The organism is Streptomyces chumphonensis (genome assembly GCF_014779715.1).
In the GTDB taxonomy this organism is placed as follows: domain Bacteria; phylum Actinomycetota; class Actinomycetes; order Streptomycetales; family Streptomycetaceae; genus Streptomyces; species Streptomyces chumphonensis.
In genome coordinates this window covers 1-55,799 of the sequence record NZ_JACXYU010000015.1, presented here as the reverse complement: position 1 = coordinate 55,799, position 55,799 = coordinate 1, and the positions used below count along the sequence as shown (strand labels likewise).

The 55,799-nt window shown below is 73.6% G+C and carries 54 protein-coding genes (1 of these 54 running past the window's edge); 34 read left to right on the top strand and 20 right to left on the bottom strand.

Annotated features, from left to right (window positions below):
• Positions 1-102: the 5' end (the start) of a helix-turn-helix transcriptional regulator gene (locus IF129_RS22245; protein ID WP_191211570.1), read on the bottom strand. 846 nt of this gene lie to the left of the window's left edge; 102 of the gene's 948 nt are visible here — the first part of the coding sequence; it begins with the start codon at positions 100-102; the stop codon falls past the left edge of the window.
• Positions 103-257: 155 nt separating this feature from the next.
• Here IF129_RS22245 and IF129_RS22240 point away from each other — a divergent pair, with 155 nt between their 5' ends.
• Positions 258-1,202, top strand: a complete 945-nt coding sequence (locus tag IF129_RS22240; protein ID WP_191211569.1) for an alpha/beta fold hydrolase — start codon at positions 258-260, stop codon at positions 1,200-1,202.
• Here the strand turns inward: IF129_RS22240 and IF129_RS22235 are convergent.
• The 3 genes from IF129_RS22235 to IF129_RS22225 are packed head-to-tail and all read right to left on the bottom strand — an operon-like array spanning position 1,195 to position 2,200.
• Positions 1,195-1,674 (bottom strand): NUDIX domain-containing protein, encoded by a 480-nt coding sequence (locus tag IF129_RS22235; RefSeq protein WP_191211636.1) that lies wholly within the window; start codon positions 1,672-1,674, stop codon positions 1,195-1,197. The genes IF129_RS22240 and IF129_RS22235 overlap by 8 nt on opposite strands.
• Entirely contained in the window at positions 1,671-1,862 is a 192-nt protein-coding gene (locus IF129_RS26560; RefSeq protein WP_224755398.1) for a hypothetical protein, read from the bottom strand. The genes IF129_RS22235 and IF129_RS26560 overlap by 4 nt, the downstream gene beginning before the upstream one ends.
• Positions 1,863-1,864: 2 nt before the next feature.
• Complete coding sequence (locus IF129_RS22225; RefSeq protein ID WP_224755397.1) at positions 1,865-2,200, bottom strand: CopG family transcriptional regulator; 336 nt, start codon at positions 2,198-2,200, stop codon at positions 1,865-1,867.
• Positions 2,201-2,422: 222 nt separating this feature from the next.
• Between IF129_RS22225 and IF129_RS22220 the strand changes: the two genes are divergently transcribed.
• A complete protein-coding gene (locus IF129_RS22220; RefSeq protein ID WP_191211568.1) occupies positions 2,423-2,890 on the top strand; it encodes a roadblock/LC7 domain-containing protein in 468 nt (155 codons plus the stop codon).
• A gap of 227 nt (positions 2,891-3,117) precedes the next feature.
• On the opposite strand, the gene IF129_RS22215 is transcribed toward IF129_RS22220, so the two are convergent.
• Complete coding sequence (locus IF129_RS22215) at positions 3,118-3,396, bottom strand: DUF397 domain-containing protein (protein WP_191211567.1); 279 nt, start codon at positions 3,394-3,396, stop codon at positions 3,118-3,120.
• Positions 3,393-4,220, bottom strand: a complete 828-nt coding sequence (locus IF129_RS22210; protein ID WP_191211566.1) for a helix-turn-helix domain-containing protein — start codon at positions 4,218-4,220, stop codon at positions 3,393-3,395. Before IF129_RS22210 ends, IF129_RS22215 begins: the two co-directional genes overlap by 4 nt.
• 118 nt (positions 4,221-4,338) lie before the next feature.
• Here IF129_RS22210 and IF129_RS22205 point away from each other — a divergent pair, with 118 nt between their 5' ends.
• The 5 genes from IF129_RS22205 to IF129_RS22185 all read left to right on the top strand — a co-directional run bounded on the left by IF129_RS22205 (position 4,339) and on the right by IF129_RS22185 (position 6,614).
• The gene (locus tag IF129_RS22205) at positions 4,339-4,572 is read left to right on the top strand and encodes a hypothetical protein (protein WP_191211565.1); all 234 of its coding nucleotides are present in this window, start codon (positions 4,339-4,341) and stop codon (positions 4,570-4,572) included.
• Entirely contained in the window at positions 4,569-4,781 is a 213-nt protein-coding gene (locus IF129_RS22200; RefSeq protein ID WP_191211564.1) for a hypothetical protein, read from the top strand. The genes IF129_RS22205 and IF129_RS22200 overlap by 4 nt, the downstream gene beginning before the upstream one ends.
• Before the next feature lie 158 nt (positions 4,782-4,939).
• Entirely contained in the window at positions 4,940-5,932 is a 993-nt protein-coding gene (locus IF129_RS22195; RefSeq protein WP_191211563.1) for a hypothetical protein, read from the top strand.
• A gap of 65 nt (positions 5,933-5,997) precedes the next feature.
• Positions 5,998-6,240, top strand: a complete 243-nt coding sequence (locus tag IF129_RS22190; protein ID WP_191211562.1) for a type II toxin-antitoxin system Phd/YefM family antitoxin — start codon at positions 5,998-6,000, stop codon at positions 6,238-6,240.
• Positions 6,240-6,614 (top strand): type II toxin-antitoxin system VapC family toxin, encoded by a 375-nt coding sequence (locus IF129_RS22185; RefSeq protein ID WP_191211561.1) that lies wholly within the window; start codon positions 6,240-6,242, stop codon positions 6,612-6,614. Before IF129_RS22190 ends, IF129_RS22185 begins: the two co-directional genes overlap by 1 nt.
• 18 nt (positions 6,615-6,632) lie before the next feature.
• Here the strand turns inward: IF129_RS22185 and IF129_RS22180 are convergent, their stop codons facing one another.
• Entirely contained in the window at positions 6,633-7,184 is a 552-nt protein-coding gene (locus IF129_RS22180) for a dihydrofolate reductase family protein (RefSeq protein ID WP_191211560.1), read from the bottom strand.
• A 70-nt stretch (positions 7,185-7,254) separates the two neighbouring features.
• A complete protein-coding gene (locus tag IF129_RS22175) occupies positions 7,255-8,427 on the bottom strand; it encodes a methyltransferase domain-containing protein (protein ID WP_318153884.1) in 1,173 nt (390 codons plus the stop codon).
• Positions 8,428-8,764: 337 nt separating this feature from the next.
• Between IF129_RS22175 and IF129_RS22170 the strand changes: the two genes are divergently transcribed.
• Positions 8,765-9,844 (top strand): hypothetical protein, encoded by a 1,080-nt coding sequence (locus IF129_RS22170; protein ID WP_191211559.1) that lies wholly within the window; start codon positions 8,765-8,767, stop codon positions 9,842-9,844.
• Between the two features lie 55 nt (positions 9,845-9,899).
• Here the strand turns inward: IF129_RS22170 and IF129_RS22165 are convergent, their stop codons facing one another.
• A complete protein-coding gene (locus tag IF129_RS22165) occupies positions 9,900-10,436 on the bottom strand; it encodes a levansucrase (RefSeq protein WP_191211558.1) in 537 nt (178 codons plus the stop codon).
• 135 nt (positions 10,437-10,571) lie between these two features.
• Between IF129_RS22165 and IF129_RS22160 the strand changes: the two genes are divergently transcribed.
• The 3 genes from IF129_RS22160 (at position 10,572) to IF129_RS22150 (ending at position 13,258) form a co-directional block, all read left to right on the top strand.
• On the top strand, positions 10,572-11,777 hold the full coding sequence (locus IF129_RS22160; RefSeq protein ID WP_191211557.1) for a cytochrome P450: 1,206 nt from the start codon (positions 10,572-10,574) through the stop codon (positions 11,775-11,777).
• 46 nt (positions 11,778-11,823) lie between these two features.
• Positions 11,824-12,615: a TrmH family RNA methyltransferase gene (locus IF129_RS22155; protein WP_191211556.1), complete on the top strand. Its 792-nt coding sequence runs from the start codon at positions 11,824-11,826 to the stop codon at positions 12,613-12,615.
• A gap of 82 nt (positions 12,616-12,697) precedes the next feature.
• Positions 12,698-13,258, top strand: a complete 561-nt coding sequence (locus IF129_RS22150; RefSeq protein ID WP_224755395.1) for a Uma2 family endonuclease — start codon at positions 12,698-12,700, stop codon at positions 13,256-13,258.
• A gap of 78 nt (positions 13,259-13,336) precedes the next feature.
• On the opposite strand, the gene paaN is transcribed toward IF129_RS22150, so the two are convergent.
• Complete coding sequence (gene paaN / locus IF129_RS22145; RefSeq protein ID WP_191211555.1) at positions 13,337-15,031, bottom strand: phenylacetic acid degradation protein PaaN; 1,695 nt, start codon at positions 15,029-15,031, stop codon at positions 13,337-13,339.
• A gap of 86 nt (positions 15,032-15,117) precedes the next feature.
• Between paaN and IF129_RS22140 the strand changes: the two genes are divergently transcribed.
• From IF129_RS22140 to IF129_RS22125, 4 genes are all read left to right on the top strand, one after another.
• Complete coding sequence (locus IF129_RS22140) at positions 15,118-16,671, top strand: 3-hydroxyacyl-CoA dehydrogenase (protein ID WP_191211554.1); 1,554 nt, start codon at positions 15,118-15,120, stop codon at positions 16,669-16,671.
• Positions 16,668-17,252, top strand: coding sequence for a TetR/AcrR family transcriptional regulator (locus IF129_RS22135; protein WP_191211553.1), 585 nt, complete (start codon positions 16,668-16,670; stop codon positions 17,250-17,252). The genes IF129_RS22140 and IF129_RS22135 overlap by 4 nt, the downstream gene beginning before the upstream one ends.
• A gap of 166 nt (positions 17,253-17,418) precedes the next feature.
• Complete coding sequence (locus tag IF129_RS22130; protein WP_191211552.1) at positions 17,419-19,272, top strand: chitinase; 1,854 nt, start codon at positions 17,419-17,421, stop codon at positions 19,270-19,272.
• Positions 19,273-19,460: 188 nt separating this feature from the next.
• Complete coding sequence (locus tag IF129_RS22125; RefSeq protein ID WP_191211551.1) at positions 19,461-19,970, top strand: GNAT family N-acetyltransferase; 510 nt, start codon at positions 19,461-19,463, stop codon at positions 19,968-19,970.
• A gap of 31 nt (positions 19,971-20,001) precedes the next feature.
• Here IF129_RS22125 and IF129_RS22120 read toward each other — a convergent pair whose 3' ends face one another.
• Positions 20,002-20,469, bottom strand: a complete 468-nt coding sequence (locus IF129_RS22120) for an Lrp/AsnC family transcriptional regulator (protein ID WP_191211633.1) — start codon at positions 20,467-20,469, stop codon at positions 20,002-20,004.
• Positions 20,470-20,681: 212 nt separating this feature from the next.
• On the opposite strand from IF129_RS22120, the gene pdhA (IF129_RS22115) reads away from it, so the two are divergent.
• Genes pdhA (IF129_RS22115) through IF129_RS22105 form a run of 3 tightly spaced genes read left to right on the top strand, consistent with a single transcriptional unit; the run spans position 20,682 to position 24,312 of the window.
• A complete protein-coding gene (gene pdhA, locus IF129_RS22115) occupies positions 20,682-21,857 on the top strand; it encodes a pyruvate dehydrogenase (acetyl-transferring) E1 component subunit alpha (RefSeq protein WP_191211550.1) in 1,176 nt (391 codons plus the stop codon).
• Complete coding sequence (locus tag IF129_RS22110; RefSeq protein ID WP_191211549.1) at positions 21,854-22,912, top strand: alpha-ketoacid dehydrogenase subunit beta; 1,059 nt, start codon at positions 21,854-21,856, stop codon at positions 22,910-22,912. Before pdhA (IF129_RS22115) ends, IF129_RS22110 begins: the two co-directional genes overlap by 4 nt.
• On the top strand, positions 22,912-24,312 hold the full coding sequence (locus IF129_RS22105; RefSeq protein ID WP_191211548.1) for a dihydrolipoamide acetyltransferase family protein: 1,401 nt from the start codon (positions 22,912-22,914) through the stop codon (positions 24,310-24,312). Before IF129_RS22110 ends, IF129_RS22105 begins: the two co-directional genes overlap by 1 nt.
• 88 nt (positions 24,313-24,400) lie before the next feature.
• On the opposite strand, the gene IF129_RS22100 is transcribed toward IF129_RS22105, so the two are convergent.
• Positions 24,401-26,077 carry a phosphodiester glycosidase family protein gene (locus IF129_RS22100; RefSeq protein WP_191211547.1) on the bottom strand — a complete coding sequence of 559 codons (1,677 nt, stop codon included), beginning with the start codon at positions 26,075-26,077 and terminating at the stop codon, positions 24,401-24,403.
• A gap of 175 nt (positions 26,078-26,252) precedes the next feature.
• Between IF129_RS22100 and IF129_RS22095 the strand changes: the two genes are divergently transcribed.
• Genes IF129_RS22095 through IF129_RS22085 form a run of 3 tightly spaced genes read left to right on the top strand, consistent with a single transcriptional unit; the run spans position 26,253 to position 29,663 of the window.
• Positions 26,253-27,125: an NTP transferase domain-containing protein gene (locus IF129_RS22095; RefSeq protein WP_191211546.1), complete on the top strand. Its 873-nt coding sequence runs from the start codon at positions 26,253-26,255 to the stop codon at positions 27,123-27,125.
• A gap of 55 nt (positions 27,126-27,180) precedes the next feature.
• A complete protein-coding gene (locus IF129_RS22090) occupies positions 27,181-28,467 on the top strand; it encodes a molybdopterin molybdotransferase MoeA (protein WP_381479926.1) in 1,287 nt (428 codons plus the stop codon).
• Positions 28,468-28,481: 14 nt separating this feature from the next.
• Positions 28,482-29,663, top strand: a complete 1,182-nt coding sequence (locus IF129_RS22085; protein ID WP_191211544.1) for a potassium channel family protein — start codon at positions 28,482-28,484, stop codon at positions 29,661-29,663.
• A 17-nt stretch (positions 29,664-29,680) separates the two neighbouring features.
• On the opposite strand, the gene IF129_RS22080 is transcribed toward IF129_RS22085, so the two are convergent.
• Entirely contained in the window at positions 29,681-30,283 is a 603-nt protein-coding gene (locus tag IF129_RS22080; RefSeq protein WP_191211543.1) for a DJ-1/PfpI family protein, read from the bottom strand.
• A gap of 136 nt (positions 30,284-30,419) precedes the next feature.
• Between IF129_RS22080 and IF129_RS22075 the strand changes: the two genes are divergently transcribed.
• The 3 genes from IF129_RS22075 (at position 30,420) to IF129_RS22065 (ending at position 32,867) form a co-directional block, all read left to right on the top strand.
• Positions 30,420-31,397 carry an NAD(P)H-quinone oxidoreductase gene (locus IF129_RS22075; RefSeq protein ID WP_191211542.1) on the top strand — a complete coding sequence of 326 codons (978 nt, stop codon included), beginning with the start codon at positions 30,420-30,422 and terminating at the stop codon, positions 31,395-31,397.
• 288 nt (positions 31,398-31,685) lie between these two features.
• Positions 31,686-32,282, top strand: coding sequence for a hypothetical protein (locus IF129_RS26810; RefSeq protein WP_191211541.1), 597 nt, complete (start codon positions 31,686-31,688; stop codon positions 32,280-32,282).
• Positions 32,283-32,321: 39 nt separating this feature from the next.
• Complete coding sequence (locus IF129_RS22065; protein WP_191211540.1) at positions 32,322-32,867, top strand: bacterial proteasome activator family protein; 546 nt, start codon at positions 32,322-32,324, stop codon at positions 32,865-32,867.
• A 135-nt stretch (positions 32,868-33,002) separates the two neighbouring features.
• Here the strand turns inward: IF129_RS22065 and IF129_RS22060 are convergent, their stop codons facing one another.
• The 3 genes from IF129_RS22060 to pdhA (IF129_RS22050) are packed head-to-tail and all read right to left on the bottom strand — an operon-like array spanning position 33,003 to position 36,721.
• A complete protein-coding gene (locus IF129_RS22060) occupies positions 33,003-34,472 on the bottom strand; it encodes a dihydrolipoamide acetyltransferase family protein (protein ID WP_191211539.1) in 1,470 nt (489 codons plus the stop codon).
• 25 nt (positions 34,473-34,497) lie between these two features.
• Positions 34,498-35,487: an alpha-ketoacid dehydrogenase subunit beta gene (locus IF129_RS22055; RefSeq protein ID WP_191211538.1), complete on the bottom strand. Its 990-nt coding sequence runs from the start codon at positions 35,485-35,487 to the stop codon at positions 34,498-34,500.
• Position 35,488: 1 nt separating this feature from the next.
• Positions 35,489-36,721 (bottom strand): pyruvate dehydrogenase (acetyl-transferring) E1 component subunit alpha, encoded by a 1,233-nt coding sequence (gene pdhA / locus IF129_RS22050; protein ID WP_191211537.1) that lies wholly within the window; start codon positions 36,719-36,721, stop codon positions 35,489-35,491.
• Positions 36,722-37,068: 347 nt separating this feature from the next.
• On the opposite strand from pdhA (IF129_RS22050), the gene IF129_RS22045 reads away from it, so the two are divergent.
• A complete protein-coding gene (locus tag IF129_RS22045; RefSeq protein ID WP_191211536.1) occupies positions 37,069-37,746 on the top strand; it encodes a response regulator in 678 nt (225 codons plus the stop codon).
• 25 nt (positions 37,747-37,771) lie between these two features.
• Here IF129_RS22045 and IF129_RS22040 read toward each other — a convergent pair whose 3' ends face one another.
• Complete coding sequence (locus IF129_RS22040; RefSeq protein ID WP_191211535.1) at positions 37,772-39,568, bottom strand: protein kinase domain-containing protein; 1,797 nt, start codon at positions 39,566-39,568, stop codon at positions 37,772-37,774.
• A gap of 307 nt (positions 39,569-39,875) precedes the next feature.
• Between IF129_RS22040 and IF129_RS22035 the strand changes: the two genes are divergently transcribed.
• From IF129_RS22035 to IF129_RS22025, 3 genes are all read left to right on the top strand, one after another.
• A complete protein-coding gene (locus IF129_RS22035) occupies positions 39,876-41,570 on the top strand; it encodes a Stk1 family PASTA domain-containing Ser/Thr kinase (protein ID WP_191211534.1) in 1,695 nt (564 codons plus the stop codon).
• Between the two features lie 166 nt (positions 41,571-41,736).
• Positions 41,737-42,447 (top strand): GntR family transcriptional regulator, encoded by a 711-nt coding sequence (locus IF129_RS22030; protein WP_191211533.1) that lies wholly within the window; start codon positions 41,737-41,739, stop codon positions 42,445-42,447.
• On the top strand, positions 42,444-43,754 hold the full coding sequence (locus IF129_RS22025; RefSeq protein ID WP_191211532.1) for an MFS transporter: 1,311 nt from the start codon (positions 42,444-42,446) through the stop codon (positions 43,752-43,754). The genes IF129_RS22030 and IF129_RS22025 overlap by 4 nt, the downstream gene beginning before the upstream one ends.
• Before the next feature lie 43 nt (positions 43,755-43,797).
• Here the strand turns inward: IF129_RS22025 and IF129_RS22020 are convergent, their stop codons facing one another.
• Positions 43,798-44,622, bottom strand: coding sequence for a maleylpyruvate isomerase family mycothiol-dependent enzyme (locus tag IF129_RS22020; protein ID WP_191211531.1), 825 nt, complete (start codon positions 44,620-44,622; stop codon positions 43,798-43,800).
• 161 nt (positions 44,623-44,783) lie between these two features.
• On the opposite strand from IF129_RS22020, the gene IF129_RS22015 reads away from it, so the two are divergent.
• The 6 genes from IF129_RS22015 to IF129_RS21990 all read left to right on the top strand — a co-directional run bounded on the left by IF129_RS22015 (position 44,784) and on the right by IF129_RS21990 (position 54,108).
• Complete coding sequence (locus IF129_RS22015; RefSeq protein WP_191211530.1) at positions 44,784-45,563, top strand: carbon-nitrogen family hydrolase; 780 nt, start codon at positions 44,784-44,786, stop codon at positions 45,561-45,563.
• A gap of 87 nt (positions 45,564-45,650) precedes the next feature.
• Positions 45,651-46,103 carry a hypothetical protein gene (locus tag IF129_RS22010; protein WP_191211529.1) on the top strand — a complete coding sequence of 151 codons (453 nt, stop codon included), beginning with the start codon at positions 45,651-45,653 and terminating at the stop codon, positions 46,101-46,103.
• Positions 46,104-46,118: 15 nt separating this feature from the next.
• On the top strand, positions 46,119-48,374 hold the full coding sequence (locus tag IF129_RS22005; protein ID WP_191211528.1) for a DUF6571 family protein: 2,256 nt from the start codon (positions 46,119-46,121) through the stop codon (positions 48,372-48,374).
• A complete protein-coding gene (locus tag IF129_RS22000) occupies positions 48,371-49,462 on the top strand; it encodes a hypothetical protein (protein ID WP_191211527.1) in 1,092 nt (363 codons plus the stop codon). Before IF129_RS22005 ends, IF129_RS22000 begins: the two co-directional genes overlap by 4 nt.
• Positions 49,463-49,509: 47 nt before the next feature.
• Positions 49,510-51,417, top strand: a complete 1,908-nt coding sequence (locus IF129_RS21995) for an NHL domain-containing thioredoxin family protein (RefSeq protein WP_191211526.1) — start codon at positions 49,510-49,512, stop codon at positions 51,415-51,417.
• Between the two features lie 249 nt (positions 51,418-51,666).
• Entirely contained in the window at positions 51,667-54,108 is a 2,442-nt protein-coding gene (locus tag IF129_RS21990) for an ATP-binding SpoIIE family protein phosphatase (RefSeq protein WP_191211525.1), read from the top strand.
• 10 nt (positions 54,109-54,118) lie between these two features.
• Here IF129_RS21990 and IF129_RS21985 read toward each other — a convergent pair whose 3' ends face one another.
• A complete protein-coding gene (locus IF129_RS21985) occupies positions 54,119-55,408 on the bottom strand; it encodes a M18 family aminopeptidase (RefSeq protein ID WP_191211524.1) in 1,290 nt (429 codons plus the stop codon).
• A gap of 146 nt (positions 55,409-55,554) precedes the next feature.
• Positions 55,555-55,799, bottom strand: a 245-nt coding sequence (locus IF129_RS21980; protein ID WP_191211523.1) for an acyl-CoA dehydrogenase C-terminal domain-containing protein, incomplete at its 5' end; no start/stop codon positions are given.

Genomic DNA, 55,799 nt, shown 5'->3' with positions numbered 1-55,799 from the left:
GGTGCGCTCGGAAACCTCCAGTTCCCGGGCGACCTCCGCCGCCGTCACCTGCTCCCGCCGTTGCAGCAGCAGGAGGACGGCCACCAGCCGGTCGGTTCGCATACCGACGACACTGGCACAACAAACCGGTCAGGAGATGACCGGTTTCGCTCGGCAGGATGGCGTCATGGCCTCAGCGGTGCCCCCCACCGCCCACGGCCGTATCGGCCCCCGGAACGCTCGCGGTCCGGCACCTTGAAAGAAGGAGCGAAAAGGACATGCCCAGCCCAGTCGATTTTCCCGAGCCCACCCTCGTCTCCGTCAACGGCGTGGAGCTCGAAGTCTTCGAAGCGGGACGGCAGAATGCCGGGAAGCCGGTGGTGCTCTGCCACGGCTGGCCGGAGCACGCCTATTCCTGGCGTCACCAGATGCCCGCTCTCGCCGCAGCCGGATACCACGTCATCGCCCCGAACCAGCGGGGCTACGGGAACTCGTCCCGTCCCGCCGACGTGACGGCCTACGACATCGAGCACCTGGCAGGTGACCTCGTGGCGCTGCTCGACCACTACGGGTACGAGGACGCCACCTTCGTCGGTCACGACTGGGGTGCCATGGTCGTCTGGGGGCTGGCCCTGCTGCATCCGGCCCGCGTCGACAAGCTGATCAACCTGAGCCTGCCGTACCAGGAGCGCGGAGAGAAGCCCTGGATCGCGTTCATGGAAGAGGTGTTCGGGGGCGACTTCTACTTCGTCCACTTCAACCGGCAGCCAGGTGTCGCCGAGGCCGTGTTCGAAGAGGACACCTTCCGGTTCCTGCGCAACCTGTACCGCAAGAACGAGCCCCCCGGGGAGCCTCAGCCGGGTATGGCCTTGATCGAGCTGGCCCGAGCGGAGACGCCACTCGGTGATCCCGTCATGAGCGACGACGAACTGGCCGTCTTCGTCTCCGCCTTCGAATCAACGGGGTTCACGGGCAGCGTGAACTGGTACCGGAACCTCGACCGCAACTGGCATCTCCTGGCGGACGTGGACCCGATCATCCAGCAGCCCGCACTCATGATCTACGGCGACCGGGACGTGATCCGGAAGTCCGACAGACTGGCGGACTTCGTGCCGCGCGTGGACGTCGTCAGCCTGGACTGCGGCCATTGGATCCAGCAGGAGAAGCCGGAGGAAACGAACCGGCTGATCACGCGATGGCTGGCCCGGCAGGACGCTAGGTAGCGTCCCGGTCCCGGGCCCCTGGTCGGTCGGTGCGGGCGATGAGGGGGCGGTGGGCGGGCTGGAGGTCCTCGGGCAGGTCGTCGGGGGTGAACCAGCCGGCGTCCAGGATCTCGAAGCCGTCCAGCGACAGCGTGCCGCCGGTCAGCCGGGCCTCGTACGCCACCTCCAGCCGCAGCCGGTAGCCGCTCTTGAGGTGGATCAGCTCCCCGGCCCGCACGTCGAGCCGGGTCTCCTCCTTCACCTCGCGCTCCACCGTCCGGCCGAACTCCTCACCCCGGATCGCGTACCCGGACGGCAGCCCCCACTGCCGTCCCTCCGGCCACATCCGGTGCTTGAGCAGGAGGACGCGGCCCGCGTCGTCGCGGACGACGCCGGTCACCCCCACCATGAACGTCGCGTTGGCCAGCCACAGCACCCGCCACTGGATCGGCCCCCGCGTGGCGTGCCAGGCCCGCGCCGCAAGCCGCCTCAGCATGCGGAGAGATCGTCGGGAAGGATGCGGAAGGCGTGGGTTCCGGTCAGCGGCGTGATGGCCCTGAAGTCCCGTCGGTCGGTCCGCTCCTGGGCGAGGGGCCAGTCGTTCACCGCGAGCGCGGACCGCCGGTCGACGTTGCGCGTCGTGATGTGCTCGATCTCCAGGGCCACGAGGGGCGACACCACGGTCAGCGCCGCCTTCCGTAGCCCTGTACGTGCCCTCTGGTGTTCCCGGTCCTTCGTGTGGAGGGCCGCGACCAGCCCGGAGGTGGCGCCGATGACGACAACTCCGATTCCGCCATGGCGTCCGACACCGACCGGTGGATCTCCTCAGCGCTCACAGGACCGCCGAAGTCGAGCTGGGGGATGTCCCCGTCCTCGTCCCATCGACGCGTCCGCAGAGCGGCGATGTGGAACGCCTCCCGGAAGTATTCCGACTCCGTGCGTCCTTCCCGCGCCGCAGCTTCCTTGATCGCCAGGAGGTCGTCCTCGTCGACCATGACGGTGGTCTTCTTGAGCGACATGCGGTCACGGTACCCGCGCCACCACCACCTGTCCTGTGCCTTTGTGAGCGAGCCCCTGGAGTGGGTCCGTGAGAGCCGACCGGGGTGCGGGTCGGCGTGCACCCTGCGGACCGGCGACCACTTTCGGTCCCTGACCGCATTCCGAGAGTTATCGCGTCGGTAGAGTGAGTGCGAGCCGGCCCGCTAGGGCCGACCGTCCCACGACATGCGGAGGATCCTGCCGTGACGACCGCCGATTCCGGCCTCGACACCGAAGAGATCAACGACCTGAAGGAGACCGTGCGCCGCCTTCAGAAGGACGCCAATGCCAAAGCCGTCCTCCTGATCGACAAGGACGGCCGACAGGTGGCGGCGGCGGGCGAGCACGAGCAGTACGACGTGACCTCGCTCGCCTCCGTGACCGCAGGCAGCGGCTCTGACGACTTGGCCAAGCTGATCCGGGAGCGCGAGCTTTCGGTAATGCCCCACGAGGGGCAGCAGGACTACTTCCACATCTCGATCGTGGCCACGTACGCCATCCTGCTGGTCGCCTTCGACGCGCGATCCTCGCTGGGCCTGGTCCGACTCCAAGTCAAGCGCGCTGGTGGGGACTTCGACAAGATCCTCGGGGCCATGGCCCAGCGCGGCTCCTCCGACGCGTCGCTCACGGAGATCACCGACGACGACATCGAGCGGCTCTTCAGCGCGTAGCACCGAGCCGAGCCGAGTACCCACTCGGCTCGGCTCTCCTGCGCCGCCTAGCCGGGGATGGGCACATCTCAGGACGTCGGCCATCGGTCCAAGCGCGCCACGTCGACGTCTCCGGTACGACGGTGGAGAACCCGGAACTCCGTTCGGCACCCACCGTCGAAGGTGCATGCCCACCGGGCACGAATCGCGTCACAGCGACTCCGGTGTGCACCCCGGACCGTTCCCGCTCATTCTTTGACGTCGGCGACGAAGGCGGACCAGGCGGCGGCGGGGAAGACGAGCGCGGCGTCGTCCGGCCGCTTGCTGTCCCGGACCGGGACGACCCCCGCACACCCGTCCGCCACCTCGATGCAGTCACCGTACGACTTGTCGCTGTAGCTGGACTTCCGCCACCGGGCCGCGCCGGGGAAGTCCCGGGCCACCTCGACGCAGGCGCCGCCGGTGTTGTCGCTGTAGCTCGACTTGCACCAGGTCGCGGAACGGAGGTCAGGGGTCGTGGGGCTCATGCGTAGTGCTCCTTCATTGTGTCCCGGATCAGGCGCTGGGAGGCCGCTGGTGGCAGAGCATTGACCTGCAAGAGGTCGTACGCATGAGCGTATCGGGTGACACGGTCGGGCAGCTCTACGAGTTCACCGCAGGAGTACCCCTCCAAATAGGCCACGTCCGGGCCGTCCGGAAGGGAGAGGAGCGTGAGGGAGCCTCCGGTGACCGGGTGTTGCGGCGCTTCAAACGGGAGCACTTGAAAGGTGATGTGCGGATGTCGGGCCAGGGCCAGCAGGTGTGACAGTTGTTCGTGCATCGTGGCCTGCTCGCCGACTCTGCGATGAAGCGCTGCTTGGTCGAGGACACCCCAGAGGAAGGGCGGGTCGTCGCCTTCCAACAGCACCCTTCGGCTGAGCCTTGCTTCTACCTGTCGGTCCAGCTCCTCCTCTTCCAGGTGAGGAAGTCCCTCGCGCAGGCTGATTCGGGCATAGGCGGCTGTTTGGAGAAGGCCGGGTACCGAGTGCGCCGCGTAGGTGAGCACCTTGACGGCTCTGGCCTCCTTCTCCATGTACTCGCGGACCCAGTCGACGTAGGTCTCGCGGGTCATGTGCCACCAGAGGTCGGAGATCTCGCCGTCCGCGTCGAGGGCGACGTCGATGGCGTCGGCGAGGGCGCGGGGTGGTGGGTCGGTGGCGAGTTCCACCTGGGCGATGCGGTTGTGGGAGACGTGGACGTGGCAGCCCAGCTCGCGCTGCGTCCAGCCCAGGGCCTCGCGGCGCTTGCGGACGCGCGAGCCGAGGTAGGCGGCCATGGAGGCGCGGGGGTCAAGTGGCTTGCTGGAAGGCATGGTCAGGGCCTCGTTTCAGCCTTCTGGATCTGAAGGGCTTGACACTTCCCCATCCTAGGTACGACTCGCCACGCTGTGTGCCGAACGGGGATACCCAACGTGAAAGGCACCAACGCACATGGCGATGACGGACGGGCGCAGGATGGCCCTGGAGCGGCTGCGGGAGGCGGAGGGCGCGGCGAACGAGCTGCGCGAGGAACTGCGGCTGGTGGGACTGGTGTTGCCCTCGCTCCGGATCGACCCGGTGTCGGCGGCCGGGACGGAGCCCTCGCCGCTGATCGACCTAGGACGGTGCACCGTGGAGACGGCGCGGCAGCTCGCGGTCGTCCTGCGGCACCGGAAGCGGCCGTGACGCCGAAGCGCGGCGCGTGCGCCGTGGACCTGCGGACGGGCCGGGTCGGCGAAGTCATGGACCAGTTGGGCCGGTTCGTGCAGCTTCGGCCGCTGCGCGGTGGCGTGGAGTGGGACTGCCCGCGCGACCAGCTGCGGGAGGCCACCGCGGCTGAGCGGTTGCGTGCCGACCTTGCCGAGGTGAACCGCCGAACCCGACTGTTCCGATAGGCAAGTTGACCGGTTTTGATCGAGTGGCGCACGGGGTGGGCGTTGTGATTAGAGTCATCACAAACGCACGCTTCGTGCAGCCCGCATGAAGCGGCCCTCAACGGTGCTAGCAACACCGGTGAGGGCCTTCATCACCAAGGTCAATGGAGGGCCCTGGGATGCTCCGGCATGTTATCGCGCCGACGCGCTTCTACTCGCAGATTCCCAACGAGCTGATCCGTCATCCGAGGCTGAGCAGTACAGCCGTGCGGATGCTGGAGTGGGCGCTGTCGCTGCCCGAGGGCTCGCGGGAGACGTTCACCTCGCTCAGCGAGAAGCTCCCCGAGGGACGCATCACCGTCCGCAAGGCACGGCAGCAGCTCGCCGCCGAGGGGTACGTCCACACCCGGCAGACGCAGGACCGGGAGTCCGGACGCTGGCAGACCGTCGTGCTCATCTCCAACGTGCCGCTGACCACGGCCGCCGCCGTGGACGCGGCCTTCGCCGGGGCTCCGGGCGGCCGGGTGCTGCCGGTCGGCGAACCGGGGGAACGGGCCGTCGGCGACTCACCCAAGGGTGAAGAACAACCGGAGAACACACCCCACCCTCCCCGTCCCGCCGCACCGGACGCCGAGCGGCACGCGGAGCCCAGGCCGGGACCCGAGCCGGGCCCGGTCCCCGCCCCGGCGCCGGACCTCCCGGTGTCGGACGAGCCGGACCCCGGCGGTGGTGACGGCGCCGGCTCGGGACGTGCGGCTCGCGTCCTGGCCGCACTCGGACGGGACGAGCCCCGGCTGCGGCTGGGCGTCGCCGAGGCGGCGCGGCTGGCGCCGCTGGCGCGGGAGTGGCTGGCCAGAGGCGTCGGGGAGGCGGAGCTGCGGGAGGCGCTGACGGCGGGGCTGCCGCGCCGGGTGCACGCCCCGGCGGCGTTTGTGGCGCACCGGCTGACGGCGAAGCTGCCGCCGCCCGTCGCCCCGAGGACGCCGCCGCCCCCGCCGTTGGCGGAGTGCGCGGAGTGCCGCGACCCGCTGCCGCGCGGGCAGCGCACCGGGATCTGCCGCCCCTGCGCGGGGCTCGTGCCGTCGCCCGAGCCGCCGCCCGGCCTGCCACCCGCCGCCGCCCGCGCCCGCGCCGCCTTCGAGGCCGCCCGCGCCCGCACCCGCTACGTGTGAGAGAGGACAGAGGTATGCTTAGTCCACTGCCTAGTTCATTTGGTGGCCACCGTTGGGAGGAAGCTGTGGACGCAGCCCGTCAGTACAACGTGCACGAGGCCAAAACCCATCTCTCCCGCATTCTGGAACAGGTCGCCAGTGGTGAGGAAGTCGTCATCAGCAAGGCCGGGGAGCCCGTCGCCAAGGTCGTCCCGTTGCGCCAGAAGGTGAGGCGGACAGGGCGTGGTTCCCTGCGTGGACGTGTTCATATCGCCGATGACTTCGATGAGCTTCCCGATGATCTCGCCGATGCCTTCGGGGCGCGGTGATGCGGCTCCTGCTCGACACCCACGTGGTTCTGTGGTGGCTTGACGACTCCCCCGAGCTGTCCGGCGAAATCAAGGACATGCTCGACATCGAGCCCGGCGTGTATGTGAGCGCGGTGACTCCGTGGGAGATCGCGATCAAGCAGTCCCTGGGCAAGCTGAGCGGGGTGGACGACCTTGCGGAAAGAGCGCGGGATACCCAGTTCACCGGTCTGCCGATCACTGCGGGCCACGGTGTACGTGCAGGGCGGCTCCCTGGGCACCACCGTGATCCCTTCGACCGGCTCCTGGTCGCTCAGGCTCAGATCGAGGGGCTGACCCTCGTCACACGGGATCGGTGGATCCGGCAGTACGACGTCCAGGTCATGGCAGCCTGACCGCCGCCCGCCGTCCCGTCAGCGCTTCGGGGTGTAGGTGAGGATGACGAGGCCGGTGGCGTGGGTCTCGGTGCCGGTGAGGTCGAACGTGTGCTGTCCGAGGTCGCGGTAGAGGAGGTCGGACGGCTGGGCCTTGCCGGAGAGGACGGGGTGCAGCCACACCCTGAACTCGTCCAGGAGGCCGTTCTCCAGCATCAGGCGCGTCACGTCGCCGAAGCCGTACTGGAGGATGTTGCCGCCGTCCTGTTCCTTCAGCTCGCGGACGCGGGCGGCGACGTCGCCGTCGAGGACCGTGCAGTTCGACCAGTCGGGGTTCTTGAGCGTGGAGGAGACGACGTACTTGGTGATGTCGTTCATCCGGTCGGCGAAGGCGTTCTGGCCGGCCTGGGCGGACCAGGCGGGCGCGAAGCCCTCGTAGGTCTTGCGGCCCATGATGAGGGCGTCGCTCTCGGCGAGCTGGCTGCGGGCGGCGACCTCGGCCTGCGCGCCGAAGTAGTTCATGTGCCAGTCCTGCATGTTGGTGATGTCGCCGTCGAGCGTCATGTAGGTGGCGTTGACGATCTTGCGCATGGTGGCCGTCTCCTCGGTCCTCGGGGCCTCTGCCGCTGTCGGTGGGGGAGACTCCCAGCCAAGCGGAAACTCATCGCGGGGCCGAGGATTTCGAGAAGTGTGGAAAAGCGGGTCGCTCCCGCACCGGGCCCGCTTCGGGGTCACCGCACCACACGAAGGAGTGGTCCGGGGCGACCGTCATGCCGAAGTCGTACAGCGGTGGGGAGCCCTCGGCCGTCCACCAGTCCCAGGCGCGCGCGATCTCGTCGGCCAGCCGCCGGGGGCCGCCCTGGCGGGCGACGGCCGCGCCGTCGTGGCCGGTGAGGACGGCCCAGGACGCCGCGCCGTCGTGCAGCCGTACGACGGGTTCACCGCCGGACGGCCCGGGGCCCGGGGCGGGGCCGGGGACGACGTGGATGTCAGGCCGGGCCACCCGCAGGGCGAACAGCAGGTGCGCGTCGTCACGCAGCGCCCGGACGTCGTGGGGGAAGGGTCGCGCGGTGCCGTGCGGCCGGGCGTCGTGGACGTGCCACCAGTCGGCGCCGGGTGGGGTGCCGCGCGCGGGCATGAACGTGGCGAGCCCCTGCACCCACCCCGTCGCCGAGCGTCCGTCGTCCGCGACGGTGAGCGCCACGTGCCCGAGCCGTCCCCAGGGGAACACGAGCCGGCCGCCGGGGCGGGTCTGGGCGATCCACGGCCACGGCACCTCGTCCACGGCGTAGGTGGCGATCACGCGGTCCCACGGGCCGTCCTCCGGGCGGCCCGCCGCGCCGTCGCCGACGTGCACCGCGACGTCGGCGCCCGCCGCGCGCAGCCGCCACAGCGCGGCCTCGGCCAGCTCCGCGTCCACCTCGACGCTGACCACCCGGCCCGGCCCGGCGCGGTGGGCGAGCAGCGCGGCGTTCCACCCGGTGCCCGTGCCCAGCTCCAGCACGCGGTGGCCCGGCTCGACGCGTAGCGAGTCGAGCATGTCCACCACGACGCCCTGGCAGGAGAGGCTGGAGGAGGGGACGCCGTCGGTGAGCTGGGTGACGGCCGCGTCGTCCGGCCCGGCGTAGACGAGGGCGGCCCAGGAATCGAGCGCGGTCGCCCGGTCGACGGGGACGTAGGCGTGGCCCGTCCAGTGCCACAGCCGGTCGGGGGCGAAGGCGTGCCGGGGCAGCGTCTCCACGGCGTCCCGCAGCCACGGCGAGCGCTCCGGCCACTCCCCGGACGCCTCCATCGCCGCCGCGAGCCGCTGCCGCAACCCGCCGAACTCCCGCACGCTCACTCCTTCTTGTGCTTGCCGCCGCCGGGCGGGGGCGGGGGCACCTTGCCGTCGGAGTTGCCGGGGGGCGGCTTGCCCCGGCCCAGGTCGGGCTCCGGCTTGCGGTGATCTCCCATGGTGACTCCTCCGTCTCTCAGCGTGACACTACGGAGGGTGACATTGCTTCGGGTCGCACGGCAAGGGCGCGAGGGGGCGTGCGGGGGTGTGCGGTGGCCACCCCGGCCTGAGGGTGCGGGGGGTGGGGCTTGCAGACTGGCGGAGCAGGGTGCACGGGTTCGATGACGGGGGACGTGTGGAGAGTTGGGCGTGGCGGCACCGCCGGACGTTGTGGAGCGTGGGAGGGGTGCTGGCCGTCCTGGTCGTGCTCGGGCTCTCGGTCCGGGCGCCGGTGGAGCAGTGGTGGCTGGCCCGCCAGGCGTGCGGGGGCGAGCTGCCCGCCGACGACCTGGAGATCGTGCGGAAGGGCGTGCTGCTCGATTCGAACGAGCAGTCCTTCGACGCGGAGGCCGGTCGGTACGCATGCGTGCTGCGAAGTGACCAAGGCACGGTCGTTGTCGCGGTGGACGCCTCTTCCCGTGGACCGGAGCGCGAGGTTCCCTACGCCTGGTCCGCCTACATGCCGTACGCGGCGCTGCCCGACGGGCTCCCCGGGTTCGAGAACAACAACAGCCTGGTCCACCTCATGCCGGAGTGCCCCGGCCGTGCCGAGGGTGGGGAGCGTCACCGGCTCCTGGTGAGCACCTGGACGTACTTGGCCTCCAGCCGTGCGGAGAAGGCGGCCATGTTGCGGCTCGCCGTCCGGATGACGAACGAGATGACCGAGAAGCTGGGCTGCGGTGGTGAGCCGCTGCCCGCGCCGCAGGAGGGTGCGGTCCCGGAGCAGGGCGCGTACGTTCCCCGCGCGCAGGCGGAGGGAACGGCCTGCGGCTCACTCACGACCGCGCGCGTCCCGGGGGCGGGGCCCGACGGGGTGGTCCAGATGGCCGTCGCGGACGGCGGCCTCGTGGGCCGGTGCACCCTGCACGCACCGGGGGATGGGCACGGGAATCGCGCGGACCGTGGACGGCCGCTCGTCGAACTCACCAGCTGGCGCGGCGAGTGGGCGGGGGAGATGCGGGAGATGTACCACCACGTCCGCACACCGTCGTCGGGGCTCAACAGGGGCGCCACCTGGGAGCCCGAACTCACCGATCATCGGGCGTGGGCGGTCGCCAGGTGCGAGGACGAGAACGTCGGCTACGCCGCGTGGGACTACGAGAGTCCCTACCGGGAGGAGGGGGAGGACGCCGAACCACGGACGGAGGCCCAGAAGAGGGAGTGGCGCGAGCGGCTGCGCGGGTACGTGACGGCGTTCGCCGAGGACCAGGTCCGGCGTGGGGGCTGCACGGATCTGCGGGTGCCGCCGGCGCCGTGACGGCCCGGCACCGGCACCGACCACCGGAGCCCGGCGGCCTGTCGCACCCCGGCCGTCAGCGGGGGGCGTGCGGGTGGGGGTGCTGCGGGTGCGGGGGCTGCGGGTGGAAGTACTGCGCGGCCTTGCGCACCAGGTGGTCGGAGTAGATGAGGCCCATCACGGCGCTGCCCCGGAAGTAGCCGAGGTAGCCGTGCGTGGTGTCCACGACGACCGGGCGGGCGAAACAGGACAGCCGGCTGCGCTGGTCCTGTTCGGCCCAGGCCGTCGCGGCCCGCTCCACGCGCGGGGAGACCAGCACCGGGAAGACGGCCGCACCGTTGCGGAAGTCCGTGACCATGCTGCCCCGGTGCTGCTTGGCGTAGGCCATGGCGTCCTGGGTGAACCGTTCGACGAGCGGCAGGGTGATCTCGGGGACGGCCGTCGCGACGGTGAACAGGTGCAGCTTGGTCGCCATCCAGCCCCACTGGAACTCGGTGCGGCGCCCGACGAGGACGGGGGCGCCGCCCCAGTCGTCCCAGCGGGGCGCGCAGCCGTCGGCCGCCAGCCGCTGCTCGACGGAGGCCAGGAACGCGTGGTTCGGGTCGGTGTACATGGCGAACAATTGTTCACCCGGGGGTCTCGTGCGGCGCCGGGAGGGTGCCGCCCCGGAGCGGTGCGGCCTCGGCGGGTGGAGCCCGCGGCGGCGCGCCCGCCGTTTCAGGTGGGCCGTACGGGCAACCCCGGCGCCATGGACAGCACACTCGCCCTCGCCTCCGAGGGCTACGCCTGGTTGCCCGACCGGTGGCGGGCGCACACCGGCCCGATCGTCCGGACCCGGCTCATGGGACAGCGGGCCGTCGCCCTGCGCGGGGTGGAGGCGGTGCGCTTCTTCTACGACGAGCGCCACGTGCGGCGGCGCGGGGCGCTGCCCGAGCCGGTGGTGGCGACCCTGTTCGGCCACGGCGGTGTGCAGGGGCTCGACGGGGAGGCGCACCGGGAGCGCAAGGCCCTGCTGATGCGGGTGGCGGCGTCGCCGGAGGGGGTGGAGGCGCTCGCGGAGCAGTTCGCGCTGGCGTGGGAGGAGGCCGTGCCCGGCTGGCGGGAGCAGGACACGATCGTGTTGTTCGACGAGGCGGGCGTCGTGCTGACGCGCGCGGTCACGCGGTGGGCGGGCGTGCCCGTCGCGGGGCAGGAGGTGCGGCCCCTCGCGGCCGACCTGCTGGCCATGGTCGACGGCTTCGCGACGGCCGGGCCCCGGCACTGGCGGGCCCGCAGGGCCCGCAAGGAGCGGGAGGCGTGGCTGGCCGGGCTCGTGGCGGACGTCCGCCGGGGCTCGGCCCCCGTGCCGGAGGACTCCGGGCTCGCCCGCATCGCCTGGCACCGGGACGCGGACGGCTCCCTCCTGCCCGCCGACACGGCCGCCGTCGAGGTGCTGAACGTCCTGCGCCCGACCGTCGCCGTGGCCTGGTACGCGGCCTTCGCCGCACACGCCCTGCACCGGTGGCCCGCGCACCGGGAGCGGCTGGCCGACGCCGACCACGCCTACGCGTTCGCCGACGAGGTGCGGCGCTTCTACCCGTTCGCGCCGTTCGTGGCCGGGCGGGCCGCGACCGACCTGACGTGGGAGGGCGAGCACATCCCCGCCGGGACGCTCCTCCTGCTGGACCTGTACGGGCAGAACCACGACGCCGAGGTGTGGGGCGACCCGTACACCTTCCGCCCCGACCGCTTCCGGCACGGCGACATCGCGCCGGACGTCCTCGTGCCGCAGGGCGGGGGCGACGCGGCGACCGGCCACCGCTGCCCCGGCGAGGACGCCACCCGCGCCCTGATCGCCGCGCTGGCCGCCCGGCTCGCCGGGCTGTCGTACACGGTGCCGCAGCAGGACCTGGCCATTCCCCTCGGCCACATCCCCACCCGGCCGCGCAGCGGGATGGTCCTCGCCGTGGAGTGACCGTCGGGCCCGCTCGCGACCTCGCCACCTCGCTACCCTTGCGCGGGTGAGCAGGGAGAACACCGCGGGCGCCGGGCGTACGGACGACGACCCCGGGCGGGCCGTCCGCGCGTGGCGGGCGGCGGCGGGCGGCGCCGTGCTGCTCGACGGCTTCCACGCGGTCAAGCACGCCCTGCGCTTTCGGGCCGACGTCCACGCCGTCCTGACGCGGGACGCCGCCGGGCTGCGGGAGCTGGCCGCCGAGCTGGCGCCGGACGTCGCGGAGCGCCTGACGGCGGCGGCCGTCGAGGTGGACGGCGAGGTGCTGCGGACGCTCGTGCCGCGCCTGCACCCCACCGGCGTCGCCGCGCTCGCCGCCCGCCGCGACCGGGCCGCCAACCTGGCCGCGCTCGGCGCCCGGCCCCGGTCGGCGCCCGTCGTCCTGCTGGAGGACCCGCGCAACCTGGGGAACGTGGGCGCCGTCGTCCGGCTGGCGGCGGGGCTCGGGATCACCGGCGTCGTCACCACCGGGCCCACCGACCCGTGGCACCCGGCGGCCGTGCGCGGCGGGGCGGGGCTGCACTACGCGACCGCCGTCGAGCGGGTGGAGACGGGCGCGCTGCCGCCCGGCCCGCTGTACGTGCTGGACCCGGCGGGCACCGACCTGCGCGAGGCGGTGCTGCCGGATGACGCCGTCCTCGCGTTCGGTACCGAACGGCACGGCGTCTCGGCGGAGTTGCGGGCGCGGGCCGATCACCTGCTGGCCCTGCCCATGCGCCCGCAGGTCTCCAGTTACAACCTCGCCACCAGCACCGCCATGACCCTCTACCACTGGTGCGCCACCCGCCCACCCACCTGACCCGACGCCGCGCACGTACGGTGCGGACCTGCCGTGCTTCTTCCCGACACGGAGCGGAGGCCACGACGTGACGATGCCTGCCATGAGCGCACGCCCCGGCAATCTGCGCACCGTTGCCGAAGAGATCGAGCGGGCGACCGGTCTGCGTGTCGAGATTCTGGGAGGAAAGCTGGTGATGTCCCCGACCCGCCGGGGCAAGCACGCGGGGGTGATCCGGCGGCTGCGGAGGCAGCTCGAACCCGTGTTGCCGACGGGGCTGGGTGCGTACGAGGTGTCGTCCATCGCGTTCCCCGATGACGCGGACGACTACTGCACTCCCGACCTCGTCCTGCTGCCCGAGGAGTGGGACCAGGACGACGACTGGCTCGCGGACCCCGGCGACGTGGAGCTCGCGGTCGAGGTGATCTCCACCTCCGAGCGCGCGAAGGACATCGCCGGAAAGGGCGCGTGGTACGCCGCGGCGGGTGTCGGGCTGCTGCTGAGCATCGATCCGCGACGCGGCCTGTGGGCGCTGTACAGCCGACCCAAGGGCGGTGAGTACCAAGGGGTGTTGCACGGCGAGTTCGGCGAGGATGTGCCCCTGCCGGAGCCGCTCGGTGTGGTGCTGGACACCGCCGCTCTGCCGCGCTACGGCACGCCCTGAGGCTTCCGGCCGGACGCGGGCCCGCCCGCGCGGGGTAGGGGCGCGCGGGCGGGCCGGGGCTGCGTGGCGGCGGCGGGGTCAAGCCTGGCGGCGGACCTCGACCATGCGGAAGCGCGGGGCGACGAACGCCGCGTCGCACAGCGTCGCGTTCGCGGCGGGGTTGCCGCCGGAGCCGTGGAAGTCGGAGAACGCGGCGGTCTGGTTGACGTACACGCCGCCGGTGAGGTTGAGGGAGAGCTGGGCGCACTCCTCCAGGCAGGCGTCCTCGACCAGGCGCTCCGTCGCGGCGTCCGTGGTGTAGGCGCCGATGGTCATGGCGCCCTGCTCGCGGATGGTGCGGCGCAGCAGCGCGACGGCGTCGTCGGTGGAGTCGACGGCGACGGCGAAGGACACCGGGCCGAAGCACTCGCTGAGGTAGGCGGCCTCCGCCTCCGGCTTGGCGCCGTCCAGCTTCACGATGACGGGCGTGCGTACCGTCGCGTCGGGGAAGTCGGGGTGCTCGACCGTGCGGGAGGCGAGCGCCACCTCGCCCAGCGAGGCGGCGCCGTCCAGCCGCTCGGCGACGCCCGGGTTGACGATCGCGCCCAGCAGGGCGGTGGCGCGGGCGTCGTCGCCCAGCAGCTTGTCGACCGCGCCCGCGAGGTCGGCGACGACCTCCTCGTACGTCCTGGGCCCGGCGTCCGTCTCGATGCCGTGGCGGGGGATGAGCAGGTTCTGGGGGGTGGTGCACATCTGGCCGCTGTAGAGGGACAGCGAGAAGGCGACGTTGGCGAGCATGCCGCGGTAGTCGTCGGTGGAGTGGAAGAGGATCGTGTTGACGCCCGCCTTCTCGGTGAAGACCTGCGCCTGCCGGGCGTTGGCCTCCAGCCAGTCGCCGAAGGCGGTGGAGCCGGTGTAGTCGACGATGCGGACCTCGGGGCGCACCGCGAGCGTCTTCGCGATGCCCTCGCCGTCCCGCTCGGCGGCGAGCGCGACGAGGTTCGGGTCGAAGCCGGCCTCGGCGAGGGTCTCCCGGGCGACGCGCACGGTCAGCGCGAGCGGCAGGACGGCGCGCGGGTGCGGCTTGACGAGGACGGCGTTGCCGGTGGCCAGGGAGGCGAAGACGCCGGGGTAGCCGTTCCAGGTGGGGAAGGTGTTGCAGCCGATGACGAGGGCCACGCCGCGCGGCACGGCGGTGAACTCCTTGGTCAGCTCCAGCGGGTCGCGCTTGCCCTGCGGCTTGCTCCACGTGACGGCGGCGGCCGGGGTGCGGGTCTGCTCGGCGTAGGCGTACGCCACGGCCTCCAGGCCGCGGTCCTGCGCGTGCGGGCCGCCGGCCTGCATCGCCATCATGTAGGCCTGCCCGCTGGTGTGCATGACGGCCTGGGCGAACTCGTGCGTGCGCGCGTTGATCCGGGTCAGGATCTCCAGGCAGACGGCGGCCCTGGCCTCCGGTCCGGCGTCCCGCCAGGCGGGCATCGCCTCCCGCATCGCGGGCAGCAGCACGTCGACGTCCGGGGTGGGGTACTCGATGCCGAGGGGGAAGCCGTAGGGGGAGGTCTCGCCGCCCGTCCAGCCCCGGGTGCCGGGCTGGTCGAGCTCGAAGCGCGCGTCGCGCAGGGCATCGAAGGCGGTCTGGCCCTCGGCGGGGCCGAGCGAGCCGTTCTCGCCGTAGGCCTTCGGATGTTCGGGGAACGGTGACCAGTACGCCCGGGTGCGGAGGGTCTCCAGAGCCTGGTCGAGTGTGGGACGGTGCTGGTCGATCAGCTGCCTGGCGGTGAGCGCGGTGGTCATCGAAGACCAACTCCTCGTCGAGCTGGGCGCGGGCTTGCGGACACCGTTAGAGTAACCGAACGATCGGTCGGGACAAGGGGGCTGAAATGGCCAGCGTGGAGAACGCGCCGGACGCGGGGACCGTGGCGGTCGTCGGGACGGGAACGATGGGCCAGGGCATCGCCCAGGTCGCGCTCGTCGCCGGGCACCGGGTGCGGCTGCACGACGTGGCGCCCGGCCGCGCCGAGCAGGCCGCCGGGGCCGTCACCGCCCGGCTCGACCGGCTGGTGGCCAAGGGCCGCATGACGGCGGCCGAGCGTGACGCGGCGGCGGGCCGGCTGCACGCCGCCGAGGAGCTGGGCGACCTGGCCGACGCCGGGCTCGTCGTGGAGGCGGTCCTGGAGGACCTGGGCGCCAAGCAGCTGCTCTTCGAGGCGCTGGAGTCCGTCGTCGCCGACACCTGCCTGCTCGCGACGAACACCTCCTCGCTGTCGGTCACGGCCATCGCGGGCGCGCTGCGGCGCCCCGGCCGGTTCGTGGGGCTGCACTTCTTCAACCCCGCGCCGCTGCTGCCGCTGGTGGAGGTCGTCAGCGGCCACGCCACCGACGAGGCGACCGCCGTCCGGGCCGGCGAGCTGGCCGCCGCCTGGGGCAAGACCCCGGTGCGCTGCACCGACACCCCCGGCTTCATCGTCAACCGGGTGGCCCGGCCCTTCTACGCCGAGGCGTTCCGGCTGCTGGAGGAGCGCGCCGCCGACCCCGCCACCCTGGACGCCGTGCTGCGCGAGAGCGGCGGCTTCCGCATGGGGCCGTTCGAGCTGACCGACCTCATCGGGCAGGACGTCAACGAGGCCGTGACCCGCAGTGTCTGGGAGGCGTTCTTCCAGGACCCCAAGTTCACGCCCTCACTCGCGCAGCGGCGGCTGGTGGAGGCCGGGCGGCTCGGCCGCAAGTCCGGCCACGGCTGGTTCCCGCACGGGGAGGCGGCGGGGGAGGCGGCGGGGAACGCCGAGCGGCCCGCGCCGCACACCGCACCCCGGCACCCGGCGCCCCGCCAGGTCACCGTGCACGGCTCCCTCGGCCCGGCCGCCGTCCTGCCGGAGCTGCTGGCCGACGCGGGCATCGGCGTCGTCCCGGCGGACGCGTCGCACACCGGGCTCACCGTGCACGCCGACGAGGGGTACCTCGTCCTCCCCGGCGGCGCCCGGCTGCGCCTGGCCGACGGCCGCGCCCCCGCCCCCGGCGAGATCCACTTCGACCTCGCCCTCGACTACCGCACCGCCACCCGCATCGCCCTGGGCTGCGCCGACGACGTCTCCGAGGCCGACCGGGCGGCGGCGGCCGGGCTCTTCCAGGCCCTGGGCAAGCAGGTCAGCGTCATCGAGCCGGTGCCCGGCCTCGTCGTCGCCCGCACGGTGGCGATGCTGGCCGACCTCGCCGCCGACGCCGTCGCCCGGGGCGTGGCGGGGGAGGCGGACGTCGACACGGCGATGCGGCTCGGCGTGAACTACCCGCGCGGCCCCCTGGAGTGGTGCGACGCCCTCGGGGCGGGCTGGGCCGCGTCCGTCCTGCGCGGCCTCCACGGCGCCTACCCCACCGGCCGCTACGCCCCCTCGCAGGGGCTGCTGCGCCGCTCCGGGCCGGCGGGGGGACAATCGTGACCATGGCCCGCCGTGACACGTACACCCCCGACACCCTGCTGGCCGTCGCGGTGCGCGTGTTCAACGAGCGCGGTTACGACGGCACGAGCATGGAGCACCTCTCGAAGGCCGCGGGCATCTCCAAGTCGTCCATCTACCACCACGTGCGTGGCAAGGAGGAGCTGCTGCGGCGCGCTGTGGCCCGCGCGCTCGACGGGCTGTTCGGCATCCTCGCCGAGCCCGGCGCGACGGGCGGCCGGGCCGTCGAGCGGCTGGAGTACGTCACGCGGCGCACGGCCGAGGTGCTGATGGCCGAGCTGCCCTACGTCACGCTGCTGCTGCGGGTGCACGGCAACACCGACACCGAGCGGTGGGCGCTCGCGCGGCGCCGGGAGTTCGACCAGCAGGTCGCGGAGCTGCTGAAGCAGGCGGCGGCCGAGGGCGACCTGCGGGCCGACATCGACGTGCGGCTGGCGACGCGGCTGCTGTTCGGGATGATCAACTCGATCGTGGAGTGGTACCGGCCCGAGCGCGGCTCCGCGGCCCCCGAGGTGTCCGCCGCCGTCGTCCGCATGGCCTTCGCGGGGCTGCGCGTCACCTGACCGCCCGCCTGCCTGCCCGTCCGAACCGCCCGGTGTCCGGCCGTCGTCCGCCGGTGCCGGGCGGTGTTCGGTGCGGGGGACGCGGGGCTGCGCGAACCCTTGACACCGTAATTGGTCTGGACCAAATTCCGCTCTCGGCACCCGTTTCCCGAGCCCGGAGGCAGTCGTGAGCCGCTTCAGACGTTCCAGGGGCACCGCGCGCCCGCCCGCCCGTCCCCGCCACCGGCTGCGGGCCACGCTGCTCGCCGTCGCGCTGGCCTGCGGCGGGCTCACCGCCACCGCGCAGAGCTCCCAGGCCGCGGAGGCCGAACTGCTGCGCAACGGCGGGTTCGAGTCCGGCCTGGACGGCTGGCGGTGCCCGGCCGGCAGCGCCGCACCCGTCTCCACACCCGTCCACGGCGGCACCGCCGCGCTGAAGGCGACCCCCGGCGGCGGCCACCACGCCGAGTGCGCGCAGACCGTCTCCGTGCGGCCGGACTCCGCGTACACGCTGAGCGGCTGGTTCCAGGGCTCCTACGTCTACCTGGGCGCCCGGGGCACCGGCACGACCGACGTCTCCACCTGGACGCCCTCCGCGGGCGACTGGACCCGGCTGTCGACGACCTTCACCACCGGCCCCGGCACGACCTCGGTCACCGTCTACACCCACGGCTGGTACGGCACCCCCGCCTACCACGCCGACGACCTCTCCCTCACCGGACCCGGCGGCGACCCGGGCGACCAGCAGCCGCCCGCCGTCCCCGAGGGCCTGACCGCCGGAACGGTCACCTCCTCCAGCGTGGCGCTCACCTGGAACGCCGTGCCGGGCGCCACCGGCTACCGGCTCTACCGCAACGGCGAGCCCGCGCGCACCACCACCGGCACGTCGGCCACCGCCACCGGCCTCACCCCGGAGACCGCCTACACCTTCGAGGTCGCGGCCACCAACGCGTACGGCGAGTCCGCCCGCTCGGCGGCCGTCACCGTCACCACCGGCCGCGGCGGCGGGGACGGCGGCGGGAAGCTCCCCCAGCACGCCCTGGTCGGCTACCTGCACGCCAGCTTCGCCAACGGCTCCGGCTACACCCGCATGGCGGACGTGCCCGACTCCTGGGACGTCATCAACCTCGCCTTCGGTGAGCCCACCACGCCGACCTCGGGCGACATCCGGTTCGACCTGTGCCCGCGCGGCGAGTGCCCGGAGGTCGAGACCGAGGCGGAGTTCGCGGCGGCGATCAAGGCCAAGCAGGCCGCCGGGAAGAAGGTGCTCATCTCCATCGGCGGCGCCAACGGCCAGGTCCGCCTGGAGACGCCCGCCGCCCGCGACGCCTTCGTGACCTCCGTGAGCTCCATCATCGACCGGTACGGGCTCGACGGGCTCGACATCGACTTCGAGGGCCACTCCCTGGCCCTGGACAACGGCGACACCGACTTCCGCAACCCGACCAGCCCCGTCATCGTCCACCTGATCTCGGCCCTGGAGACGCTGACGGCGAAGTACGGCCCGGACTTCGTCCTCACCATGGCGCCCGAGACGTTCTTCGTGCAGCTCGGCTACCAGTTCTACGGCTCGGGCCAGTGGGGCGGGCAGGACCCGCGCGCGGGCGCCTACCTGCCGGTCATCCACGCCCTGCGGGACCGCCTGACGCTCCTGCACGTCCAGAACTACAACTCCGGGCCGATCATGGGCCTGGACGACCGGCACCACACCATGGGCTCGGCCGACTTCCCCATCGCCATGACCGACATGCTGCTGACGGGCTTCCCCGTCGCGGGCGACCAGGACGCCTTCTTCGCGCCGCTGCGCCCCGACCAGGTGGCCGTCGGCCTGCCGGCCTCGTCGCACGCGGGCAACGGCCACATCGGGCCCGCCGAGGTGACCCGCACGCTCGACTGCCTCACCCGGGGCACCTCCTGCGGCTCCTACCAGCCGCACGGCACCTGGCCCGGCATGCGGGGGCTGATGACCTGGTCCATCAACTGGGACGAGTTCAACGGCCGCGACTTCTCCCGCACCTTCGACACCTACTACGGCAACTGACCGCTTCCCGGCGGGAAGTGAGCGGGCACCGCGCCCGCGCGTGCGAGAATGCTCCACAGCCATGAAGCCTCCCCGGCGGACGCCCGCGTCCGTGCCGGGGAGGCTTCTTCACGTTCCGCCTCCCGCGCCGCGCGGGCTTCCCCCGGCACGGGACGTCCGCCGATCGCCCATCTCCCGGAAGGGGTCCCGTGTCCGAGACGTCCGTCCGCCTCGCCGACAGCACCGACCGTCCCACCGTGGAGCGACTGTGGCCGCTGTTCCGCCACGACCTGTCGGAGTTCGACGGCCGACTGCCCCGCGCCGATGGGACCTTCGACGACCACCGGCTCCGGATGGCCTTCACCGCACCCGGCTGGGCGCCCTACCTCCTGACAAGCGGCGCCCGCCCCGCCGGCTTCGCGTTCGTCCGGGGCCTCGACACGCCGACGCGCGTGCTGAACAGCTTCTTCGTGGTGCGCGGCGCGCGCCGGACGGGGATCGGGCGGCACGCCGTACGGGAGATCGTGGCCCGGCACCCCGGTCCGTGGGACATCGCGTTCCAGGACGCCAACCGGGCCGCGGCGCGCTTCTGGCGCCGCGTCGCCACGGAGCTCACCGGTGACGCGTGGACGGAGGAGCGCAGGCCGGTGCCGGGACGGCCGCAGGTGCCGCCGGACGTCTGGATCTCGTTCAGCGCCCCGGCCACGCGCCGCGCCTGAGGGCCGGGCCGGAACGCCTCCGCCCGGCGCGCTAGGGCGCCGGATGGAGGTCGGTCTCCTCGAAGACCAGCAGCGTGCGCGTGCTCAGGACCTCCGGGATCGCCTGGATGCGGGTCAGCACCAGCTCCCGCAGCGCACGGTTGTCGCGGGTGTGGACGAGCAGCAGCACGTCGAAGTCGCCGCTGACCAGCGCGATGTGGGTCGCCCCCGGCAGCTGTTCGAGCTGGGCCCGCACCGTGCGCCAGGTGTTCTGCACGATCTTGAGCGTGACATAGGCGGACGCGCCCTGGCCCGCGCGCTCGTGGTCGACGCGGGCGCTGAAGCCCCGGATCACGCCGTCCTCGACGAGCCGGTTGATGCGGGCGTAGGCGTTCGCCCGCGAGATGTGGACCCGGTCGGCGATCGCGCGGACCGAGGCCCGGCCGTCCGTCTGGAGGATGCCGAGGATCTGCCGGTCCACCCCGTCCAGCGGGCGCGCGGGGACCCCGGCGTCGGCCATCTGTTCATCCGCCACGGCGTGGGGCCCTCCCTCTCTGGACGTCCGGTGCGGTCCGGCCGCCGGGAGCGGCCATTCGTCCACAGCGCGGTACCACCTGTAGCCAGAATGCACTCCGGACCGAACAATCGGTAGGGGAGAGACCCCGGTCACTTCCGTGGCCACCGCCACCCCCCCCGAACGTCCGCCCCCGAACCACCGGAGGTGCGCCCGACATGACGGTCACCGCGCAGACCGGCGCATACCGCCCTGCCCCGCCCCCGAAGTGGCGGCCGCTCACCGACGCGGCGCCCCTCCTGCCGGACGAGCGCCCCCACCGCGTCCTGGGGACCGGCGCCGAGCTCGACCCGGCGCTCATGTCCGAGCTGTACACGCAGCTGGTGAAGGGCCGCCGCTACAACCAGCAGGCCACGGCCCTGACGAAGCAGGGCCGGCTCGCCGTCTACCCGTCCTCCACCGGCCAGGAGGCGTGCGAGGTCGCCGCCGCCCTCGTGCTGGAGGAGCGGGACTGGCTCTTCCCCAGCTACCGGGACACCCTCGCCGCCGTCGCCCGGGGCCTGGACCCGGCGCAGGCGCTCACCCTCCTGCGCGGTGACTGGCACAGCGGGTACAACCCGCTGGAGTGCCGCATCGCGCCGCTCAGCACCCCGCTCGCCACCCAGCTCCCGCACGCCGTCGGTCTTGCCCACGCCGCGCGGCTGCGCGGGGACGACGTCGTGGCCCTCGCCCTCGTCGGCGACGGCGGCACGAGCGAGGGCGACTTCCACGAGGCGCTCAACTTCGCCGCCGTCTGGCAGGCCCCCGTCGTCTTCCTGGTGCAGAACAACGGCTTCGCCATCTCCGTGCCCCTGGCCAAGCAGACCGCCGCCCCGACGCTCGCCCACAAGGCGGTCGGGTACGGCATGCCCGGCCGGCTGGTGGACGGCAACGACGCGGCGGCCGTGCACGAGGTGCTGGCCGACGCGGTGGCCCGCGCCCGGCGCGGCGGCGGGCCCACGCTCGTCGAGGCCGTGACGTACCGGATGGAGGCGCACACCAACGCCGACGACGCCACCCGCTACCGGGTCGATGCCGAGGTCGAGGCGTGGCGCGCCCACGACCCGGTGGCCCTGCTGGAGTCCGAGCTGACGCGGCGCGGGCTGCTGGACGAGGACGGCATCGCCGCCGCCCGGGAGGCCGCCGAACGCATGGCCGCCGACCTGCGGGACGGGATGAACGCCGAGGCCGACCTCGACCCGATGTCCCTGTTCGACCACGTGTACGCCGAGCAGACCACCCAGCTGCGCGAGCAGGCCGAGCAGCTGCGCGCCGAACTGGCGGCGGCCGACGAGCACGACGAGCACGACGCACCCGACCCGCACGCCCAGCACGGACAGGAGGACGGCCGATGAGCACGGCGGCCACCCGCCGGCCGGCGGACGCCACCCGGGCCCCCGCCCGCAAGCCCACGCCGCTCGCGCAGGCGCTGAACCGCGCCATGCGGGACGCGATGGCCGAGGACCCGGCCGTGCACGTGCTCGGCGAGGACGTCGGCACGCTCGGTGGCGTCTTCCGCGTCACCGACGGGCTCGCGGAGGAGTTCGGCGACGAGCGCTGCACGGACACGCCGCTGGCCGAGGCCGGCATCCTCGGCGCCGCCGTGGGCATGGCCATGTACGGGCTGCGCCCGGTCGTGGAGATGCAGTTCGACGCCTTCGCCTACCCGGCGTTCGAGCAGCTCGTCTCGCACGTCGCCCGCATGCGCAACCGCACGCGCGGCGCCCTGCCCATGCCGATCACCATCCGCGTGCCCTACGGCGGCGGGATCGGCGGGGTGGAGCACCACAGCGACTCCTCCGAGGCGTACTACATCGCCACGCCCGGCCTGCACGTGCTCACCCCGGCGACGGTGGCCGACGCCTACGGTCTGTTGCGCGAGGCCATCGCCTCCGACGACCCCGTCGTCTTCCTGGAGCCCAAGCGGCTCTACTGGTCCAAGGACGACTGGGACCCGCGGGCGCCCGCCGCCGTGGAGCCGATCGGGCGGGCCGCCGTCCGGCGCACCGGCACCTCGGCGACGCTGCTCACCTACGGCCCCTCCGTGCCCGTGTGCCTGGAGGCCGCCGAGGCGGCGACGGCCGAGGGCTGGGACCTGGAGGTCGTCGACCTGCGCTCCCTCGTGCCGTTCGACGACGAGACGGTCACCGCGTCCGTGCGCCGCACCGGGCGGGCCGTGGTCGTCCACGAGTCAGGCGGCTTCGGCGGGCCCGGCGGGGAGATCGCGGCGCGCGTCACCGAGCGCTGCTTCCACCACCTGGAGGCGCCCGTCCTGCGCGTCGCCGGGTTCGACATCCCGTACCCGCCGCCGATGCTGGAGCGCCACCATCTTCCCGGCGTCGACCGGATCCTGGACGCTGTGGACAGGCTCCAGTGGGAGTCGCGGTGGACGGAAGGGGACGGACGCTGATGCCCGAGGTGCGCGAGTTCACCCTGCCCGACCTGGGCGAGGGACTGACCGAGGCCGAGATCGCCCGGTGGCTGGTCGAGGTCGGGGACGTCGTGGCCATCGACCAGCCGGTGGTCGAGGTCGAGACGGCGAAGGCCATGGTGGAGGTGCCCTGCCCGTACGGCGGCGTGGTCACCGCCCGGTTCGGCGCGGAGGGCGACGAGATCCCCGTCGGCGCCCCGCTGGTGACCGTCGCCTCGGCGCCGACGGGCGGGGACGGGAAGCCCGCCGTGAACGGTGTCGAGGTCGTCGACGGCACCCCCGTGCCGTCCGTGCAGCGCGCCGCGTCTGCCGCGTCCGGCACGGCCGGTGGGAAGGAGGGATCGGGCAACGTCCTCGTCGGCTACGGCACGAGCGAGGCGCCGCGCCGGCGCCGCCGGGCCGCCCGACCGGCCGCCCCCGCGCCGTCCCCCGCGCCGACGCGCCCCCGCCCCGCGCCCCGCGCCCCCGTGGCGCGGGCGGACGAACCGGCGGACGCCCGGACACGTGCGCCCCTCGCCGTCATCTCCCCGCTCGTGCGCCGCATCGCCCGAGAACACGGCATCGACCTGCACACCGTGCCGGGCTCCGGCCCGCAGGGGCTGATCCTCCGCGCCGACGTCGAGCGGGCCGCCGCCCGCCCCGAACCGGCCGCCGCCCCGACCGCCCACGCCGCCGCTCCCCCAGCGGAGCCGGAGGGCGAGCGCGTGCCCCTCAAGGGCGTGCGCGGCGCCGTGGCGGACAAGCTCGCCCGCAGCCGCCGCGAGATCCCCGACGCCACCTGCTGGGTCGACGCCGACGCCACGGAACTGCTCGCGGCCCGCCGGGCCATGAACGCCGCCGGGCCGAAGATCTCCCTCCTGGCGCTCCTCGGCCGGATCTGCGTGGCCGCGCTGGCGCGCCACCCCGAACTGAACTCCACCGTGGACACCGAGCGGCGCGAGGTCGTGCGGCTCCCCGCCGTGCACCTCGGCTTCGCCGCCCAGACGGAACGCGGGCTCGTCGTGCCCGTCGTCAAGGACGCCCACCGGCGCGACGCGCAGGGGCTGACCGACGAAGTCCAGCGGCTGACGGACGCCGCCCGCGACGGCCGGCTCTCCCCGGCCGAGCTGACGGGCGGCACGTTCACCCTCAACAACTACGGCGTGTTCGGGGTGGACGGCTCGACGCCGATCATCAACCACCCCGAGGCGGCGATGCTCGGCGTCGGCCGGATCGTGCCGAAGCCGTGGGTGCACGAGGGCGAGCTGGCCGTGCGGCACGTCGTCCAGCTCTCGCTGACCTTCGACCACCGGGTCTGCGACGGCGGCACGGCCGGCGGCTTCCTCCGGTACGTCGCCGACTGCGTCGAGCACCCCGCCGTGCTCCTGCGCACCCTCTGACCACCCGCGCCGACCCGCGCCGACGCACGCCGACCCACCAGGCGTCGGCCTGCCGCCCCCGGTCGTCCGCGACGGCCGGGGGCGCGCGTCAGGGCAGCACCAGCAGCGCGTCCGCCACGGGCCGCTCCCCGGCCGCGTCGCTCGGGCTCGACACGAGGGTGCCGTCCACGGCCATGGCGGCCGAGCCGCCCCCGTCGAGGTTGACGGCGTCCACCGCGCCGAGCGAGCGCATCACCTCGGCCGTCTCGCCGATCGTGAGTCCGATCCCCCGGCCCGGCTGGTCGCCGTCGGCGGTCATCAGCAGGAGGCGCCCGTCCGCGGTCACTCCGGCGGCGCTGCGGGCCTTCCGCCGCAGGTACCAGTCGGTGAACCACTCCGTCCGGTCGGTGGCCGCGATGTCCCGGGGGCTCCAGCCGTCGCGTTCCGGATCGAGCGCGAGGGTCCCGTCCCGCAACAGCAGCGGGCCGCCGTTGACCACCGAGGTTCCGGCCGAACGGGGCAGCACCCCTCCCGTTCCGACGTCCACGACGTCCTCGGTCACCTCGACGCTCGACCCGATCGTGGCGTGGCGCCGGAGCCAGGTCGCGGCGTCACCGGTCGCCCGCAGCACCAGGCCGTCCGCCGGCACCGGCCCGCCACCGCCGTCCCGCACCCCGGTCACCCGGCCGTCGCCGTCCAGGACGACCTGGTGGCCCGCGCCCCCCGGCGCCCGCGCGCCGAACTCCGGTGTGATCGCGATCAGCTCGTGCGCGTTGCCGCACGTCCAGTCGTGGGCGGGGCGCGCCAGGGGCGTCTGCGCGCCGACGCCGCCGCAGTTGACGATCAGGCCGGGCCCGCGGTTGAGTCCCGTGACCTCGTGCGACGCCCCGCCGACCCGGACCGACAGCCGGGTCCGCAGCCGCCGGATCGTCGCCTCCGCGCCCGAACCGTCGGGCAGGACCAGGGCGGGCCGCCCGTTCACGGCCTCCGACAGCAGCTCGCCCCTGATCACGGAGACGCCCGCGAGGTCGCCCTCCGTGCCGGCGATGCCCTGCCCCGGGCGGTCCCGCTCGCCGAGCACGAAGAAGCCGCCGTTGACACCGGCGAGGGCTCCGGTCCGGCCGACCAGAGAGCTCACGGTCTCCCGGCCCGCCACCGTCCCCGCCGCGAGTTCCGCCGTGAGGCGCCCCTCGAACTCCTCCGGATCGATCATGAGCACGTGGACCGACCACGGCCCCGTCGCGGTGCGTCCGTCCCCGCTGGTGTGCTGCACCCTGGTGCGCACGCCCCGCTCCGCCAGCTCCTCGCGGGCCTGCTCCGCCTCCCGCTCACCGGCGTACGCCCCGACGCGCACCAGCGTCCCCGGCCCCGTGCCGTCGCGGCGGCCGGGATCGGCACCCGCCACGTCGCTCAGGACCGGGGTGTGGCCCGCCTCCTGTACGCGGCGTCGCAGCTCGGCGACCTCCGCCTCCGAGGTGCCCAGGCCCACGGTGAGCGTCCAGTGCTCGTCGGGGGAGGCGTCGCCCCGGCGGATCGCGAGGTGTTCGACGCCGGGGGCGAGGACCGTGACGGTGCGCTGCTCCGCCAGGTCCGCCGGACCCAGGGCGAGGTGTCCGGGGGCCCGGTCCCGTCCGTCGTCCGCCGGGGTGCCGGTGGTGCCGGGCCCGCCGGTGAGGACGAGCACCGTGATCACCGCGGCCACCAGGAGGCCCGCCGCGACGGCGGCGCGGCCCCTGTGCCGCGGCCCGGTCGTCGCCGGGGCCCCGGTGGAACGAAACAACCTCATCGAGCCCTCGTCGTCGTACCGAGCCGGTGTGTGCCGTGCGCGGTCGCTCCGAGCCCGTTCGCCCGCGCCCCGCGCACGCCCGAGTGCACGCCCGGCGCACGGTGATCGCGGTTTCCCGCCCGTCGCAGGATAGCCGGGCCCGCCGGGGGTCCGGCGCCCCCGTACGCTTCTCGGCGTGGTAGCTGCATACGACGTGGTCGTGCTGGCCGGTGGGGGCGCGCGGCGCCTGGGGGGCGCGGACAAACCCGCCGTCACCGTCGGCGGACGCACCCTCCTCGACCGCACCCTGGCCGCCTGCCCGGACGCCGCCCGCACCGTCGTCGTCGGCCCGCGCAGGCCCACCGTCCGGCCGGTGACGTGGACGCGCGAGACCCGCCCGGGCGGCGGCCCGCTCGCGGCGCTCGACGCCGGACTGCGGCACGTCACCGCCCGGACCGTGCTGGTGCTCTCCGCCGACCTGCCCTTCCTCGCCCCGGACACCGTCCGGCTGCTGCGCGCCGCGCTGGCCGACGACCCGGCCGCGGAGTGCGCGCTGGCCACCGCGGACGGCCGCGACCAGCCCCTCCTGGCGGTCCACCGGGCCGAGCCGCTGCGCCGCGAGCTGGCGCTGCTGGCCACCGAGCACGGCCGGCTGGACCACCTGCCCCTGAAGCTCCTCACCGCCGAACTCGCGGTGCGCCGGGTCGCGGCGGACACCGGCGCCGACTGCGACACCTGGGAGGACATCGCCGCCGCCCGCGCCCGCATCAGGGAGCATGGGCGTGTGCTGGATGAATGGACCACCGCAGTCAAGGCGGAGCTCGGCCTCGAACTCGACGTCGACATCACCGCCGTCCTCGACCTCGCCCGGGACGCCGCCCACGGCGTCGCCCGCCCGGCGGCGCCCCTGACGACGTTCCTCGTGGGCTACGCCGCGGCCCGCCGGGGCGGCTCGCCGGAGGACGTCGCCGTCGCCGTCCGCAAGGCGGCGGCCCTGGCCGACCGCTGGAACGAGGAGGCGCCGGGCGGTCCGGGCACCTCCCCGGGCACCCCACCCCCCGCCGGCTGACGGCTCAGAGCGCGAGGCCCCCATGACCCCTCCTTCCCACCCCCGGACGCCCGCGATGGATGACGACTTCGACGACGCCCTCGCCCTCGCCAACGGCACGGCCGGGCTCGACGCCGCGCTCGGCCCCGCCCCCGGCGGCGGCCCGCCGGGCGCCTCGCGCGAGACCGGCCGGCCCGCCGCCGTCGGCTGGGCGGAGGCCCGGACGGCGGCCCGGTACGCCGCCCGCCCCGGCGAGCCGGCCGAGCTGCCGCTGCCCGGGGCGCTGGGCCACGTGCTGGCCGAGCCCCTGCCCGCCCTCACCGATCTGCCCGCCTTCGACACCTCCGCCATGGACGGCTGGGCCGTCGCCGGCCCCGGACCGTGGGCGCTGGACGACTCCGGGCCCGGCGTCCTCGCCGGTGACACCCCCGAGCGGCTGCCCGACGGGCACGCGGTGGCCATCGCGACGGGCGCCCGCGTCCCCGACGGCGCCACCGCCGTCCTGCGCGGCGAGCACGGTTTCGCGGGCGGCGGTCGGCTGACCGCGCCCGCCACCCCGCCGCACGGCGGCGACATCCGCCCGCGCGGCCAGGAGTGCCGCATGGGCGACCTGCTGCTGCCCGCCGGGGCCCTCGTCACCCCGGCCGTGCTGGGGCTCGCCGCCGCCGCCGGGTACGACCGGCTGACCGTGACCCGCCGCCCGCGCGCCGAGGTCCTCGTCCTCGGCGACGAGCTGCTGACCGAGGGCGTCCCCGCCGGCGGCCGGGTCCGCGACGCGCTCGGCCCCCTCGTCGCCCCCTGGCTGGCCGAGCTGGGCGCGGACGTCGTCGCCACCCGGCACCTGGGCGACAGCGCCTCGGCGCTGCGGGACGCGCTCACCGGCGGCGACGCCGAGGTGCTCGTGACGACCGGGTCGACGGCCGCCGGGCCCGTGGACCACCTGCGGCCCGCGCTGCGGGAGCTCGGCGCGACGTTCGTCGTCGACGGCGTCGCCGTGCGCCCCGGTCATCCCATGCTGCTCGCGGCGCTCCCCGACGGGCGGCACGTCGTGGGGCTGCCCGGCAACCCGCTGGCCGCCGTCTCGGCGCTGCTGACGCTCGCCGACCCGCTGCTGCGCACGCTCGCCGACCGCGACCCGGAGGCGGGCCCCGGCCCGGCGCGGCTCGCCGAACGGGTGCAGGGCCACCCCGAGGACACCCGGCTCGTGCCCGTCTCCCACCGGCGCGGTACCGCGACACCCCTGCGTTTCCACGGCCCCGCTATGCTCCGGGGGATCGCCTCGGCCACGGCCCTGGCGGTCATCCCGCCCGGCGGCGCCGGGGCGGGCGCCCCCGTCCATCTGCTCGGCCTGCCCCGGAACTGACCGGTGACCCCTCCATGAAGTTCGAGAACCCGCTCACGGCGCGCCGGAAACGGATCGCCTACGCGGACGAGTACACCTTCCGGGTGCAGCTCCCCCGGCAGCTCACCGGTCCGCTGATCCAGGTGGCCAAGCGACTGCTCATGGCGCACGTCGTGCTGCTGATCGCGGTCGCCGTCGTCTACCTCGACCGGGACGGCTACGCGGACAACGCGGGCGGCGGCGTCACCCTGCTGGACTCGGTGTACTACGTCACCGTGTCGCTCTCCACGACCGGCTACGGCGACATCTACCCCACGTCCGAGACCGCGCGGATGCTGACGACCTTCGTCATCACACCGCTGCGTGTCGCCTTCCTGATCATTCTCGTCGGCACCTCGCTGGAGGTGCTGACCGAGCGCACCCGCCAGCAGTGGCGGCTGTCCCACTGGAGGTCCACCGTGCGCGACCACACGGTCATCGTCGGCTTCGGGACGAAGGGCCGCTCGGCGGCCGAGACGCTGCTCGCGGCCGGTGCGACGAAGGAGCAGATCGTCGTCGTGGACCCGAGCGCGAAGGTCATCGACGCGGCCAACGCCGACGGGTTCGCCGGAGTCGTCGGCGACGCCACCCGTTCCAGCGTCCTGGAGCGGGCGCGCATCGACCGGGCCCGGCAGGTCGTCATCGCCACCCAGCGCGACGACACCGCCGTCCTCGTGACGCTCACCGCGCGGCAGATCAACCGGAAGCTCAACATCGTCGCCTCCGTGCGGGAGGAGGAGAACGTGCCGCTGCTCAAGCAGTCCGGCGCGGACTCCGTCGTCACCAGCTCCGGCGCGGCCGGACGGCTGCTGGGCCTGTCCCTCATCAGCCCGAGCGCGGGCCAGGTCATGGAGGACCTCATCCAGACCGGCATCGGGATGACGCTGGCCGAACGCCCCGTCACCAAGGCCGAGGTCGGACGCTCGCCGCGGGAGTGCCCCGACCTCGTCCTGGCCGTCATAAGGGGCCACCGGCTGCTGCACTTCGACGAGCCGGCCGCCGCCGCGCTCCAGCAGCAGGACCGCGTCGTCGTGATCCGCCGCTCGCACGAGGAGCAGCCGGTGCAGAAGCTGCGCAAGGGCGACGAGGACGACACCGGCGAGCTGCGCAACCCGCCGAAGATGCAGCCCGCCGCCAAGCGGGACTGGCAGTCCCCCCGCGACGACCTGGGGCAGTGACCGCCGTCAGCCCCGCGTCACACCGGCGGCTCGGGGTCGTACTGGATGCCCCTGCGCACCTCGCGCGCCCGCTCCGGGGAGGCCAGCCGCGCCACGAGGTGCAGGGCCATGTCGATCCCGGCGGACACCCCCGATGAGGTGACGAGGTCGCCGTCGTCGACGAAGCGCTCGTCGGGCCGCAGCTCGACCGTCGCGTCCAGCGCCGCCAGCTCCGGCAGGGCCTGCCAGTACGTCGTCGCCGGCCGCCCCGCCAGCAGTCCCGCCGCCGCGTAGACCAGGGCGCCCGTGCACACGCTCGCCAGCAGCGGCACGTTCGCGCGCTGTTCCCGGAGCCACGCCAGGTGCGCCTCGTCCTTGAGCATCGTCCGCGTGCCGTCGCCCCCGGGGTACAGCAGCACGTCGAGCGGGGGCGCCTCGGCCGCACCGCGGTGCGCCTGGACCGTCAGGCCCTTGGCACAGGTCACCGCGCCACCCTCCGCCGAGAAGGTGAACACCTCCCAGCCGTCCTGCGGATAGATCCGCGTCCAGTGGGACAGCACCTCCCACGGTCCGAAGGCGTCGAGTTCCTCCACCTCGGGGAACAGCAGGATGCCGATGCGCCGCGTCGGTTCTTCGCTCATATGCGCCATCATGCCGCGTGGGGTCGCGTGCTCCCCGCCCGGCGTCGCGGGCGGCGTCCGGGTGACCACGAGTCCGTCAGCGACCCGACACGTCGCGATCACCGGGCCGCCGGGCGCAGACGGTAGCGTCGTGCCCATGCGTGCGATCACGATTCCCGAACCCGGTGGTCCCGAGGCGCTGGTGTGGGCCGAGGTGCCCGATCCCGAAGCGGGCGACGGGGAGGTGCTGATCGACGTGGCCGCCGCGGCCGTCAACCGCGCCGACCTGTTGCAGCGTCAGGGTCTCTACCCGCCGCCTGAGGGAGCGTCACCCTACCCCGGTCTGGAGTGTTCCGGGCGGATCGCCGCCGTCGGGCCGGGTGTCGCGGGCTGGGCCGTGGGCGACGAGGTGTGCGCCCTGCTCAGCGGCGGCGGGTACGCCGAACGCGTCGCGGTACCCGCGGGACAGGTGCTGCCGGTGCCCGAGGGCGTCGACCTCGTGACGGCGGCGGCGCTGCCGGAGGTGACCGCCACCGTGTGGTCCAACGTCTTCATGGTGGGCAACCTGCGGCCGGGCGAGGTCTTCCTGGTGCACGGCGGGGCCAGCGGCATCGGCACCATGGCCGTCCAGCTCGCCAAGGCGGTCGGCGCGAAGGTCGCCGTGACCGCGGGGACGAAGGAGAAACTGGCTCGCTGCGCCGAACTGGGTGCCGATATCCTCGTCAACTACCGGGAGCAGGACTTCACCGAAGAGGTGAAGGCGGCGACGGACGGCCACGGCGCCGACGTCATCCTCGACATCATGGGCGCCAAGTACCTGAAGCCGAACGTGGCGGCGCTCGCCGTCAGCGGGCGCATCGTGGTCATCGGGCTGCAGGGCGGGGTCAAGGGCGAGCTGAACCTGGGCGCGCTCCTCGCCAAGCGCGGGGCGATCGCGGCGACGAGTCTGCGCGGCCGTCCCGTCGCGGAGAAGGCGACGATCGTCGCGGCCGTCCGCGAGCACGTGTGGCCGCTCATCGGCAGCGGCCGGGTGCGGCCCGTCGTGGACCGCACCGTGCCGTTGGCGGACGCCGCCGAGGGCCACCGGGTGCTGGAGGGCGGCGCGCACGTCGGGAAGGTCGTGCTGGTGAGGTGAGGGGGAGCCGGTGGTGCCCGAGGTGGTTCGCGGGCCGAAAGGGGCGCGCATGTGGGTGCGTGCGCCGGGGCACACGCCCTTGGAGCGACGGGAACGCACGCCGTCGGGGAGCGGCTTCGCGTCACATGGTCGTCACTGAGCGTGGAGGTTCCCGCCCAAGGTGCCGGACATGAGCCGACGTGTGACGCTGGTCACCGGTCAGTGTGATGGACGCGCTCACCGAGCCGAGAGGGCCGCATGGGCCGCACGGGGCTTGGGGGCCGCACGGGGCGAGAGGGGAGTCACGCAGTGAAAGCGCACGCCGTGGGCCTGCTGGTCGGGGCCGCCGTACTGCTCCCCGTCCCCGCCCTCGCCGAGAGTCCGGGCCCCGGGCAGGAGTCGGAGCCGAGTCGGCCCCCGGGCTGGGTCCTCCCGGAGGAGGACGGCTACCGGTTCTCCCCCGAACCGGGTGTGGGCCCCGACGGCCCCCGCCCACCCGGATTCGTGTCGCCCGCGCCGACGGCGCCCACCGAACCCACCGCCACGCCGTCCGGCTCCCCCTCCGCCGATCCCGGCAGCCCGTCGCCGAGCGCATCCGAGCCCTCCCCACCCGCGCCCGCGGAGGAGCCCGTGGCCGACCGGAGCCCGGTGCCCCGGACGGTGTCCCGGGCCCCCGCCCATCCCTGGGTGCCGCTGCCGGAGCGGCCCGCCGAGACCTTCGGCACCTACGACCTCTACGCCGACTACGCGGAGGAGGCCGAATCCGCCGACGGCGCCGCCGCCGTCCGGCAGGCCGCCGCCCCGCCCGTCGGCGGACCCGTCCTGCCCGTCCTCTCCCTCGGCGCCGGCATGGCCTCGGTGGGCCTCGGCCTGGCCTTCCTGGGCCTGCGGCTGCGTCGGCGGTAGCGCCCCCGGAAGCCCGCGGGCGCCGTGCAGAATGGACCCATGACACAGCCGACGAACGAACAGCCGCAAGACCGTTCACACGTCCTGGTGGTCGGCCCGGACGGCATGGCGCTGAGCACCCCCGGCGGCGGGGAGGGCGACGAGGAGTCGCGCGAGGTACCCATCACGGAGATGGTCGAGCAGCCCGCCAAGGTCATGCGCATCGGCAGCATGATCAAGCAGCTTCTCGAAGAGGTGAAGGCCGCCCCGCTCGACGAGGCCAGCCGCGCCCGGCTGAAGGAGATCCACCACAGCTCCGTCAAGGAGCTGGAGGACGGGCTCGCGCCGGAGCTCATCGAGGAGCTGGAGCGCATCTCGCTCCCCTTCACGGACGACGTGGTGCCCAGCGACGCGGAACTGCGCATCGCGCAGGCCCAGCTCGTCGGATGGCTCGAAGGGCTCTTCCACGGCATCCAGACGGCCCTGTTCGCGCAGCAGATGGCCGCCCGCGCGCAGCTGGAGCAGATGCGGCGCGCCCTGCCGCCCGGCACCGTGCCCGAGGACGCCGCCGAGCGCGGCCCCGGACGCTCCGGCCCCTACCTCTGAGGCCCCTGACTCCGGGGGCGCCCCGAGGGGGCGCCCCCGGAGCGTCCGAACCCCAGGGCCCGTACGTGCCCCGAAACCGCCCGCAGCCCGTCCCCGATGTTCCGGGGACGGGCTGCGGTACGTGGTGCGCGGGGCTCAGCCCCAGGTGATCAGGCGCTTCGGGCGCTCCAGGACGGCCGCCACGTCCGCCAGCACGCGCGAGCCCAGCTCGCCGTCGACCAGCCGGTGGTCGAAGGACAGGGCCAGCGTGGTGACGTGCCGCGGCTTCACCTTCCCCTTGTGGACCCACGGCTGGAGCTTGACCGCGCCGAAGGCGAGGATCGCGGACTCCCCGGGGTTCAGGATCGGGGTGCCGGTGTCGACGCCGAACACGCCGACGTTGGTGATCGTCACCGTGCCGCCCTGCATGTCGCCGGGGGACGTCTTGCCCTCACGTGCCGTGGCGACCAGCTCGCCGAGCGATCGCGACAGCTCCGGCAGGGTCTTGGCCTGCGCGTCCTTGATGTTCGGCACGATCAGGCCGCGCGGGGTGGCGGCGGCGATGCCCAGGTTCACGTAGTCCTTGTAGACGATCTCCTGGTTCGCCTCGTCCCACGACGCGTTGACGTCCGGGTGGCGGCGGATCGCCGTCAGCAGGGCCTTGGCGACGATCAGCAGCGGGTTGACCCGCAGCCCCGCCATGTCCGGGTCCTGCTTGAGCTCCTCGACGAGCCGCATCGTGCGGGTGACGTCGACCGTGACGAACTCCGTCACGTGCGGCGCGGTGAACGCGCTGGAGACCATCGCCGCCGCCGTCGCCTTGCGGACGCCCTTGACCGGCACCCGGCGCTCCCGGATGGCGGCCATGGACTGCGGCTCCACGGCGGGCGCCGCAGCGGGCTCGGCCTCGGCCCGCGCGGCCGGGGCCGCCGGGGCCTCGGGCCGCGCCGGCGGTGCCGCCGCCGCGTGCACGTCGTCCCGGGTGATGGTGCCCTCGGGCCCCGTCGGGGTGACGCGGGCCAGGTCCACGCCCAGGTCCTTGGCCAGCTTGCGCACCGGCGGCTTGGCCAGCGGACGGGTGGCGGCCGGGGCCGTCGGCGCGTCCGGGGCGGGCGCCCCGGGGACGGTGCCGTTCAGCTCGGCCTGGAGCGCGTCGGCCGCGCCCTGCTCCGGTACGGCCGCCGCCTGCTTGCGCGGTCGCCGCTTGGTGGACGAGGCCGACACCCCGTAGCCGACGAGCACCGGCTGCCGCTTGCCCTCCTCCGGTGCCTCCTCGGCGGGCTCGGCCGGGGCGGCCGGCGCGCTCGGCGCGGCGGGCGCGACCTCCTCGGCGGGCGCCGCCGGGCCGTCCTGGGCGGGGCCCGCCGACGGGTCGGTGTCGACGGTGATGATCGACGTCCCGACGTCCACCGTCGTGCCCTCGCCGAAGTGCAGCTCGCTGACCGTCCCGGTGAAGGGGATGGGCAGCTCGACGGCGGCCTTCGCCGTCTCGACCTCGCACACGACCTGGCCGTCGGTCACCGCGTCACCCGGCTTGACGTGCCAGGACAGGATCTCCGCCTCGGTCAGGCCCTCGCCCACGTCGGGCATCTTGAACTCGCGGAAGCGCTGCGCGTTCGCAGTCATCGTCACGACTCTCCTCAGCCCCTGCTCAGTACGCCAGGGAGCGGTCGACGGCGTCGAGCACCCGGTCCAGGCCCGGCAGGTACTCCTCCTCCAGGCGGGCCGGCGGGTAGGGCGCGTGGAAGCCGCCCACCCGCAGGACCGGCGACTCCAGGTGGTAGAAGCACCGCTCGGTGATCCGGGCGGCGATCTCCGCGCCGGAGCCGTAGAACACCGGCGCCTCGTGCACCACCACCAGCCGGCCGGTCTTCTCGACCGACCGCTGGACGGTGTCGAAGTCGATCGGCGACATGGAGCGCAGGTCGACGACCTCCAGCGAGCGGCCCTCCTCCTCGGCCGCCGCCGCGGCCTCCAGGCAGGTCTTCACCATCGGGCCGTAGGCCGCCAGGGTGAGGTCCGTGCCCGGACGGGCCACGTGCGCCTCGTGCAGGGGGGCCGGGATCGCCGAGGTGTCGACGACGCCCTTGTCCCAGTAGCGCCGCTTGGGCTCGAAGAAGATCACCGGGTCGTCGGACTCGATCGCCTGGCGCATCATCCAGTACGCGTCGTTCGCGTTCGACGGGGAGACGCACTTGAGGCCCGCGACGTGCGCGAACAGCGCCTCCGGCGACTCGCTGTGGTGCTCCACCGCGCCGATGCCGCCGCCGTAGGGGATGCGGATGACGACCGGCATCTTCACCTTGCCGAGCGCACGGGCGTGCATCTTGGCGAGCTGGGTGACGATCTGGTCGTACGCCGGGAAGACGAACCCGTCGAACTGGATCTCGACCACCGGCCGGTAGCCGCGCAGGGCCAGGCCGATCGCGGTGCCGACGATGCCCGACTCGGCCAGCGGCGTGTCGATCACGCGGTCCTCGCCGAAGTCCTTCTGGAGCCCGTCCGTGACGCGGAAGACACCGCCGAGCTTGCCCACGTCCTCACCCATGACGAGGACCTTCGGGTCGGCCTCCAGGGAGGCCCGCAGCGACTCGTTGATCGCCTTCGCGACGGGCAGCTGGCCCGAACTCTTGGCAGCCATGTCAGTGGCCCCTTCCGGCGGTTCCAGCGGTCTCGTCCGCGTCGGCGAAGGACGCGAGGTACTCGGCGAACTGGGCGCGCTCCTCGTCGATGAGCGCGTGGCCGTCCGCGTAGACGTTCTCGAAGATCGCCATCGTGTCGGGGTCGGGCATCGTGCGGATCTTCTCGCGCACGCTGACGCCGAGCTCCTCGCTCTCCTTCTCCAGCCCGGCGAAGAACGCCTCGTCGGCCAGGCCCTCGTTCTCCAGGTAGGTGCGCAGCCGCAGGATCGGGTCCTTGGCCTCCCACGCCACGCGCTCGTCGTCGGCGCGGTAGCGGGTCGGGTCGTCGGAGGTGGTGTGGGCGCCCATGCGGTAGGTGAACGCCTCCACCAGCATCGGACCCTGCCCGGAGCGGGCGTGCTCCAGGGCGGCCCGCGTCACGGCCAGCACGGCCAGCACGTCGTTGCCGTCCACCCGCACGCCGGGGAAGCCGAAGCCGGCGGCGCGCTGGTAGATCGGGACGCGGGACTGCTTCTCGGTGGGCTCGGAGATGGCCCACTGGTTGTTCTGGCAGAAGAACACCACCGGCGCGTTGTACACGGCGGCGAAGGTGAACGCCTCCGCGACGTCGCCCTGGCTGGAGGCGCCGTCACCGAAGTAGGCGACCACGGCCGAGTCCGCGCCGTCCTTCGTCACACCCATCGCGTAGCCCGTGGCGTGCAGCGCCTGCGAGCCGATGACGATGGTGTAGAGGTGGAAGTTGTTGCTGTTCGGGTCCCAGCCGCCGTTGTTCACACCGCGGAACATGCCGAGCAGGTTCGCCGGGTCCACGCCCTTGCACCACGCCACACCGTGCTCACGGTAGGTGGGGAAGACGTAGTCGTCGTCGCGCAGCGCCCGGCCGGAGCCGATCTGTGCGGCCTCCTGACCCAGCAGCGAGGCCCACAGCCCCAGCTCGCCCTGCCGCTGCAGCGACGTCGCCTCGGAGTCGAAGCGCCGGGTGAGCACCATGTCGCGGTACAGGCCGCGCAGCTCCTCGGGCTTCAGGTCGATGGCGTAGTCGGGGTGCTCGACGCGCTCGCCCTCGGGGGTGAGCAGCTGCACCAGCTCCGGCTGTGCGGGGGCCGAGCCGCGCTTGGCGCGGCTCGCCGACTTCTTCGCGGGCGCCTTCTTGGCGGCCGTCTTGGCCGCCGCCGTGCGCTTTCCGCTGCTGCTGCGCGACGTTCCGCGCGCGGCAGTGCTTTCCACGGTCACGTGTGCTCCTCCGTCTGTCCGGCCCCCGGGGTCTCCGGAAGAGCCAGTGCGGCTCGCCCGGTGCCGATACGGCGCACGGGGTGGGGTGCGGCGCGGTCGGACCGAGCGGTGACAGGTGTCCCGTTCGACGGCCCGCACAAGGCACGTTACCCAGTAACCCGGCACAGGGGTGAAGGACCGCTGACCTGCAATTTTCCTTGGAAATCCAAGTATTTCGCGGTCCGGGTCACCTCGGCCGGGAACGTCACTGGTCACAGCCTTGCAGCCTCGAAGGACTAACGCACGTTAACCCGGAGGCGGCAGCCACGGGAAGAGCAAGCGGGGGGTCAATATGTGAGACTGGCATCGTGCCCGAAAGCGGACAGATCAGGGTGTTCCTCCTCGACGACCACGAGATCGTCCGGCGCGGGCTGCACGAGCTGCTGGACGCCGAGCCCGACCTCGTCATCGTCGGCGAGGCGGCCACCGCCGCCGAGGCGCTCACCCGCGTCCCCGCCAGCCGACCGGACGTCGCCGTGCTGGACGTCCGGCTGCCCGACGGCAACGGCGTCGAGGTCTGCCGCGAGATCCGCTCCCGGACGGACGGCGTCGCCTGCCTCATGCTGACCTCGTACGCCGACGACGAGGCCCTCTTCAACGCGATCATGGCGGGCGCCGCCGGGTACGTCCTCAAGGCCATCCGGGGGACGGACCTGGTCGCCGCCGTCCGGGACGTCGCCGCCGGACGCTCCCTCCTGGACCCCGTCGCCACCGCCCGGGTCCTCGACCGGCTGCGCGGCACCCCGTCCGGACCGGGCGGCGACCCGCGCCTGGCGACCCTCACCGAGCAGGAGCGCCGCATCCTCGACCTCATCGGCGAGGGCCTCACCAACCGGGCCATCGGCGACCGGCTGCACCTCGCGGAGAAGACCGTCAAGAACTACGTCTCGACGCTGCTCGGCAAGCTGGGCATGGCCCGGCGGGCGCAGGCCGCGGCGTACGTGGCCCGCCTGCGCGCCGAGGCCGACCGCCCCCACCCGGCCTGAGCGCGGGCCCGGGCCGCGAGCGGGGTCAGCCGCCGACGCCCGCGGCGCCCGCCTCGCCGGAGCCGCCGCCGTCCGGCTCGGTGCCGCCGCCTCCGCCGTCCGCGCCTCCGTCCGCGCCACCGTCGGCTCCACCGTCCGCGCCACCGTCGGCCCCGCCGTCCGCGCCACCGTCCGCACCCGCGTCGGCCCCGCCGTCCGCGCCACCGTCCGCGCCACCGTCGGCTCCGCCGTCCGCGCCGCCGTCCGCACCCGCGTCCGCGCCGCCGTCCCCACCGCCGCCGTCGGCGCCGCCGTCCGGGGAGCCGCTGCCGGTGCCCTCGCTGGTGCCGTCGGTGGGCTCGCCGGTGGGCTCCGACGGCTCGTTCGTCGGCGGCGTCCAGACGTCCGTGGGCGGGGTGTCGACGCCGCCGTTGCCGCTGTCGTCCTGCGTCGGGTCGTCGTCCGGCGTCTCCTCCGGCTCCTCCTCGGGCGTGGACTCCTCGTCGGTGGGGGACTGGGACGTCTCGCCCGGACCCGGGGCCGCCGGGTCGTCGCTTCCGGCGTTGTTGAAGGCGAAGAGCACCCCCGCGGCCACCGCCAGCACCGCGAAGAAGGAGATCAGCGCGTACTTCAGACCCCCGCCCCGGCCACCCTCGCGGGGAGCGCCCTCGAACCCGCCGTCGTCGCGGTCCGGGCGGCCCAGCAGCATCGGCGGGGCCGGCTGGCCGCGCGTCTGGCCCAGCGCGTCGTCGCCGTAGCCGTAACCGGCGGCGGCCCCCGCCGCGGCCATGCCCATCGCCGGGGTGGCGCCCGTCGTCGTGACCGGGCCGGTGTTCCACAGGCCGCCCGTGTGGCCGCCCTGGTCCTGGAACTGCCGCAGGGCGTACTGGATCAGCCCGCGCATCTCCTCCGCCGACTGGAACCGGTCGTCCGGGTCCTTCGCGAGGGAGCGCATGACGAGGCCGTCCAGCTCCGGCGGGACGCCGTCGGCCGCCTCGGACGGCCGCACGGGCTCGTCCTGCACGTGCTGGTAGACGACCGAGAGGGGCGTCTCGCCGGTGAAGGGCGGGCGCCGGGTGAGCAGCTCGTAGAGCAGGCAGCCGGTGGCGTACAGGTCGGAACGGGCGTCGACGGTCTTGCCGAGCGCCTGTTCGGGGGACAGGTACTGCGGCGTGCCCATGACCATGCCGGTCTGCGTCATCGTCTGGGACGCGCCGTGCAGCGCGCGGGCGATGCCGAAGTCCATCACCTTCACCGCGCCGGTGTCGGTGATGATGACGTTGGCCGGCTTGATGTCGCGGTGGACGATGCCGTGCTGGTGGCTGTAGGCCAGCGCCTCCAGGACACCGGAGACGATGATCATCGCCTGGTCCGGCGGGGGCGCCTCGGCGGTGAGCAGGAGGTCACGGATCGTGCGGCCCTCGACCAGCTCCATGACGATGTACGGCACGGTGTTGCCGTCGACCGTGTCCTCGCCGGAGTCGTACACGGCGACGACGGCGTGGTGGTTGAGCCCCGCGACGGACTGCGCCTCGCGGGTGAAGCGGGCCTTGGAGACCGGATCCTCGGCGAGGTCGCTGCGCAGCAGCTTGACGGCGACCGTGCGGCCGAGACGGACGTCCTCGGCGGCGAAGACCTCCGCCATGCCGCCGCGTCCGATGCGGCGCAGCAGCCGGTAGCGACCGTCACCGACCAGGCCGTTCTTCCCCCACGTCTCGGAGCCCGAGGAGCCCGAGGAACCGGTGGACCCGGCGGAACCGGACGCCCCGGAAGGAGGGCCGGACGCTCCGCCCGTGGCCTCGTCGGGGCCCTCGGGGCCTCCCGGGGATTGCGTCTGTCCCATCAGTCCTCGCCGTGTCTGGAACCCGCAGGGCGCGGGCGCGCGTGTGGGGGGATGGAAGGGCCATCCAATCCGCTCGGGGTTGGGGCTGGCAAGTTGCGTCCACCGGGAGCGGGGTTCACCCCCTGCTACCCGGCCGGTGCCCCGACCATCCGTGCAACGGGTCACGGAACGGGCACGCGGCTTGACTCGTCCCACCCCTAGGGCAGACTTGGCTGGGATTCGGGACTGGTCCCGAGCAGCAGGAGCAACCGTACATGCGCAGAGACTGGCCCCGTCCAGGGCTGCGGCGCCAAGGGGGAGCAGCCACATGACCGACGTCGGCGGCGGGCAGCCGGGGAACTTCGAGGGCCGCACCGTCGGCAACGGGCGCTACCAGCTGCGGGAGCTGCTCGGCGCGGGCGGCATGGCCTCCGTCCACCTCGCCTACGACAGTGTGCTGGACCGCCAGGTCGCGGTGAAGACCCTCCACTCGGAGCTCGGCCGGGAGGCGGCCTTCCGCGAGCGCTTCCGGCGCGAGGCGCAGGCCGTCGCCAAGTTGACGCACACCAACATCGTCTCGGTCTTCGACTCCGGCGAGGACACGATCGACGGCGCCCTCGTGCCGTACATCGTCATGGAGTACGTCGACGGCAAGCCCCTGCGCAACGAGCTGGACGACGACGTCCGCCGGCACGGCGCGATGCCCCCCGAGAAGGCGCTGAAGGTCGCGGCCGACGTGCTCGCCGCCCTGGACGCCAGCCACGAGCTGGGCCTCGTCCACCGCGACATCAAGCCGGGCAACGTCATGCTGACCCGGCGCGGGGTCGTCAAGGTCATGGACTTCGGCATCGCCCGTGCGATGCAGTCCGGTGTGACGTCGATGACGCAGACCGGCATGGTCGTCGGCACGCCCCAGTACCTCTCGCCCGAGCAGGCGCTCGGGCGCGGCGTGGACGCCCGCTCCGACCTCTACACCACCGGCATCATGCTCTTCGAGCTGCTGACCGGACGGCTGCCGTTCGACGCCGACTCGCCGCTGGCCATCGCCTACGCGCACGTCCAGGAGGAGCCCGTTCCGCCGTCCTCCATCAACCGGGCCCTGCCCCCGGCGGTGGACGCGCTCGTCGCCCGCGCGCTGCGCAAGAACCCGAACGAGCGGTTCCCCACGGCCGAGGCCATGCGCGCGGAGGCCCTGCGCATCAGCGGCTCCGGCGCGACGACCGGCGTGAGCCCCGCCATCGTCACCGGCGGGCCCGCGCAGCACAGCGGTGCGGGCGTCGCGCAGTCCGTCTTCCCGCCCGTCAGCGCCACGGGCACCCCGCCGCCCCCCAGCACGACGCCGATGCCCCAGGGCGGCTACGCCTACCCGCCGCAGCAGGGCTTCGGCCCCTCCACCCCGCCGCCGCCCACGCACCAGCAGGGCTACCCGACGCCGGCGTACACGATGCAGCCGGGCGGCCCCGGCGCCCCGACCACCGGCGGGGGCAACGGCGGCGGCAACCGCGGGGTGATGATCGTGGCCGTCGCCGCCGTGACGGCCCTCGTCGTGATCATCGGCCTGGTCGTCATCGGCGCGCTCGCCGACGACGACAAGGAGCCGGTGGCCAGGGAGTCCCCCGCCGCCGCCCCCGAGCCGACCGGCGGCGAGCCCACCAAGGACGCCCCCGAACCGGAGCCCGAGCCCGAGCCGGAGCCCGAGGACGACGAACCGGCGTTCAAGGACGAGGACCCGTCCCGCAAGATCGACGCCGAGACGTGCACCGAGGCGTACGACTACTCGCTCGACGAGGAGGAGGGGGAGAAGTCCCCGGTCTCCATGCCGGACCTCACCTTCCACCACATCGACTCCGTCAAGGACTGCATCCGGGAGGCCGGCTGGCGCCTCGACACGGACATCGCCTACGAGGACGAGGCCATCTACGGCAAGAACACCGTCCTGGAGCAGGAGCCCGAGGCGTACCAGCCGTTCGACCCGGAGGAGGACAAGGTCTCCCTCGTCGTCTCCACCGGCAAGGAGGGCTGACCGCCCCCTCGGCCGCCGCCGCGGCGGCCCCCGTACCGTCCGACCGGCCCCCGGCGCGCACCCCGCGCCGGGGGCCGGTCGCGTCCCGCCGGCCTGCGCGGCTCCCGAGGGGTCCGCATCGTGGAAGCGGGCCCGCTCGGCACGCTGTTGTATCTAAGGTGTGCGCATGTCGTCCCCCAGGGCCACCGCCGCCGCGCCCACCACCGCGTCCACGATCGACTCCGCCACCGTGTCCGCGACCCCGGACAAGCGTCCTCCCGCCGCCGAGCGCGTCTACGCCCACGTCAAGGAAGCCGTCCTGGGGCGCCGGTACGAGGGCGGCATGCTGCTGACCGAGGGGGAGCTGGCCGACGCCGTCGGCGTCTCCCGAACGCCCGTGCGCGAGGCGCTGCTGCGCCTGGAGGTCGAAGGGCTGCTGCGGCTCTACCCGAAGAAGGGCGCCCTCGTGCTGCCCGTCTCCGTCCAGGAGATCGGCGACGTCGTGGAGACCCGGCTGCTCGTCGAGGAGCACGCCGCCCGGCGTCCCGCGGGCCCCGCACTCATCGCCGAACTGGCGGAACTGCTCGACCGGCAGCGGGAGCTCGCCGAGGCCGGGGACCTCGCACAGGTCGCCCGCGTCGACCGGTGCTTCCACGCCACCCTCGTCCGCAGCACCGGCAACGAGATCCTCACCCGCCTCTACGACCAGCTCCGGGACCGCCAACTGCGCATGGGCGTCGCCGTGATGCACGCCCACCCCGGCCGCATCGCACAGAACATCGCCGAACACGGCGAGATCCTCGACGCCCTCCGCGCCGGGGACGCCGACGCCGCCGTCGCCGCCGTGCACCGGCACGTCGGCTCCGTGCGCGCCCTGCTGCGGGGCGATGTGCGATGACGGGCGCGGCCGCCGCGCTGCGGCTGCCCGGCGACCCGCCCGGCGGGCGCCGCGCCGTCGCCATGTGGAGCATCGGCGTCGTCGTCTACTTCATCGCCGTCACCTACCGCACGAGCCTCGGCGTCGCGGGCATCGAGGCCGCCGAGCGGTTCGAGGTCAACGCCTCCGCGCTGTCCACGTTCTCCCTGCTCCAACTGCTCGTCTACGCCGGCATGCAGATACCCGTCGGCCTGCTCGTGGACCGCTGGGGCACCCGCAAGGTGCTCTCCCTCGGCATCGTCCTGTTCACCACCGGGCAGTTCGGCTTCGCCCTGGCCGACTCCTACCCCGTCGCCCTCGCCTGCCGCGCCCTCCTCGGCTGCGGGGACGCCATGACGTTCATCAGCGTGCTGCGCCTGGGCGCCCGCTGGTTCCCCGCCCGGCGCGGCCCCCTCGTCGCACAGCTCGCGGGCCTCATCGGCATGGCCGGGAACCTCATCACCACCCTCGTCCTCGCCCGCGTCCTGGCGGGCTTCGGCTGGACACCGACGTTCGCCGGCAGCGCCGTCGCCGGACTCCTCGGCCTGCTGCTCGTGCTCGGCTTCCTCAAGGACCAGCCGGCCGGGTGCCGCGCCGCCGTCCCGCGCCACGACGGCCCCGGCTACGTCCGCCGCCAGATCTCCGCCGCCTGGGCCGAACCCGGCACCCGGCTCGGCATGTGGATCCACTTCACCACGCAGTTCCCCGCCATGGTGTTCCTGCTGCTGTGGGGCCTGCCCTTCCTCGTGCGCGCGCAGGGCCTGAGCATGGAGGGCGCGAGCACGCTCCTCACCCTCGTCGTCCTGTCCAACATGGCCGTCGGGCTCGTCTACGGGCAGACCGTCGCCCGGCACCACCGGGCCCGGGCCCCCCTCGCCCTCGGCACCGTCGCCGCCACCGCGCTGCTGTGGGCCGCCGTCCTGTACTGGCCCGGACGCACCCCGCTGTGGGCGCTCGTCGTGCTCTGCCTGGTTCTCGGGGCCTGCGGGCCGGGCTCCATGATCGGCTTCGACTTCGCCCGCCCCGCGAACCCGCCCGAGCGCCAGGGCACGGCCTCCGGCATCGTCAACATGGGCGGGTTCACCGCCTCCATGACGACGCTGCTGGCCGTCGGCGTCCTGCTCGACCTCACCGGCGACAACTTCCGCGTCGCCTTCTCCGCCGTCTTCCTCCTGGAGGCGCTCGGCGTCAGCCAGATCCTGCGGCTGCGGCGGCGGGCGGACCGCAGGGAACGCGAACGGATCGTCGCGAGCCGCGTCGAGGCCGTCCACGTCCCCGCGCAGACGTGACCGGGCCGCCGGGACCGCGCCGCCGGCCGCTACGCCGCGGCCGTCACGCCGTCACGGCGAAGTGGGCCAGGATCGCCTCGGCGAGCCGCTGGTCCCCCTCGACCTTGACGCGGTCCGCCACTGCCTGCGGGCGCACCCGGCCACAGGCCAGCCGCACATAGGTCTCCCAGTCCAGGGCGAACGTCACCGCCGGGCCGAGCGAGGGGCTCCCGTTGACCGTCGCCCTGCCCTCCTTGTCCACCCGTACCGTGCGCATGAACTCCACCGGACCGCTCACGTCGAACACGACCGCCGAGTTGGCCGGGGCCGACGCCCGCTCGGCGACCACGGCGGGCAGCGCGGCGATGAAGACGTCCCGCGCCACGTGCGCCCCCGGCGCGTCCAGGTTGCCCGGCGTGCCCAGCGCACGCCGCAGGTCCTGCTCGTGCGCCCACACGTCGAACGCCCGCTCCCGCAGCAGGTCCCGCATCGTGACCTCGTGCCCCAGCGGGTGCCGCAGCGTGGCCTCCGGCCCGCGCTTCTCGTTCCGCAGCTGCCGGGAACGGCGGATGACCGTGTACTCCAGCTCACCGGTCATCTCCGCGCCCGTGTGGTGCCGCCGGACGTCTACCTGCACCTCCATCCGGCGGCTCGTCTCGTCCGTGACGTGGTAGAGGTCGCGCGGCAGCGTGTGGATCGGGCGCGGATCGCCCAGCAGCTCGCACTCCAGGCCGATCACGTGCGAGACGACGTCCCGCACCGACCACCCGGGAACAGCCGTGGCGCGGTTCCACTCGCCCTCGACCAGCGGCTGCACCAGCTCGGATATCGCTTCGACGGAGTGAGTCCAGGCGTCGACGTAGGGTTGAAGGCTCGGGTGCTCGGTCACGGGGCCCCTCGTGGCAACGGTACGGATCTGTTCGCGGGCGGATGCCCTTCAAGTTAGTCTGCGGGCGGGCACCCGGGCACCGCTTTTGGGTGACGATCGTAGGCGCTTCGAGGCGCGGCCCGGCGCCCGGCGTGAACCTACGACCCAGGGACGAGGAGACCGTGCGCACTTCGCTGATCCAATTCGGTGTCGATCAGGACGACTCGGTCAACACCCGCCGGACGAAAGCCGCTTCGCTCGTCCGCGCACAGCGGGACGCCGACCTCGTCGTCCTCCCCGAGCTGTGGACCGTCGGGGCGTTCGCCTTCCGGGACTTCGAGGCCGCCGCCGAACCGGCCGCCGAAGGACCCACCGCCGAGGCGATGTCGGCCGCCGCGCGCGACGCCGGAGTGTGGCTGCACGCCGGCAGCGTCGTCGAACGCGCCGCCGACGGAGCCCTGTACAACACCTCTCTCGTCTTCGGCCCCGACGGCGACCTCGTCGCGACCTACCGCAAGATCCACCGCTTCGGCTTCGACCGGGGCGAGGCCACCCTCATGGCGGCCGGCACCACGCCCGTCACCGTCCAGGCGGCGGGCGCCACCCTCGGCCTCGCCACCTGCTACGACCTGCGCTTCCCCGAACTCTTCCGCGCCCTGACCGACGCGGGCGCCGCCCTCCTGGTCGTCCCCGCCGGCTGGCCCGCCGCCCGCGCCGGGCACTGGACGCTGCTCGCCCGCGCCCGCGCCGTGGAGAACCAGTGCTACGTCCTGGCCTGCGGCACCGCCGGCACCCACGCCGACGTCCCCCAGGCCGGGCGCAGCGCCGTGTACGACCCGTGGGGCGACCCGGTCGGCGAACTCCCCGACGCGACCGAGCAGGTCCTCACCGTGGACCTGGACCTCGACCGCGTCGCCGCCGTCCGCGAGGAGTTCCCCGCCCTCAAGGACCGCGTCCTCTGACCCACCCCCGCCCGGCCCGCGCCCCGAGCGGCGCCCCGACGGCCCCCTATGCTGGGGCCTTTGACGCGATCATGGAGGGGGGCCGCCATGTCCGAGGACGAGCAGATCGCCGACGATCTGGCGTGGTCGGAGGGGCAGCAGAAGAGAGCCGCGCGGTACATCGAGGAGCACCTCGGTCCCGACACCCACAAGGCGGGTGTCCTGGCCGACTCGGCGAGCGAGGCCGTCGTCGGCGGGTCCGGCGCGTCGGTGGCCCTCAGCCCCGGGGCGCTCGGCGACTGGGACGTCCGCGACGGCCTCGCCCACCGCATGGGCGAGTGGGAGACCGCCTTCACACGGCTGCGGGGGCGCCTGGAGCGGGAGCTCGGCGCCCTTCGCCACACGGGTGTGCTCTTCCAGGGCAACGAAGCCGCCACCTACTCCTCCTTCCTCGGGGTCGGCGGACAGAGCGCCATCTCCGACCACGCCGGCGACCACGCGCCACCCTGGACCGCCGGGCACCCTTCGCCACCCCCGTACAGCCGCCTATCGGATCTGTGAGGAGCGCACGCGTTCATGCCGGTGGACTTCGAGACGATCGTCGGCGCCGACCTGTCCGTGCTCCACGACGCCTCCATGGCGTGGAAGAAGATGGGGGACCGGTTCGGCGAACTGCACGACGACTACCGTGACCACGTGAAAGCCGCGGTGGAGGCGGACGAGCAGCGTTCCTGGCGCGGGCAGGCAGCCGGCATGTTCCGGAACCAGGCCCAGCTCACCCAGCGGGAGTACGCGGGCGCACGCAACGAGGCCAGAGCCGTCAGCGGACTGCTCGAAGACGCCTACACGACGCTCACCTCCCTGCGTCAGCGGGTCTTCGACGTCAAGGCCGAGGCCGAGAGCGCGGGCATGGACGTCGACGCCTACGGGCGGTGCTCCCTGAACCTCGGCACGCTGCCCGAGGACGAGCGGGAGGCGTACCAGCACCACCACCTCGCCCGCCAGGAGCTGGAGGCGTCCTGGAACCAGAAGATCACCGACGCGGTCGAGGCGGTGCGGCAGGCGGACCAGAACGCCAATGAGGCCCTGATGGCGCCCCCGGTCAGCATGCAGGAGGTCTACGGCTTCGACACGTCGCTCACGGGCGACATCGGGGAGGTGAACAGCCGGCAGGTCGACGATCTCTACGAGAAGATCAAAAACGGTGAGACGCTCACGGACAGGGAATACGAGGACCTGGACTTCCTCATGGAGGCCAACGAGGGCGACCCCGAGTTCAGCCGGACCCTCCTCACCTCGCTGGGCGGCCCCGACGGTGCCATCCGCATCCACAACGAGCTGGCCGAACGTGCCTACACCGACGACACGGGGAACAGGAAGCGCCACCTCGACCTGACGGGTCACCTCGCCAACGCCGTGAGCACCGCCACCACCGTCGACGGCGAGGACACCGCGACGGACAAGAGGTTCTACGAGCAGTGGCGCGCCGACCTCCGGGAGGCCGGCGTCCAGGAGTACCGGCTCGACTTCACGGACCACGGTCCCGAGGACGTGCAGGACGTGCGCGGCTACCAGAGCCTCGTCTCGCTCCTCCAGCAGGGCGGCGGCTACGACGACCGGTTCCTCCACGACCTCGCCGACGACATCCGCGCCGTCGAGGACCGGGGCCAGGGCGGCGACCCCGACATCTGGGACCTGCGCGGGACGTTCGCAGGCGAGCGGCAGCGCGACGGCACGTTCGACGACAGCCGGAACGGGTGGTTCGCGAACGATCCGCTCGACGGTGTCCTCGGCGTCATGAGCAAGGACCCGGCGGCGTCGACCGCCTACTTCGACCCCGCCACCGAGCAGGGCGAGGACCGCTTCCAGTACCTGGCGCACGACCGGGACTGGCACGTCGTCGACACCCATGCCCCGGCCAAGAACGCGGAACAGCCCGGCGACGACACGGCGGACGCGGACAGCCGCACCGGCTTCGGTGCCGCCCTGGAAGCCGCGATGACCGGCCACGCCCCCGGCACGGAGACGCCCGACGACTTCGCCCGGCACCGCCCGGAGGAGTCCCGGCTGCTGGAGCACGTGATCACGGAGTACGCGGATGCATCCGCCGTCGACAAGGGCGCCATTCCCGAGAACATGCGCCAGAACTTCGCCAACACCCTCGCCCACTACCCCGAAGACGTCCACGACATCCTCGGCAAGCTCGGCCACGTTCCTTCCGAGATGAACGGCGTCGACGTCGACCGCACCACCATGCACCACTTCATTCGAGGTGTCGCCGAGGACGGTGCAGCCTTCCGAACCATCCACGACTCCCAAATGGAGGTCATCGCCGGAGACATCCACACACTCGATGCGGACGACCTACGCAACGGGAGCGACAAGGCCGTGGACGTCGCCCAGCGGAGTGGTCAGGCCATGGGCGCCTTGGACACCATTCGCGCTGACGTCCTCGGTGCCGACCGGGATGAGGAAATCGACCGCAACAACTGGAACAAGACCTACCAGTACCATGCCGCCGGTGCTTTGGTGACGGGAACTCCGATCTTCGGTGACGCTATACAGCGTCTCATCGATATCGGTGCCGGGGAGAACGCGGAGGCCCTGAACAAGGAGGTCGCCGACAAAACCACCGAAGAGCTCATCGAGCACTACACGAAAAACGGACTTCCGCGCCTGGAGAAGATGTTCAACCTCCGCGGCAAACAAGTGGGGATGAGTGACCCGGAATTGGGCGAGGGGGATTTCCAGCGTGTGGTCCTTGACGAAGTTCTGAGTCGTTACTCGGCAGGCCACACTGACTCCGGTGGTTCGACGGGAGACTGGGAATGAGTGCCGGCGAGAAGGTCGCGCGGCGGCCGGTGGGCCGACGGCCGGTGGTTGCTCTCGCTCTTGCCTCCCTCTGTGCCGGGGCTGGTGGGTTCGCCTACTGGGTGATCGGTGGCGAGGAACCGGAGCCGAAGCACTGCGAGGGATACCTGACCCGCGAGGCCCTCTCCCCCTTGGCGGGAGGGGAGGCGGTGGAGGACGAGCCGTCCTGGAAGAGCTTTGTGAACGAGTCGGGTGAGTTCGAGTCCGATGCGGCCGAGGTCCTGGGAGAGGTGTCCCGCTGCAACGTGGTTCTGCCGAACGGGGACGTGGCGGAGTTCACCACTTCCACGGGCTGGGGCGGTCCGTATCAACCGGTCCCCCTGAGCGCCAGCTGGTACAGCGAAGCCGCACCACTGGGTTCTGGCGTCAGCGGCTGGACGGAACGGGGACGTGGAGCTGTGCTCCTGCCTGACGCGTGTGCGGAGAACTTCCCGTCCCAGGAGCCGGTACAGGTAACTCTCAGGTTGCGGCGCGCGTTCCTCGGCGAGCTGCCTGCGCCCCCGCGCGGCCCCTTCGCGGAAGCGCTCATGTCCTATGCCGCCACCATGGCCGAGCTCAAGGGGTGTGGCACGAAGGAGTTCCGGCTCTCCGCCTCCGTGCCCCAGGCTCCTTCGCCGGAGGGTCTTCCCGACACCGACCACTGCGGCCTGCCCGGCTTCGTCGCGACGCGCTCACAGGACGCCGGTGCGCCGCTGGAACAGACGGTGGTGGGCAGTGCATCGGACAGTTGGAGCTGCGTCGTGGGTCGCGAACTGGGCCGCGAGGACGCCCAGGCCGCTGTCGCCTTCGCTCTCACCACGCAGCAGCAGGTGATCGGGCGGTACACCCCTGCCACGGACCGCGACAACCGCAACACCCGGGCGGAAAAGGTGATCTGCGGCGGGGACGAGTATCTGATGATCATGGCCTTCGGTGCCGAGGAAGGCGAGAACCCGCCGCGGCACATGGAGCAGGCCCAGGAGCTGGCGGAGAGTCGGCTGAAGCCGAAGGAGGAGTTGTACGGGGACTTCGTGGCCGCCGCGAGGAAGTCCCTGGGCTGCCCGGCGTAGTGCCCGCCCCCGCCCGGGCGGGGGCGGGGCGGTGGCAAGCTGGGCGTATGAACGATGCTGCCCCGGCGCCCACCCCCGCGCCCGCGTCCCGCCGTGCCCGTGTCCGTGCTCCCGAGCTCGTCGGGAAGGGCGGCTGGCTCAACACCGGTGGGGAGAATCTCACCCTCGCCGACCTGCGCGGACGCATCGTCCTGCTGGATTTCTGGACCTTCTGCTGCGTGAACTGTCTGCACGTGCTGGACGAGTTGCGGGAGCTGGAGGAGAAGCACCGGGACACCCTCGTGATCGTGGGGGTGCACTCGCCGAAGTTCGCGCACGAGGCCGAGCACCGGGCGGTCGTGGACGCCGTCGAGCGGTACGGGGTGGCGCACCCGGTGCTGGACGACCCGGAGCTGGCCACGTGGAAGCAGTACGCGGTACGGGCGTGGCCGACGCTGGTCGTCATCGACCCGGAGGGGTACGTGGTGGCGCAGCACGCCGGGGAGGGGCATGCCCACGCCATCGCCGCGCTCGTCGCCGAGCTGGAGGCGGAGCACGCGGCGAAGGGGACGCTGCGGCGCGGGGAGGGTCCGTACGTGCCGCCGGAGCCGGTCGCCACGGACCTGCGGTTCCCGGGCAAGGCCCTGGCCCTGCCCGGTGGCGGATTCCTCGTCTCTGACTCCACCCGGCACGCGCTCGTCGAGTTGGCGCCGGACGGCGAGAGCGTCGTGCGGCGGATCGGGACGGGCGAGCGCGGGCTCGTCGACGGCCCGGCGGACGTGGCCCGGTTCAGCGAACCGCAGGGCCTCGCGCTGCTGCCGGGCGGTGAGGTCGTCGTCGCGGACACGGTCAACCACGCGCTGCGGGGCCTGGACCTCGCCACGGGCGAGGTGCGGACGCTGGCGGGCACGGGCGGCCAGTGGTGGCAGGGTTCGGCGACCGGCGGTCCGGCGCGGGAGGTGGCGCTGTCCTCGCCGTGGGACGTGGCGTGGTTCGGCGGCCGGCTGTGGATCGCCATGGCCGGGGTGCACCAGCTGTGGACGTACGACCCGGAGACCGACGTCGTCGAGGCGGCGGCCGGGACGACGAACGAGGGCCTGGTCGACGGCCCGGCCGCCGAGGCGTGGTTCGCCCAGCCGTCGGGCCTCGCGGCCACCGCCGAGCGGCTGTGGATCGCGGACTCCGAGACCTCGGCGCTGCGCTGGCTGGACCGGGACGGCGTCGTGCGCACGGCCGTGGGCGCCGGGCTGTTCGACTTCGGGCACCGCGACGGTCCGGCCGGGCAGGCGCTGCTCCAGCACCCGCTGGGCGTCACGGCGCTGCCGGACGGCTCGGTGGCCGTCAGCGACACCTACAACCACGCCCTGCGCCGGTACGACCCGGCGACGGACGAGGTGAGCACGCTCGCCACCGACCTGCGGGAACCGTCGGCGGCCGTGCTGCCCGCCGGGGACGCCGACGGGAGAGCCCACGGGCCCGGGGGCACGGCCGGGGCGGAGATCGTCGTCGTGGAGTCGGCCCGGCACCGGCTGACCAGGCTGCGGCTGCCCGAGGAGGCCGTCGCCGTGGCCTCGGTGGCCCACCGCACGCAGCGGGCGGCGACCGAGGTGGCGGAGGGGGCGCTGATCCTGGACGTCCTGTTCTCCCCGCCCGCCGGGCAGAAGCTCGACACCCGCTTCGGCCCGGCGAGCCGGCTGCTGGTCGGTTCCACCCCGCCGGAGCTGCTGGTCGGGGGAGCCGGGCAGGACACCGCGCTGCGCCGGGAGCTGGTGCTCGACCCGGCGGTGCCGGAGGGTGTCCTGCACGTGTCGGCGATGGCGGCGTCCTGCGACGACGATCCCGCGAACGAGTACCCCGCCTGCCACATGCACCAGCAGGACTGGGGCGTGCCCGTGCGGCAGCGGGCGGGGGGCGCCACGCGGCTGCCGCTGGTCCTGGCGGGGCTGGACACGACCGGGGCGGACGAGACGGGCTGAGCCGGGGGCGCGCGGGCGCCCGGGAACGGCCGAGGGGCGCACCGCCAGCGGTGCGCCCCTCTTCCCCGTTGCCCCCGTGCTCCCCCGTGGGACGTAACTCTCGTACGCGAGTTTCACAGCACTGTCATGGGCGCGGCTCCTTCCCGTCACAGCCGCCGCCCGTCGCCCGGACGGTTGCGGGCGCCGTGCGGCGGCCGGGGGCGTGGGGGACCATGGGCGTAGTCGCGCCCCGAATGAGGTGTGTTCGCGATGTCGCGTGCCGAACGTGCGTCACTTCAGCAGTTCTCGGTGTCGGGCCTCGCCGCCGCCGTGCTCGCCGAGGACGGCACGGTGGAGAGCTGGGCGGACACCGCGCGCGACCTGCTGGGATGGACGGCCGGGCAGACGTGCGGCCGGCCCGCGCGGGAACTGCTCGCCGACCCGGACGCCTGGCCGGGTCCCGTCGAGGGCTGCGCCGGTCCCGGCTGGGAGGGCGAGCTCACGCTGCGGCACGTGGACGGGAGCGAGGTGCCCGTGGGGCTGCGGGTGCTCGCCCTGCACGATCGGGGGCACGGTCGGGGGCACGCCCGCAGCCGCCTCGTGCTCGGCGCCCGGGCGGAGCTGCTGGACCTGTGGCGGCAGAGCCACTCCCTGGTGGAGGGCCTCTTCACCCAGCAGCGCATCGGGCTCGCCGTCTTCGACCCGGAGATGCGCATCGTCCGCAGCAACCTCTCGCTCCTCTCCTACAGCGGGGTGCCGGCCGACCTGGACGGGTTGCGCCTGAAGGCCGTGGCCCAGCCCGAGGACGCGGAGCAGCTCGAGGGCTGGCTGCACCTGATCATGACGACGGGCGAGCCCGTGCTGGGCGCCACGCTGCGGGTGCGCACCCTGGCCGACCCCCGGCAGGGTGCCCTGCTGTCGATGTCCGGGTTCCGGCTGCAGAGCCCTCGGGGGCAGCTGATGGGGACGGCCGCCGCCTTCACCGACATCACCGAGCAGGAGCAGGCGGGCAAGCGGCTGAAGCTGCTGCACCGGGCCACGGCGATCCTCGGGGCGGAGCTGTCGGCGCCGCGTACCTGCGAGGACCTGGCCCGGGTGCTCGTGCCGGACTTCGCGGACCGGGTCCTGGTGGGCCTGGCCGAGGGGGTGCTGCGGGGGGACGAGCCGGTGGTGAACCGCGACGGGGAGCTGCTCGTCACCCGCAGCGCCGTCGTCGGTGCCGACCCGGGCCTCCTGCCGACGACGGGACGCGTCACCGTGCCGCCGCGCGGCGGGCCCGAGCCGGGCGGCGTCCTCCTGGCCGACCTCCCGGACCCGGACGCGGCCGGGCCCGGCGACGGCGCTCCGGGGGCCGCGGAGCGCCACTGGACGCCGCACATGCCCGGCGCGCACAGCGCCCTCAGCGCGCCGCTGCGGGCCCGGGGCGCCTTCCTCGGCACGGTGACGCTGTGGCGTACGGGCGTCTCCGCGCCCTACGGCCGGGAGGACCTGGCGCTGCTGGAGGAGATCGCCGCCCGGGCCGGGCTCGCCGTGGACAACGCCCGCCGCTTCCACCGCGAGCACCGCGCGGCCGTCAGCCTGCAGCGGAGTCTGCTGCCGCCCGCGACGGCGTCCAGCGCCGGAGTGGAGACGGCGAGCCTCTACCTGCCCGCCGGGGCGGGCGGCGGCGGGGTGAGCGGCGACTGGTTCGACGTCATCCCGCTCTCCTCCGCCCGCGTCGGCCTGGTCGTCGGGGACGTGGTGGGGCACGGCCTCCAGGCCACCGTGACGATGGGCCGGCTGCGCACGGCGGTGCGCACCCTCGCCGACCTCGACCTGGACCCGGAGGAGCTGCTCTCCCACCTCGACGACCTGGTCACCCAGCTGGACGTGGCGACCAGCGACGAGGGCCGCCACCAGGCCCGGGAGTCGCTGGGCGCCACCTGTCTGTACGCGGTGTACGACCCGGTCACGCGGCGGTGCTCGTTCTCCAGCGCCGGACATCCGCCGCCCGCGCTCGTCACCCCGGACGGCGACGTGCGGTACGTCGAGATCCATCCGGGGCCGCCGCTCGGCGTGAGTTCCCTGCCGTTCGAGCCGGTGGAGGTCGCCGTGCCGCCCGGGAGCGTCCTCGCCCTCTACACCGACGGCCTCGTCGAGCCGAGGCGGGGCGACATCGACGACGGCATGGCGGAGCTGCGCCGCGCGCTGCGCGCCACGGACCCGGTGCGGCGACCGCTCGCGGCGACGGTGGAGCACTTCAGGACGAGCCTGCCGGACGAGCCGCTGTCGGACGACGTCACCCTCCTGCTGGCCAGGACCCGCGCGATCGACGCCGGGGACACCGCGGCGTGGACGCTCGACCCCGACCCCGCCTCCGTCCCCGAGGCGCGGGAACTGGCACTCGGGCAGCTCGACGCGTGGGGCCTGGACGCGATGGCGTTCACGACGGAGCTGGTGACGAGCGAGCTGATCACCAACGCCGTGCGCTACGGCGGGGGTGGGCCGGTGGAGCTGCGGCTCACCCGTGCGGACACGCTGATCTGCGAGGTCTCGGACCTCAGCAGCACCCAGCCGCGCATGCGCAGGGCACGGGCCACGGACGAGGGCGGGCGCGGCCTGTACCTCGTCGCGCAGCTCACCGAGCGCTGGGGCAGTCGGTACACCCGGCGCGGCAAGACCATCTGGACGGAGCAGGTGCTGGCACCGCCCGGCGCCGAGGCGTGGCTGTGAGCGGGAGCCGTCAGCCCGCGAGGAAGGCGGCGAGCGTGGCCGCCAGGTAGTGCGGGTCGTCGGCACCGGCCAGTTCCCGCGCCGAGTGCATCGACAGGATGGCCACGCCGATGTCGACGGTGGCGATGCCGTGCCGGGCGGCGGTGATCGGGCCGATCGTCGTGCCGCAGGGCACCGCGTTGTTCGACACGAAGGTCTGCCACGGCACCCCGGCCCGCTCGCACGCGGCGGTGAAGACGGCGCGTCCGGTGGCGTCGGTGGCGTACCGCTGGTTGACGTTGACCTTGAGGATCGGGCCGCCGCCCGCCCGGGGGTGGTGCGTCGGGTCGTGCCGCTCGGCGTAGTTCGGGTGGACCGCGTGGCCGGTGTCGGAGGACAGGCAGACGGTGCCCGCGTAGGCCCGTGCGCGGTCCTCGTAGCCGCCGCCGCGGGCGAAGACGGAGCGCTCCAGCACGTTGCCGAGGAGCGGCCCCTCCGCGCCGGTGTCGGACTGGCTCCCGTTCTCCTCGTGGTCGAACGCCGCGAGGACCGGGATGTACGGCGGCGCGCTCTCCGCGGCGGCCGTCAGCGCGGCCGTCCCGGCGTGGACGGAGAGCAGGTTGTCCATGCGCGGCCCGGCGATCAGCTCCCGGTCCCGGCCGAGGTAGGCGGGTGCCTCGACGCTGTGCAGCATGAGGTCCCAGCCGACGATGTCGGGCGCGTCCAGCCCGGTCTCCTCGGCGAGGAAGGCGAGGAGGTCGCCCTCGCGGGCCTCGCCGAGGCCCCACACCGGGGTCATGTGCCGCTGCCGGTCCAGCTTCAGGCCGTCGTTGACGCCCCGGTCCAGGTGGATGGCGAGCTGCGGCACGCGCAGCAGCGGGCGGTCGGCGTTGACGAGCCGGGTGCCGCCGTCGCGCAGGGCGAGGCGCCCGGCGAGGCCGAGGTCGCGGTCCAACCAGGTGTTGAGGAGGGTGCCGCCGTAGATCTCCACCCCGAGCTGGCGCCAGCCGTGCGCCCCGGTGTCCGGCTCCGGCTTGACGCGGAGGTTGGGCGAGTCGGTGTGGGCGCCGACGACGCGGAACGGTGTCGCGGGCGTCGCCCCCTCCGGCACGTACCACGCGATCAGGGCACCGCCGCGCACGACGTAGCGGCCCCCCGTCGCGCCGTCCCACGCCTCGGTCTCGTCGACGGCGCGGAAACCGGCCTTCTCCAGCCGCTCGGCGGCGTTCGCCACCGCGTGGTACGGAGTGGGCGAGGCGGCCAGGAAGGACAGGAGGTCGTCGGTGTGGCGACGGTCGAACCGGTCGTGGTGCTGGTGCATACGGTCCAGGATACGGACCGCTTCAGGGGCCTCCGCTCGGCTCCCGGTCCAGGCCGGGGACGCGGACGGGCCCCACACCCCCCGACCGGGTGTGGGGCCCGTCGCGCTCACGTCCGTGACGTGCTCGCTTCAGCAGCGGTGACCGCTCAGAAGGCGGCCTCGTCCAGCTCCATGAGCGACAGGTCGATGGACTCCGCCAGCTCGCGCTGCACGCCCACGTTGGGCAGGACGTTGGTGGCGAAGAACTTCGCCGCGGCGATCTTGCCCGCGTAGAAGGCGGTGTCCTTCGCCGGTGCGCTCGGCAGCTTCTCCGCCGCGACGGCCGCGCCGCGCAGCAGCAGGTAGCCGATGACGACGTCGCCGGAGGCCATGAGGAACCGGGTGGTGTTCA

What these genes read in the sequence shown, in the direction of transcription:
- pdhA (WP_191211550.1), top strand. Translation starts at nt 20,682, where the DNA reads ATGACGGTCACCGCGCAGACCGGCGCATACCGCCCTGCCCCGCCCCCG.
- IF129_RS22240 (WP_191211569.1), top strand. Translation starts at nt 258, where the DNA reads ATGCCCAGCCCAGTCGATTTTCCCGAGCCCACCCTCGTCTCCGTCAAC.
- IF129_RS22150 (WP_224755395.1), top strand. Translation starts at nt 12,698, where the DNA reads ATGAGCGCACGCCCCGGCAATCTGCGCACCGTTGCCGAAGAGATCGAG.
- IF129_RS22025 (WP_191211532.1), top strand. Translation starts at nt 42,444, where the DNA reads ATGACGGGCGCGGCCGCCGCGCTGCGGCTGCCCGGCGACCCGCCCGGC.
- IF129_RS22065 (WP_191211540.1), top strand. Translation starts at nt 32,322, where the DNA reads ATGACACAGCCGACGAACGAACAGCCGCAAGACCGTTCACACGTCCTG.
- IF129_RS22040 (WP_191211535.1), bottom strand. Translation starts at nt 39,568, where the DNA reads ATGGGACAGACGCAATCCCCGGGAGGCCCCGAGGGCCCCGACGAGGCC.
- IF129_RS22110 (WP_191211549.1), top strand. Translation starts at nt 21,854, where the DNA reads ATGAGCACGGCGGCCACCCGCCGGCCGGCGGACGCCACCCGGGCCCCC.
- IF129_RS22195 (WP_191211563.1), top strand. Translation starts at nt 4,940, where the DNA reads ATGCTCCGGCATGTTATCGCGCCGACGCGCTTCTACTCGCAGATTCCC.
- IF129_RS22090 (WP_381479926.1), top strand. Translation starts at nt 27,181, where the DNA reads ATGGATGACGACTTCGACGACGCCCTCGCCCTCGCCAACGGCACGGCC.
- IF129_RS21990 (WP_191211525.1), top strand. Translation starts at nt 51,667, where the DNA reads ATGTCGCGTGCCGAACGTGCGTCACTTCAGCAGTTCTCGGTGTCGGGC.
- IF129_RS22210 (WP_191211566.1), bottom strand. Translation starts at nt 4,220, where the DNA reads ATGCCTTCCAGCAAGCCACTTGACCCCCGCGCCTCCATGGCCGCCTAC.
- IF129_RS22030 (WP_191211533.1), top strand. Translation starts at nt 41,737, where the DNA reads ATGTCGTCCCCCAGGGCCACCGCCGCCGCGCCCACCACCGCGTCCACG.
- IF129_RS22185 (WP_191211561.1), top strand. Translation starts at nt 6,240, where the DNA reads ATGCGGCTCCTGCTCGACACCCACGTGGTTCTGTGGTGGCTTGACGAC.
- IF129_RS22105 (WP_191211548.1), top strand. Translation starts at nt 22,912, where the DNA reads ATGCCCGAGGTGCGCGAGTTCACCCTGCCCGACCTGGGCGAGGGACTG.
- IF129_RS22100 (WP_191211547.1), bottom strand. Translation starts at nt 26,077, where the DNA reads ATGAGGTTGTTTCGTTCCACCGGGGCCCCGGCGACGACCGGGCCGCGG.
- IF129_RS22055 (WP_191211538.1), bottom strand. Translation starts at nt 35,487, where the DNA reads ATGGCTGCCAAGAGTTCGGGCCAGCTGCCCGTCGCGAAGGCGATCAAC.
- IF129_RS22215 (WP_191211567.1), bottom strand. Translation starts at nt 3,396, where the DNA reads ATGAGCCCCACGACCCCTGACCTCCGTTCCGCGACCTGGTGCAAGTCG.
- IF129_RS22120 (WP_191211633.1), bottom strand. Translation starts at nt 20,469, where the DNA reads ATGGCCGACGCCGGGGTCCCCGCGCGCCCGCTGGACGGGGTGGACCGG.
- IF129_RS22005 (WP_191211528.1), top strand. Translation starts at nt 46,119, where the DNA reads ATGCCGGTGGACTTCGAGACGATCGTCGGCGCCGACCTGTCCGTGCTC.
- IF129_RS22075 (WP_191211542.1), top strand. Translation starts at nt 30,420, where the DNA reads ATGCGTGCGATCACGATTCCCGAACCCGGTGGTCCCGAGGCGCTGGTG.
- IF129_RS21985 (WP_191211524.1), bottom strand. Translation starts at nt 55,408, where the DNA reads ATGCACCAGCACCACGACCGGTTCGACCGTCGCCACACCGACGACCTC.
- IF129_RS21995 (WP_191211526.1), top strand. Translation starts at nt 49,510, where the DNA reads ATGAACGATGCTGCCCCGGCGCCCACCCCCGCGCCCGCGTCCCGCCGT.
- IF129_RS22165 (WP_191211558.1), bottom strand. Translation starts at nt 10,436, where the DNA reads ATGTACACCGACCCGAACCACGCGTTCCTGGCCTCCGTCGAGCAGCGG.
- IF129_RS22160 (WP_191211557.1), top strand. Translation starts at nt 10,572, where the DNA reads ATGGACAGCACACTCGCCCTCGCCTCCGAGGGCTACGCCTGGTTGCCC.
- IF129_RS22140 (WP_191211554.1), top strand. Translation starts at nt 15,118, where the DNA reads ATGGCCAGCGTGGAGAACGCGCCGGACGCGGGGACCGTGGCGGTCGTC.
- IF129_RS22035 (WP_191211534.1), top strand. Translation starts at nt 39,876, where the DNA reads ATGACCGACGTCGGCGGCGGGCAGCCGGGGAACTTCGAGGGCCGCACC.
- IF129_RS22080 (WP_191211543.1), bottom strand. Translation starts at nt 30,283, where the DNA reads ATGAGCGAAGAACCGACGCGGCGCATCGGCATCCTGCTGTTCCCCGAG.
- IF129_RS22000 (WP_191211527.1), top strand. Translation starts at nt 48,371, where the DNA reads ATGAGTGCCGGCGAGAAGGTCGCGCGGCGGCCGGTGGGCCGACGGCCG.
- IF129_RS22225 (WP_224755397.1), bottom strand. Translation starts at nt 2,200, where the DNA reads ATGTCGCTCAAGAAGACCACCGTCATGGTCGACGAGGACGACCTCCTG.
- IF129_RS22205 (WP_191211565.1), top strand. Translation starts at nt 4,339, where the DNA reads ATGGCGATGACGGACGGGCGCAGGATGGCCCTGGAGCGGCTGCGGGAG.
- IF129_RS22085 (WP_191211544.1), top strand. Translation starts at nt 28,482, where the DNA reads ATGAAGTTCGAGAACCCGCTCACGGCGCGCCGGAAACGGATCGCCTAC.
- IF129_RS22180 (WP_191211560.1), bottom strand. Translation starts at nt 7,184, where the DNA reads ATGCGCAAGATCGTCAACGCCACCTACATGACGCTCGACGGCGACATC.
- IF129_RS22060 (WP_191211539.1), bottom strand. Translation starts at nt 34,472, where the DNA reads ATGACTGCGAACGCGCAGCGCTTCCGCGAGTTCAAGATGCCCGACGTG.
- paaN (WP_191211555.1), bottom strand. Translation starts at nt 15,031, where the DNA reads ATGACCACCGCGCTCACCGCCAGGCAGCTGATCGACCAGCACCGTCCC.
- IF129_RS22010 (WP_191211529.1), top strand. Translation starts at nt 45,651, where the DNA reads ATGTCCGAGGACGAGCAGATCGCCGACGATCTGGCGTGGTCGGAGGGG.